The following is a 53,323-nucleotide window of genomic DNA, read 5'->3' as shown; positions in this document are numbered from 1 at the left end:
GGGGCGGGGGTGCCGGTAGTTCGGGCCCCCCGCCCGGGGGCCGGCCCGGCCCGGCCCCCCCCCCCCCCCGCCGGCCGGGGGGGGGGGCGGGGGGGGGGGGCGGGCGCCCCCCCCGGGGGGGGGGGGGGGCCCGACGGCACCTCATGGAGCCTCGTACGGTACGGGTGCTCCGCTAGGAGGCGTCACGTACCGTGCCGGTGAACTCCGGGCCCTCGACCGGCGCTCCGTCGGCGTCGTAGGTCCACAGGCGCAGGCGCAACGACTCCGTGTCCTCGCTCAGTTGATCGGTGACGGTGGGCACGGACACGTCGATGCTCAGGCTGCCCGCGGGCACTTCGGACATGAGCATCGCGCCGTCCGGCAGTGCTGCGGACAGAGGTCGCTCGGGATCCGGCGCGGCCTCGAAGTGCTCGTCCAGCCACGTCGCGGGGACGTCCTCGGTGGACAGTTCGGTGCCGTCGGAGACGGACAGCAGTTGCAGGTCCGTCCACATGGCCACGTCGGCGGCGGCGGAGAGGGTGATCCGCCAGACCAGCGGCTGCCCCTCGGTGACCTGGTCCGCGACCGGTGTCATGGTCACCGTGGGCTGGGGGTCGTCGTTCTGCGCGGTGACGCCGCCCAGGAAGGAGCCGACCACCGCGCCGCGTACGGTCTTGACGGCCACCCGATGGTCCGTGTCGGAGCTGTAGCGGGTGTTGCCCTCGACCGTCACCGGTACGTCGACGTGCGTGCCGGCCCGGACCTTCACGGTGCGCGCGACGGGGAAGTCACTGCCCGGCTCGTCCACGAACAGCCGGACCTCGCCGCTGCCCGACCCGGACACCCGTACCGGCACCTGGTAGGTGCGCGAGCCGGAGTCGCCCTCCTTGACGGTCAGGTGGCCGACGTCCACGCGCGCCAGCTTCGCGGGCTCGACGACGGGGGTGCCGGGGCGCCAGCCGTAGGCGTCCACCAGCCATGCCGTCCCGGACTCGGTACGCGGGGTCAGGTGCAGGGTTTTGACGTGGCCGAGGTCGATGCGCTTCCGGGTCTCGGCGGACAGTGGTACGCGGACCTCACGCGCCCAGTAGGAGGAGGTGCGGGAGGTGCCAGGCAGGCCGTCGACGCGGACCCGGCCGAGGTTCGCCCGCTTGCCGGAGGTGTCGGTGAGGGCGACATCCAGCTCGGTGCCGGTGGTGTTCGGCGGGACGATCACGCGAAGGCTCAGCGACGTCGCGCCGGACAGGGAGACCGGGCGGGCGGGGCTGAGCTTGGTGGCGGTGCCGGAGCGGCTCCAGTTCATGGCCAGCGCGTACCGGTCCGGCTCCTTGCCGGGGGTCACCCTCCGCCACTGGGTGAAGTGCGGGGAAGCGGTTCTGAGGGCGGGGTCCAGGCAGGAGACCTTCGGGTCCGGGTCCACCTGGGCGCACAGCCGGCCGCCGCTGACCGTGGCGGAGGAAGCGGGAAGGAACGCCCCCGAGCGGGCGGCGCCGACGGCGTGGGTGAGGACGCGGGCGGGTCCGGCGGAGGCGGCACGCGCGGGGGACCCGTCGAGCAGCGGGCGGACCCGGTCGTCACCGGCGACGAACAGCCGGGCCGCGGCGGCTATGTACGTCGAGCCCGCCTTCTGCTGCTGCTCGGCGGTGAGCCGGGTGGCGGTGCCCGGCGAGCACAGGGGGTCGTGCTCGTCGCCGCCGTAGGAGAAGTCGTCGTCGGCGGGTGCCGTGGCCTGGCCGGGGGTCCACTCGCTGTTGAAGTAGTTGTGGTTCGCGCCCGTCATGTAGACCGCGCTGTGCAGGGCCTTGCCGCGGCTGACCCCTCGGGTGCCGTCGACGTAGTACTCGCCCTGCAGGTCGATGACGTCTCCGTCGCAGCCCGGCAGGATCGACACGGACGGCACATCGGGTGCGGGGTTCTGGCCGAAGATCGTGGGGCCTATGAGGACGGTTCCGCGTATCGTCCAGCGGGTTCGGCCGTGGTAGCCGTCCTGGTCGGCGGGCGGCGGGGTGAGGCTGTCCAGCGCGGCCCTGTCGGCGCCCTCACCGCCACGGGAGTGGCCCACCAGCAGCACCCGCCCGAGGTCGGCACGGGGCGCCCGTCGTACGACGTCGGGGGCCGTGGACGGGTCGGCGGCCCAGTCCGCCCAGTGGGCCAGGTGCAGCCGTATCAGCGAGGAGCGGGCCTGGGCACCGGCGTCGCCGGCCTGCCAGTCCTGGGCGTTGATGGAGTTGGCCGAGATCGAGACCGTCACATAGCCCTGGGAGGCCAGGAGTTGCTGGTCGTGCAGGTAACCGCGGTAGCTCGGCACCGGCTCGTGGTCGGCCGGACACGGCCATTCGAGGGTCAGGTCGTCGCCCTTGAAGCAGGTGGCGTGGCGCCCGTGGAGGAACAGCGCCAGTGGGCGGCTGCCCGTGGCGCCCTCCGGTGCGACCACCACGGCCTTCATCTCCACCTCGGTGTCGTAGCCGGGCAGGTGGACCGAGGGCAGGGAGTACTCACCGCTGGTCGTACGGAACGAGCCGGCCACACCGGGGTCGACCTTGTTCACGGTCGCGGCCTGGGGCAGGCGCGACGGGCCCGATGAGCTGTCGAGTCCGCGGCGCTCACGGGCTGCGGCCTTCGCTCCGGCCGCGTCCAGACGGCGCCCCGCGGCCTCGACCCGCAGGTCGTCCGTCCTTCCGAGGCGCACCCCGTCGAGCGGCAGCCGGAAGGTGCGCCCGTCCGCGGCGGGTCTGGGGGTGCCCAACAGGCGTTCCCCGCTGAGGAACTCGACCTGGGCATCGCCCACCGGCACCTTCTCGGGCGAGCGCCACACCAGCTCTGCCGACTCCCCGGACCCGGTGGTCTGCCAGCCCTCGGGAAGCCCTGCGGACGCGGGAGCGGACGGCAGCCCGGGGTCTGGTTCCGGCGCCGCCAGCGCCGCCCCCGGCGCCGCCAGCGCCAGCGCGAGGGCCGCTGCCACAGCGGCCGTCACGCGCGAGACACGGATCACTTCTGTTCCTCCTCATGGTCAGTGCCCTTAGAACCCCCAGGGCCCCGGGCTCCCCCGACGCACCAAATCCAGCACATTCGATCGCCCTGGCACCTCCTCGCACGGCATTCGCACAACTTCCGCCCAATACGCACAACAGAACACGTGTAATCAGGGGTAGTTGGACTGTCGGTAAGCCAACGTCCGTGCAGGTGAAGGCCGTCGCTGGGCCCCAGTCGCGGGTACGGCGGCGTGCCCGCCCGGTAGGTGGCGTAGGGGCATGGAGTGCTGATGACGGGCGCGTCCCACCCCCTCCTTGCCGGGCGGGAGTCGGCGGAGAGGGAGGCCTGGGCAACCGCCTCACCCGACCGCACCTGGACGCGCCGATCCCGGCCCACTGGCGGGTCCAGGAGGCTCAGCCGGCGCGGATACCACCGCAGCGACGGGGCCGTCGATTCGGTGGGCCACCACGGCCGAGTTGCGGGAGCTCACTCTGCTGCACCACGACCGAACTTCGAGTGCATCGCCGCCGTCACCGGCGCCTCCACTTGACACGGGCATGACCGAACGCGCCACGGTGGCCGCCTTCCGGGGGAACCGAGCGAGCCTGCTGACCTCAAGCGACCAAGAGACGGTGCTGCTCGGCGCGGTCCTGCTGGTGATGCCCGTGCTCGTGCTGGTGTCGGCGGCCGGCGCCTGGGCGCCGCCCAGCGCGAGCAGAGACTGGCCGCCCTGCGCCTCGCCGGCGCCACCCCCTCGCAGATCATCGCCATGACCGCTGTCGAGGCGACGGCCGTCGGCGCGGCCGGAGCGCTGACCGGGGCACTCGCCTACGGGGCCCTCGTGCCCGCCTTGGCCCAGGTGCTGTACGGCATCGGCGGCTGGTACGCCGACGACCTGTGGGTCGGCCCGCCCTGGCTCCTGGCCGTCGTGGCCGCGGTGACCGCTCTCATCACCGCCAGCGCGATCTCGATGCTCCGTCAGGTGGCGAGTTCCCCCCTGGGGGTGGCCCAGCAGGCCGCCCCGCGCCGCACGCGGATGGCCCGCCTCGTCCTGTTCGCGGCCGCCCTCGTCTACATCCTCGTGTCTACGCAGGCCGGGGGCAGTCTGAGCATGCGTCAACTGGTGTCCCTGTTGCTGCTGTTCTACGGCGCGTACTGGATGGTCGGGCCCTGGGTGGTGGACCGGCTCGGACGGATCGCCGGGCGCTTCGCCCGCCGTCCTGCGACGCTGCTCGCCGCACGCCATCTCAGCGACGATCCACGCGGCGCCTGGCGTACCGTCAGCGGGCTGGTCCTGGCCGGGTTCGTCGCCGGCTTCTTCTCCGTCGGCGCGCTCGCCTTCGGCACCAGCGGCCACCAGGACGAGGTCGCAATCGCGACGGCCGACGCCACGAGCGCCCGGCACACCGCCGAGACGGCCCGCGCCCTCCTGCGGCAGGCAGGTGTGACCGCGCGCGTCACCGCTGTGAGCGACGAGGCCTCCGACAACCTGCGTTCGGCACCCCGGGGGTGATCGCCGAGGTCCCGGGCGGCCCGGAACGGCTCGATGCCGCCGTCACCGCGCTCGCTCCCGCGGCACACGGCACCTACCCCCTCACCCAGGACTACCTGTCCGCCCAGGATGTCGCGGTCGTGGACCGCATCACCTCGGTGAGCACCGCCACTCTGGTCCTCAGCTTCTTCGTCGCCGCCGCCTCCGCCGGTCTGACCGCCGCCGCGAACGTCCTCGACCGCCGTCGTGTCTACGGCCTGATGCGCCTGGCCGGCACACCCCTGAAGGTCCTGGACAGAGCCAGGATCCGGGAGACGGCCATCCCCCTCGTCGTCCTGGCCGGCGGCACCCTCGCTGCGGGCGTCTACGGCGCCCACCAGCTCAACGAACTGGTGGGCGCCTCCTTCAACACCTCCGGCGCCATCGAACTCGCCGTCTGCACGGCCGTCGGGGCCCTGGCCATGTTCACCGCGATCGGCGGCAGCCGGCCACTCCTGCGCCGGGTGACCGCCGACCGGGAGCAGAGCGCCGACTGACGACGGCGCCACGTCGGCGCCACGAGAGCGCTGGAGCCGCCTGTCCGGGAGGGGGCGCCATGGCGACTGGGTGGGTTCTTCGGCGACCACGGGCCGTTGCGCGGTCGCGGGACACTCGGATGCCACCCTCGATCGAGGTGGGAGTGCGGCTGGGTGCGGCTGGGTACCGCGGAGTCCTACCGCGTCGAGGTGAACCGCCGGACGAGGCGGGCGAGGGCCACCGGTTCGGGAACCGGTGGCCCCAGATGGTCGCCGTCGCGGGTCGAGGGCGCGGTGAGCATCCCGTCGGGGCGGCCGCCACCGCCGCACCACTCGTGCGGCACAACCGACGGGGCGTCGCCCGGGCGACCTTCCCTGTCTTCCCGCCGTCGTTCCGGAACTCCCTTGAGGCGCCCCGGTTCCAGGTAGTCGGCGCGCCCGTCCTCTGCTTCCCGGGCGCGGCATGCGCCGCACAAGGAGTTCGGCGGTGGGCCCGCAGAAGCCCGCCATCCGCCGTTCGGCCAGGGCTGAGGCGGTCCCTGCCCTTGGGTTTCGGCCGTTCGGCCGAGGCGGAGCTCCCCGTCGGGACGGGAAAATTGAACTCGGCCCCGCGAAGGGCCGGGTGGTGTGGCATACCGGGCGAACGGTGAAAGGAGTCGGGCATGGCCAAGGCGACAGGCGCCGGGAGCCGACGCGGAGTCGGCGAGGCCGGTGCACCGCAGGGCGGCGCGCGCACGAACGGGCATCTGGCGCGGGTCACTGTGCTGGCCGTGGCCGCTCTGGCCGCCGCTCAGTGGCTCGCCGCGGCAAGCCACTGAGCCCGGTGACCTGCCACCCCGCAGGTTCGCCGTAGTGACGGAACGGAAGAAGGCGGCATGACAAGCGGCAGGACAATACGGGTGGTCGTCGTCGACGACCAGGACATGGTGCGCTCGGGATTCGCCGCGCTGCTGTCCGCGCAGAGCGACATCGACGTCGTGGGAGAGGCGCCCAACGGCCTGCGCGGTGTCGAGGTGAGCCGCCATACGCATCCGGACGTGGTGCTGATGGACGTACGCATGCCGGAGATGGACGGGCTGGAGGCCACCCGGCAGCTGCTGGACCCGCCACCCGGCGTGGTGCACCGGCCCAGGGTGCTCATGCTGACCACCTTCGACATCGACGACTACGTCTACGAGGCACTGCATGCCGGTGCCAGCGGCTTCCTGCTCAAGGACGCGCCGGTCGCCGAACTCGTGCAAGCGGTGCGGGTGATCGCCGCCGGTGACGCGCTGCTCGCGCCGTCCGTCACCCGTCGCCTCATCGATGACGTCACCCAGCGGCGCAGCCCTGTCGCACACCGGGCCACCCGACAGCGGCTGAACGGCCTCACGCCCCGGGAGACGGAGGTCCTGTCACTGGTGGCGAGGGGTCTGTCGAACACCGAGATCGCCACGCGACTGGTGGTGGCCGAGCAGACCGTCAAGACCCACATGACCCGCCTGCTCGCCAAGCTCGGCGCCCGCGACCGGGCCCAACTGGTCGTCCTCGCCTACGAGTCGGGCCTCATCGTGCCCGGAGCACCGACCGCCTGAGCCCCCGCCGGGTCATACCCGGGTGTGACATCGGAATTGGCACCCGAGTGTGACGTGCGGCCCCCTGCCCACGCCCCAGCATCACCGCGTCCGAACACGGAACGGTTTCGCGGGAGCGTGACGCATGTACCTGCCATCCACCAACCACCGGCCCATCGACCTCGACCACGTCAGCCGCCTCTACCGCACCTTCGCCGAGGACCTCGACCGGGCCCGCGAAGGGCAGCGCGCGCTGCTCGCGCCACCCACCTCGATGCGGGCCCAGCTCGACGACATCGAGGCGGAGATCACCTACCTCCTGCTGCGCGAGGCCCGCCCGGAGACGGTCGTGGAGATCGGCACCTTCCACGGCTGGTCCACCACTTGGATCCTGCGTGCCCTGCGCGACAACGGCACCGGGCACCTGTACTCGTACGACATCGTCGACCACGTCGTACGGGAGGTGCCGGACACCCTGTCGGCAGGCCGCTGGACCTTCACCCAGGGCGACGCCCGGGAGAACGTCGAGAAGATCCCCGACACCGCGGACTTCCTCTTCATCGACGCGGCACACTCCGCGAGCTTCGCCCGCTGGTACATCCAGCACCTGTTCCCGCGCCTGCGGCCAGGCATACCGGTGTGCGTCCACGACGTCTTCCACGGGCGCAGGGCGCTGCCGTTCACCGAGGGCGCCGTGGTGCTGCGCTGGCTGGCCGAGCGGGAGAACGTCTGCTTCACCGCCTCCAGGGCCCACGCTCCCGAGATCCACGACCGGCTGAGGGACGTCAAGCGGTCCCTGGCCCTGGGGCACCCCGTCCGGGACAGCCGCGACAATCCGATGATCTTCTTCACGCTGCGCTGACGCCCCGTACCGTCCCCGCGCACCCACTACCGGGGTGCTACCCGCAGGTTGGCTCCCCGGTGTGACGCCGAGCGCCAGGCCCGCTCCCTACCTTCCGCCCACCGGGCCGCCAGAACCAGAAGCGGCCCACGAAAGCGGACGGAAACGGGGAGGCACATCGTGAAGCGCTTCCAGCGCACTCTGGCCGCCTGCGCCCTTGTGCTGTCGATGGGCGCGGGGACGGCGGGCTGGGTATCGGGCGAGGTACAGACCGCCGTCACCGGCCCGCCCCCGGGCACGGCGGCGTGGACGGCCGACCACGCGTTCGGCAGACAGTTGCCGGAGCCGGTGTCAACGGCTCCGGCACAGATCGCGCGGTTCCTCGCCGGGCTGACGGCGGCACAGCGGACGGCGCTGGCCGAGCGTCACCCGCTCGTCGTGGGCGGCCTCGACGGCGCCCCGCCCGAGCTGCGGTACGTCGCGAACGCCAGGGCGCTCACCGCGGAACGGGCCCGTGAACAGGCCCGCGCCGCCGACCCGGGGCAGCCCGAGAGCACCCGCAGACAGGCCCGGACGCGGGCGGCGGCCTACGCCGAACTCCTGGCACCGGGACGCCGCGTCCTGGCCTTCGACCCGCGGGGCCGTGGGCAGGTCGCCGAGGTGTACGGGGACCTGCGGACCGCCCGTCGGGTGGCGGTCGTCGTACCGGGCTCCGACACGGACCTGGCCTCGTACGACGCCGCGGCCACGATGGCCCGGAACCTGCGCGCCGAGATGACCAGGCTCGCACCGGCGGACCCCACGGCGGTGATCGCGTGGGTCGGCTACACGACCCCGGTCGGCGTGGGCTACGACGCCGCCACCGGACACCTCGCGGAAGAGGGTGCGCCCCGGCTCCTCCGCTTCCTCGACGGCCTGGCCGCCACAACCCGCCCGGCCGCCCCACCGCCCGCCGTGTTCTGCCACAGCTACGGCTCCGTACTGTGCGGCGCCGCCGCCCGCCGACTGACGGAGCGGCAGGCGTCCGACCTCGTGGTCGCGGCCTCGCCCGGCATGCGTCTCGACCACGCCGACCAGGTGCCCGTCGGGGCGCGGGCACGGCTGTGGGCGACCGCCCGCAACACGACCGACTGGATACGCCGGGTCCCCGCCATCGAACTCCTCGGTCTCGGCCACGGCGCGGATCCGGCCGATCCCGGCTTCGGCGCCCGCGTCGTCTCCTCCGACCGGGCCGAGGGCCACACCGGCTACTTCACCCCCGGCACCGCCTCCCTGCGCAACTTCGCGGACATCGCGCTCGGCCACTACCGAACCGTCAGCTGCGCCCGTCCGAGCCCGGACGCGACAAAGGACTGCCGCCATGACCTTTCGTAACCTCGCCGTGAGGGCCGCGGACACGCGGCCGAGACCCGGGCGCCCCGGGACGACGCGCATGCGCCGGCGGCTGCGTCCTGGACAAGACGCGCGTGCCATGGCCCCGGCACGGGCCGAGCGGACCGGTCGATCCACGGCCCGCGAACGGCTGCGCCACGAGGTGGCCACGGCGGCCACCCGCATCGAGGCACGCACCCCCGCCCACCGCGACCGTGCCCTCGACGGACTGCGCGCCGCCGCCCTGCTCTCGGTGCCCGTCGGCCACTGGCTCCTCGGCGGCCTCACCCGCGACCCCGAAGGAGCGCTGCACAACGCCAGTCCGCTCACCACCTTCGGCTTCCTCGCCCCCGCGAGCTGGGTGCTCCAGACGCTCGGCATCTTCTTCCTGGTGGGCGGCTGCTCCTCCGCCCTGTCCCTGCGCCGCTCCGCCGAACGCGGCGTGCCGACGGGCGCCTGGCTGCGCGGGCGGCTGGCCCGCCTCGGCCGCCCCGTCCTCGGCGTCGCCGCGGTGTGGGCCGTACTCCTGCCGGTGCTGTACGTCGGCGGGGTACCGGCCGTGACCCTGCGCACCGGCGTGGTGCTGGTCGTCCAGCCGCTGTGGTTCGTCGGCGTCTACCTGCTGGTGACCGCCCTCACGCCCTGGTGCGTGCGCGCGGCCCGCACGTACGGCGGGTGGGCCGCCGCACCGCTGCTCGGCTCGGTCGCCGTCGTGGACCTGCTGCGCTACGGCCCCTGGTCGGACAGCGTGCCGTCCTGGTTGGGCCTGCTCAACCTCGGTCCGGGCTGGCTGTTCGCCTACCAACTGGGCGTCGAGGCAGGGGAGGCTCGGCCGGCGCAGCGCCCGGCTGATGCTGCTCGGTGGCGGTGCGCTGTTCGCCGTGCTGCTCCTCGCCTTCCACTACCCGGCCAGCATGGTCGGGGTGCCGGGCACGGACCGCACCAACTCCCACCCGCCGTCACTGCTCGTGCTCGCCCTGGCCTGTGTGCAGTGCGGCGCGGCGATCCTGCTGCGGGAACGCCTCGACGCGCTGCTGCGGCGCCGGCACGTGCTGTGGGCGGCGGTCGTGGCCATCAACCTCTCCGCGATGACCATCTTCTGCTGGCACCAGACCGCCCTGCTGACCCTGGCAGTGCCCGGCTCATTCCTCGGCGGCCCCCTACCCGGGCTCACCACACCCCCGGACACCACCGCCTGGCTCTTCGCCCGCCTCACCTGGCTGCCCCTCATCGCCGCCACCCTGCTGGGCATCGCCCGCCTCACCCACCGCTTCGAAGCACCCTGGACCGGTATCCGGGGACCCCGGCGAACGGCGGTCGCGGCACTGGCGGCGGCCTTCGCCTGCTACGCCCTGACGGTTGTCTGAGACGCCTTCGCTCAGCGGGCCTGGGCGGGCGTCTGCCTCTCCGGAACGGCGAACGGGGCCCGGTGGCGTACTACCACCACCGGACCCCGGACTCACGGAGCGGGCCGACCCGCCCCGCGTTCAGCGCACCTTGTCGGACACCTCGGCGGCACCGGTCTTCCAACCGCCACCGACCTTCTCCTTGACCAGCGCGATACCGACGACGACCGCCGCACCGTGGTCAGCCGCGGCCTGCCCTGCCCACCGCTGCCCGGCGTGTGTCCGGGGCAGCGAGAGCGACGAACGCTGTTTCGACGGCCTCCGGATACGCCTGGGGCTTCCCGTGGCCGGCCAGTGCCCGGTAGATGCCGGACAGGTCGGGGCCCCACCCCTCGCGACGGGTCGATCAGTCCTGCGCCACGTTCGCCGCGGTCACATTCTCGATCACGCGGCCGAGTTTGGTCTTGGCCCGGGTCAGGTCCTGGATGCGTGCGGCGATGCGGTCGCGTTCGATGATGAGCTGGTCGAGCATGGCGGGGGTCGCGACGCCGGTGCTCACGCACGGCAGGAGTTCGACGACGGTACGGCTGGAGAGGCCGGCCGCGAAGAGGTCCTGGATGAGCTGGACCCGCTCCAGCGCTTCGTCGGGATAGTCACGCTGCCCACCGGGCGTCCGCGCCGATTCCAGGAGCCGCTGTTCCTCGTAGTAGCGCAGGGCCCGCACGCTGACCCCTGACCGCCTGGCGAGCTGTCCGATGCGCATGACGCAGGTCACTCCCTTCCCGCTCGTACCTCACGTTGACGTCAGGTTTAGGCTAGCAATACCGGCTCCGGGGGCAGCCCTGGGGGCCGATCGAACCGTCGCCGGTACCGAGAATGACCCGGTGGCGGATCCGAGGGCGTTCACGCGGTTCACGTACACACGGCAGTCCTCGCGTCGTGCCGGGATCGCCGAGCCCGCCCGAGGGCACATGGGTGTCGACCGTGACGGGCGGCGTGATCCCTCGTAGTGGCGCAGGCCCCCACGCTCACCCCCGCCCGCTCGGCAACCTCACCCATCCGCGCCTGCCCTCCTCCGGCCGGGCGGCAGTTGCGGCTTGCACCTCACGTCAACGTCAGGTTCTAGAGTGACGAGCGTCGGATGAACACGTCTTTCCGGCCCGTCAAAGTGAGGCAGAGCACTATGCGCGCAGCCCGGTTCCATGAATACGGCGGAGCGGAGAGCCTGGTGATCGAGCATGCCCCCGACCCTCACCCCGGACCCGGTGAGATAGGTGTCCGCGTCGCGGCGGCCAGCGTCAATCCCATCGACTGGAAGCTGCGCGCCGGCGCCCTGCACCAGCTGCTTCCCCTGGAGCTGCCCGCCATTCCCGGGCGCGACGCCGCCGGCGTGGTCGACGAAATCGGTGACGGGGTGCAGGGGGTGAGCATCGGCGACCGCGTCTTCGGGCTGGGCGGCGTCACCGGCGCGACCGCGGAGCTGCTCATCCTTTCGGCCTGGGCGCACACCCCCGCCACGTGGAACGACGAGCAGGCCGCGGGCGCCGGTCTCGCGTCCGTGACCGCGATGGGTGGCTTGAACGCGCTCGGCCCCCTCGCGGGGCGCACCCTCCTCGTCGAGGGCGCCGCCGGAGGCGTGGGCAGCGCGGCGGTCGAGATCGCGGTAGCGCAAGGTGCCACTGTGATCGGGACAGCCAGTGAACGCAACCACGAGTTCCTCACCTCTCTCGGCGCCGTTCCCACCACCTACGGCCCCGGCCTCGCACAGCGCCTCACCACCCTCGCTCCGCACGGCGTCGACATCGTGCTCGACACCGCGGCCTCCGGCTCCCTGAACGACCTCGTCGCGATCGCGGGCGACCCGAAGCGCGTCGCGACGGTCGCCGACCATGCAGGCGGGCAGCGCCTGGGCACGCATGTGGTCAACGCGGTGAACGATTCCACTCTCCTGTCCGCGGCGGCGGAACTGGGCGGGCAAGGCCGTTACACACCCCGTATCGAACAGGCCTACCCCCTGGAGCGGATCGCCGATGCCCACGCGCACGCCGAGCGTGGGCGCACCCGAGGAAAGATCGTGATCTGCATCTGAACAGGCCGATCTGTATCTGAACAGGCCCACGAGGTAGGTAACTCGCAACGTGCGGGCCTGCGTGGCGAGCGTGCCCTCGATCGGTACCGGCGAGCGGGCGGTCCGGAGCGGGCCGATCTCCATGGCGCCTCGTCAAGCAGGCCGCCTGCACTCGGGCACCGCACGTGGCACATGAGCCGTCGTCCAAAGGGAAAACCCCGGCCGGGGAGGACGCCGGACGAGGTTGCTTGCCGCCGCACGGTGGATCTGAGAGCCCTCGCCGCGTGGCGTGCAACTCATAGAACGCCTGAGCGGCACTCAGTGTTCCCGCTCCGTGGCAGGCTGTTGCGCACCATCACGAACCCGCTGGTCCCCGCCCTCTCTGAAGGCCGGGGACCAGCGGGTTCCCGGTCAATCACCTCCGCGAATCCACGAACCCGTCGGCTTGGAGGCGAGTCGAGTTCGACCACATGCGGACCCTGGGATGGATCAAGCCCGCGGAGTGGCGAGAGGTGAGGTACGGCACCTCTCAGGCCGGAGTGGTCGACGTGCCGATCTTCACCACGGCGTCGGTCGACGGGGTGGTCGACGCGCACCCCGATGCCGACTGAAAGCAGCTGCGTCAGGGCAAGTATGTCTGGCTGTCTCATGGGTCTTCTGAGACGGGCGAAGTCGGTAAGCGGCGGTGTCACCAGTGCGAGGACCGCGGTGAGGGTCACGGTGGCTCGTTGTCCAGTTGCTCGACGATGAGGTTGGAGAGCCGTGCGAGGGTGGCGAGTTCGTTCGGGCTGAGGGCGTCGATGACCAGGCGGCGGACCGTGGCCACATGGTGGGGTGCGGCGGCCTCGATGGTTTTGCGGCCGGCCGGTGTGATGGCGACGAAGGCGCCGCGTCCGTCCTCGGCGCATTCTTCCCGGGCCACCAGGCCGCGTTTGGTCATCCTGGCGATCTGGTGGGACAGGCGGCTCTGTTCCCACTCGATGGTGTGGGCGAGGTCCTGGAATCGTTGCCGGCCGTCGGGGGTGTCGGTGAGGGCGACGAGGATCTGGAAGTCGGCGCCGGACAGTTTGTGCGCTTCCGTCGTCGCGCAGTTCGAAGGCGCGCGGTCCCGCTTGCCGCCATCCCGACAGCGACGCGGCCGTGCCGTCGAAGAGCCGCCGCTAGCCGTTCTTCGGCCGGCAGTCCGCCTCGACGGCGCCGGTGGCCCACTGGATTCCGCCCAACAGGTGCTGACGGACAGCGGGTTCGGCGAAGGACTCCTTGCTGTGGCCGACGCCGGTGTAGAAGGAGCGGCCGCCCTGGTAGTTCTGGCACCAGGCGATCGGATGGTCGCCGTTCATGTTGCCGCCCCAGTACGAGGACTCGTCGAGGGAGGCCAGGACGCGGACCCGTTCCCGGGGGTTCGAGCGGAAGTTGTACCACTCGTCGGTGCGGTTCCAGGTGGTGGGCAGGTTGGCGGTCGCCGGGTGGGCATGGTCCTCGACGTGCACTGTGGCGCGCATCGGCCACCACGTATGCGAGTCGAAGTAGGCACCGACGAGCCCGCCGTAGAACGCCCAGTCGTACTCGGTGTCGGCGGCCGCGTGGATGCCGACGTAGCCCCCGCCACTGCGGATGTAGCCCTCGAAGGCCGTCTCCTGGGCGGCGTTCAGGACGTCACCGGTCGTCGACAGGAACACGACCGCGTCGTAGCGCTCCAGGTTGTCGGCCGTGAAGGCCCTGGCGTCCTCCGTCGCGTCGACCGTGAAGCCGCCCGTCTCACCGAGCTGTTTCACCGCCTCGATGCCGGCGGAGACCGAGCCGTGGCGGAAGCCGGCTGTCTTGGAGAACACCAGCACCCGTGTGCCGTCCTGCTTCGCCTGTGACACGGCCGGCCCCGAGACGCAGCCCAGGAGCACGGCCGCTCCGACGACTGACGTGGTCAGTCGGTTGATCGATCGCATGCTGTGTATGTCCTCTCATCGGTGGTGAATGTGAAGTCGAGTGGCGCCCTCTGCGTACTCGCTCGCCTCCGCGCTGCCGGGCAAGAGCGCGAAACAGGGCAACGGAGCCCAGGGGGTGATGGGTTGGTACTAAGCGGTAGCCACGGCGAGGAAGTCCGCGAGTGCCTCGTCGTCCATCAGGACAGTGGGATGAGGGTGGACGGTACGACCGGTTGCTGAACAACCGGCCGAGCTGCGTCGGGCGTCCTGCGAACCGGGCCCAGATGCGTTCGTCACAGCGGACATGGGGTGTGGTCTCCGTCGAAATGGGGGGTGGGGAGGCCGTTGCAGCGCAGTGTCCGGAGACACTACTTGAGGGTTCACGCTCACAGGCCGACTCCCGTGAACTATGGGGATTCCCCTACGGCTTGATAGGAACTTGCAGCCGGACGGTTCGCCGCGTCGAGGGGATGAGCGTCAAACGCGCGACGAGGCGCCGTGCGCAGCAGGAGCAGGCCATTCACATCAGCCTTGCTCGCGTCGTCTTGGCACTGCCGGTCAGCCTGGCGTCGAGATCCTGTCCGGCATGGGTCAGGAAGGCGCTGTTCTGTCTGATCGGCGATTCCGACACCGGCAGGGCTGTGCACTCGCAAGTGTGCCCGACTTGGACATCCGACCCAGCCGGCCAGGCGCAGAGCCCCGCTCAGACTCGCTTCCGCCCACCGTGCTTCGAAGCTGTGCCCACGGCGTGCCCGTGAGAACGGACAACCACGGTCAACAGGGGTGCGAACAGGCCCTTCCTCCGACACCGACGCCGGGAATCCATGCAGGTCAGCAATCGAGTGGCCCGGCAATTGCCGTCGCTTCCCAAGCTGAGAGCGCGAATTCGATTCTCGTCACCCCTCCAGCAGACCCTCCGGGTCATGGACTCGGGGGTTCTTTATTGTCCTGAGACCATGAGCCTCCAGCGGACACCACCGGGCACCGGCCTGATCATCCCGCACAGCCGCGAACGCGGAGAGGCTGAATCCGCGGCCGGGCCGGCTCCCGTCCGTAGTGACGAAGTGCGAGGAGCACCGAGCCCCTGCCCGGCTGGACCTTGTACCCGTTGCGCAGCCGGTGAGGACGCCCAGGGACTCAATTGGCATGACGTGCACAGGGATTGACGTAGAAATCGCTTACCACCTACGGTCCTCCCGGAATCGCGGACACCTTTCGGAATCTCGAACGTCTGGCGTCGGTACGCCCTACGGGAACAAGGAGTCGAAGCGGAATGGGCCCACAGCGAAAACTCGGCTGGATGTCGCTTGCCGCGGCAACCACCATGGCACTCGCGGCCGGAGTGATCACCGCCCCCGCCGCTCACACCGCGGACGATCCCGTGGAGGTCGTGGTCAACGGGGACGACGTTCGCGCCGACAACGTGAACGGTCTGACCTACAAGGGCCTCGGCGTGCTCAGCTGCAACAGCACGAGCAACCTGCTGATGGACTACAAGGCGGAACATCCCGACCGATACTGGCAGCTCATCCGCGTGCTGTTCGGTGGAAAGAACCCCCTGATCAACCATGTCAAGGTCGAGATGGGTTCGGACACGAACACGTCGACTGGTTCCGATCCGGCGACCATGCGCACAGCGGACGAACTCGCAGACGCGTCGCGCTCCCCGGGCTTCCAACTGGCAGCAGACGCCAAGACGGTCAACCCGAAGCTCAAGGTCTCGATTCTCCGTTGGGTCATGCCCCGATGGGTTCAGAACGAATGGAGCAAGGGCACCGGCTCCGACGAGATGTACAAGTGGTACAAGGAGACGATTCTCGACGCGTACGAGAAATACGGGTACATGGTCGACTACGTGAACCCGGACACGAACGAGACGCATGATCCGGACGAGGCCTTCATCAAGTGGTACAAGAAGGCGATTCTGGCCGACACGGACTTCGCCGACCCCCGCTACGGCATCCCGGCGAAAAAGCGGGAGCAGGCCGAGAAGGCCTACCGCGGCATAAAGATCATCGCCGCCGACGAGAACACCACCCACAATATCGGGCCGTCGATGCTCAGCGACGCGGAACTCTTCGGCATGGTCGACGCGGTCGGCTACCACTACAACACCGATGACCGGCGCGACGGGCCCGTCGGCAGCGACACCAATCTGCCGTACACGAGGCTGGCGACCGGTGAGAACAAGTACGGCGAGGACAAGGAAGTCTGGTACAGCGAGGGAGTCGGCTCCTTCGGCTACACCGACTACCGCGTCAACAACACCGAGGGTCCGAACGGAACGAGCACCGGTATCGGCGGCGTCCAGAGCGCCCTCGATCTCGCGAACCGCTCCGTCAAGAGCTACGCCAACTCGAAGCGGACGCACTACATCTTCCAGCCGGCGATCGGCTCCTTCTACGAGGGCGCGCAGTACAGCCACAAGGAACTCGTCAGCGCGCGTGACCCGTGGTCGGGCCACCTCCACTACGACGCGGCCATCTACGTGATGCAGCACTTCACCCAGTTCGCCAAAACCGGCTGGGAGAACGACACGAACACGGCGGGCATCTGGCGCACCGTGCCGGAGGCCAGTTACAGCGGGGTGAGCGGCACCGAGAACGTCGACGGCTCGAACGGGGCGCCGAGTTACATGACGCTCGCGGACCCCCGTAAGAAGGACTTCTCCACGATCGTCGTCAACGACAGCGACCAGCCCAAGACCTACCGGATCAAGGCCGAGAACATGCGACTCGGTTCCGACCCGACCATGGAGATCTGGGAAACCCGCGCACCGGACGCGGGCCGGCCCTACGACGCGAACTTCAAGCGAGTCGTCGACGAGATCCGGCCCGGCGGCACCGGGTACTACACCTACACGGTCAAGCCGAGGTCGATCGTGACCTTGACGACGCTCGACAAGAGCCACGACAAGGCGACGAAGCAACGCCTGCCCGAGTCCCGGGACCGGACGGTGCTGGACACCGACGCGACCGGCAAGAAGCACAACACCCGCGACAACGTCCTGTACGCCGACGACTTCGGGTACGAGGAGGAGGGCAGGGTCCAGGTCGGCACCGGCGACGGCGCGCACAAGACGTCCCAGCCCTACCTGAGGTCACGCGGCAACCAGCCGCGCTACATGGTCGACCAGACCGGCGCCTGGGAGGTCGGTGCGGACTCGCGCGGCGACAACGTCCTGTACCAGTACATGGACCAGTCCATGAAGGACACCGGCGCCTGGAACCGCCACACCCCGAACACGACGGTCGGCGACTTCCGCTGGGAGAACTACCGGGCCTCGGTCGACGTCGCGTTCCCGGACCCGGCCGGCGGACTCGCCGCCCTGGGCGTCCGTCAGCAGAAGGGCATGGCGATCAGCGACGCCGCCTACAACGTGCGCATCGCACCGACCGGCGCCTGGACGTTCTACGAATACGGCAGGGCCGTCGCGTCGGGAACGGTCCCCGCGTCCGACGGCTACCGCCTCGCCATCGAGGCGAAGGGCGCGACGATCACAACGTACATCGACGGCAAGGCCGTCTCCACGTACCAGGACCCGACTCCGCAGACCGAAGGACGCGTCAAGCTCGGATCCGACTTCCACAAGACGGCGTTCGACAACCTGAAGGTCGAGAAGATCGACGGGTACACGCCCTACGCCCGCGCACAGCTCGACAACATGGACAGCTCGGTCACCTACAACGGCACGTGGAGCCGGAAAGCCTCCTTCGGCGACGCGATGGACTGGTACCGGTCGACGTCGACCGGCACGACCGCCGGCTCGTCGTTCACCGTCCCGTTCACCGGCACGGGCATCGACGTCATCGGCGGCAACGACGGCACCGCCGTTCTCGACGTCTACGTCGACGGAAAGCTGATCGCACGGGACACGAAGACGGCCGCGACCGACAAGCGCCTCGCGACGTACGCGCTCCGCGGTCTGCCCGACGGCGCGCACACGGCGAGGTTCGTCCTCAAGTCCGGAAAGATCGTTCTCGACGCGTTCAACGCCATCTCCGGGGACGTGGACCGCACCGTGGACACGACACCGATCCGGGACGCCCTGAAGGAGATCGGACGTCCGGCGCAGGCGGACTACACGGCCGACTCCTGGGCCCTGTTCGCCTCCGCGTCGTCGGCGGCGAAGGCTGCCGTGACGGGACGACAGAAGGGCCTTGACGCCATCGGCGTCGAGCAGATCACGGACAGGCTCGAAGAGGCTCACGACCGGCTGGTGCGCAAGGACGGCACCACCGCCCAGTAGGCGCCCAGGGCCTGCGGACCGCGCGCGTTCCGCCGTACATGATCAAGGGGCCGTATCGGATTCCTCCGATACGGCCCCTTGTCCGGGCGCAAGTCGCCATCCGCGGGGCTCGGCGAAGCACGCCCGCACATACGACACCGCTCGCCCACCGGGCCGCCGGACAGTTTCTGTTATGCACCGGTGCGGCGCGCGTCTCCTTGGTACTGGCCCGGAGAAGAACCAGGAGACAGTTCGATGGAGCAGCCCACCACAGACCGTTCGCTCAGCCGTCGCGGGATGCTGAAGCTCGCCGGCGCGGCCGGTGCCGGCGCCGGTGCGATCGGGGCGGCCACGGGGACCGCGTCAGCCGTGCCGACGGCCCCTAAGGGCGGGTTCGCCCACCCGGCGCTGCTGCACACACAGGCCGACTTCGACCGGATGGCCGAGAAGGTCAAGGCGGGTGCGCAGCCCTGGACGGACGGCTGGAAGCGGCTGCTGAGCAGCCGGGACTCGGCGACCGACTACCAGCCACGGCCCGTCGCGACCGTCATTCGCGGTGGCGAGGGCGCGAACTTCCACCTGCTGTTCCGGGACGCCGCCGCGGCCTACCAGAACGCCCTGCGCTGGAAGATCACCGGGGACGCCGGACACGGGGACAAGGCGCGGGACATCCTCAACGCCTGGTCGGCCACCCTCAAGGAGCTCGGCGGGAACGCCGACCGGTACCTGTTGGCGGGCATCCAGGGGTATCAGCTGGCCAACGCCGGCGAGATCATGCGCGACTACGACGGATTCGACCTCGGCCGGTTCCAGTCCATGCTGGTCGACATCTTCTACCCGATGAACGACCGCTTCCTGGTCAACCACAACGACGCCGTCCCCAGCAACTACCGGGCCAACTGGGAACTGTGCACCCTGGCGTCCATCATCGCCATCGGCGGGCTCACCGAGGACCAGGCCAAGATCGACCGAGCGGTGGAGTACTTCAAGAACGGTGACGGCAACGGCTGTGTCAAGCGGGCCGTCCCCGTCCTGCACGAGGAGGCGGACGGCGTCGTCCTCGGGCAGTGGGAGGAGAGCGGCCGGGACCAGGAGCACACCATGGCCGGTGTCGGCTGGATGGGCGCGCTCTGCGAGATGGCCTGGAACCTGGGCGAGGATCTGTACGGGTACGACGACAACCGGTTCATGAAGGGCTGTGAGTACGTCGCCCGCTACAACCTCGGCAAGGACGTTCCCTACACCGCGTACTCACGCCGCATGGGCCGGCGCCTACCGGGCCAGCGCGGAGCCCTGCACACCGAACCGGAGATCAGCGAGCAGGGCCGGGGCAGCACCCGCCCCATCTGGGCCCTGATCCACAACCACTACGCGGTGCGCCGCGGGCTGGTCGTACCGAACATCACGGCCTACAAGGACAAGCTCACGCCCGAGGACGGCGGCGGGCTCCGCGGCGGGGCCGGCTGGAGCTACGACCACCTCGGCTACGGCACGCTGACCTACACCCGGGACCCGGAGGACGTCGGCGCGACCGCGCCGGGCGCCGCACGCGAAACCAGGACGGCGGACGATGCCTCGGGCAGCGCGGCAGGCGGCGGGACGCGCCCGCAGGGCGGCGCCCCCCACGATCTGGCCGCCACCGGGGCGGACGGCGTCCTGGCCTGGTCCGCCGCCGGGGCCTCGGCTCTCCTCGGAGGTCTGCTCCTGCTGCGCCGTCGCGGGCGCGGAGCGAACACGCCCGGATCCGACGCGTGATCGGCGGCGCCTGAGCCAGGCTGGGCGGACTGCCTCGGCGGCCTCGCCCACGGACTCGACGTCGAATGGCAGCCTAGCCCCCGGGTCAAAGACCTGGGGGTGGCCGACGGGCCTTCGGAGGTGTCAGCATCCATGTGCTTCGCGCGTCGCCGGAGATGCGTGATTGCGGATGCGTGCGTGCGCCGGCCTCCCTTCGAGACGCACAACGCCGGCGTCCTGCTCGCCTTCGAGACCCGGGAGCGGTACGTATCTGGAGCGGGTGACGAGAATCGAACTCGTGCTCTCAGCTTGGGAAGCGACGGCGCTTGCGCGCCCGATGCGCCCACGCTCGTTCCCGATGACGTGGGCCGGCCCGCAGGCCGCTGCCGCCGCGTCCATCAGCCCGAGCGGGGAGTACCGACTCGACGCCGCCGTCGGCCTCGCCGGTCCACCACGCCCTGGCCGGGAAGAACGGCTCGTGCACCACTCCTCGGTGCCGGGGCGTGGACCCCTTCTCCCGCCGCGTCGTCGGCTGGCCAGCGGCCGCTTCGCAGGAGACCCGGCTCGTCCCGGACGCCCCGGAGATGACACTGTGGCAGCGGGGTCGGGGCCAACGCCCGTACCAGACTGGGGAGTTGATCCATCACTCCGATGCCGGGGCGCAATACACATCGTTCGCGCCGGCCGAGCACCTGGACCAGGCAGGAATCGCCGCGTCGATCGGCTCGGTCGGCGACGCCTTCGACTGCCACCGCCAACCGCACGGTGAGAGGGGCACGTCCCACCCGCCGAATACGAGACCGACTGTTACCACGAAGCCACGAAACCCCAGGTCCCACTTGCCTGGAGCGCACTCCACGCGGCTAGCGGAGTCCATGAAGTACACGCAGCTCGGACGCACGGGACTCAAGGTAAGCCGACTCGTCCTCGGCACCATGAACTTCGGTCCGCATACCGACGAGGCCGACAGCCACGCGATCATGGACGCGGCGCTGGACGCGGGCATCAACTTCTTGGACACGGCGAACGTGTACGGCTGGGGCGAGAACAAGGGCCTACCGAGGGAGTGTTCAATGATCGGCGGATCCGATGATCAAGGAGACTGCGCTGACGGCCGCCTCTCGCGCGAGCTCACGCGTGGCCACATGATCGACTTCCGTCAGCAGGAGGGGGACATGACCAGCAGGCCGGCCGCCATGATCGCCTCGTTCGCCGCGCCGTGCTCCGGGTGCGTCGAGTCGAGAGCGGCCAGGAGACCGGACGTGTCCGCGATGACGATGATCACTCGCCAGTTCCGGAGTCCGTGTCTCGGCGGACCGCGTCGGCGAGCGCGTCACGGACCTCGGCCTTGGGCGGCGTACGACTCGCCCCCTCGAAGGCCCGCGAGAACAACGGCTCGTCACAGACGCGGTTCGCCATGGGCGCGAGATGGATCCCCTGGCGGATGATCTCGGCCTCGCATATCCCCGGACTTTGGCCCGCCCCCCTTGAATCCGCGCAGGTCAGCAGTGCTGCAACCACCCAGCGGGCGGCCATCGCCCTCCGGCTCCGGAACCGGTTCGTGCAGTGAAGGGTGCCGCCGACAGGGCGCCGAGGTTTCCTCAGTGGATGTGGGATCCGCCGTTGACGTCGTAGGTCGCACCGGTGAGGTAGCCCGACTCGGGACGGGCCAGGAAGGCGATGACGTCGGCCACGTCCTCGACACCGCCGATGCGGCGTACCGGAACGTCCGCGATCATGGCTGCCCTGCGCTCCTCGTCGAGTTTCCCCTGCGTGATGTCGGTGTCGATCAGGCCAGGGGCGACGGAGTTGACCGTGACCCCGGACGGGCCGACTTCGCGGGCGAGGGCCCGGGCGAAGCCCAGGAGGGCGGCCTTGGCCGCCGAGTAGGCCACTCCCCCGAACACTCCGCCCCCGCGCTCGGCCGAGACGGACGACAGGAAGACGATGCGGCCGAAGCCGCGCTCCGCCATCCCGGGAGCCACGCGGTGGGTGACCAGGAAGCTCCCGCGGACGTTGACCTCGAAGATCCGGTCCCATTCCGTGGGCGTGACGTCGAGGAAGCGGGTCGGGGAGGTGATCGCCGCGTTGTTGACGAGGGCGCCGATCGGCGGGAGTACCGCTTCGGTCTGCCCGATCGCGGCGTCGACCGCGTCGGCGTCGGTGACGTCCGCCGCGAGGCCGAGGGCTTGTACCCCGTGCCGGGCGGTGACCTCCCGGGCGGTGTCCTCGGCCGCCTCCTTGTCCAGGTCGAGGACGGCTATGTGATAGCCGGCGGCGGCCAGGGCGTGCGCGGTGGCGCGTCCGATGCCTCGCAGGGAGCCCGCGCCGGTGACGACGGCGGTGCGAGGGGTGTGGTCGGGGACCATGGAGTTCTCCTGATGAGTGGGGGGGGTGGGGTGGGCCTGGGTGTCGGGCGCGGGGCTCAGAGTTCTCGGCGGACGCGCTCCTTGATCGCCGCGACGGAGAGGCCGTAACGGTCGTGGAGGGTGGGCAGTGCGCCCGCGGCGAGGAAGGCGTCGGGCAGTCCGATCGGGACGATGCGTGCCGTCTGCTGCGCGAAGGCCAGGCAGGAAGCCACGGACTCGGCGAGACCTCCGACGACACTGTGGTTCTCAAGGGTCACCACCAGGCGTCCCCTGGCGGTCTCCCGCAGCACCGTCTCGCGGTCGAACGGCTTGATCGTCGGCACGTGGAGGACGGCGACATCCACATGGTCGCGTTCGAGTTCCCGGGCCGCGGTCAGGGCTCGTACCGTCATCAGGCCGGTGGAGATGAACAGCACGTCACGTCCACCGCGCAGCTGCGCCGCCTTTCCGACCTCGAACCGGTAGTCGTACTCGTCCAGGACGGTGGGTACGGCTCCGCGCAGCAGCCGCATATAGGTCGGGCCGGGGTGGGCGGCCAGTGCCGGGACGGCCTGTTCGATGTCGACGGAGTCCGCGGGGTCCACGATCGTCAGACCGGGCATGCCGCGCAGGATGGCCAGGTCCTCGGTCGCCTGGTGGCTGGGGCCGTAGCCGGTGGTCAGGCCGGGCAGGGCGCCGACGACGTTGACGTTCAGCTGCGGCTCGGCGATGTCGAGGCACAGGAAGTCGTAGGCGCGGCGGGTGGCGAAGACGGAGTAGGTGGAGGCGAACGGGGTCAGGCCCACCTCGGCCAGGCCCGCGGCCGCGCCCAGCATCACCTGTTCCGCCATGCCCATCTGGAAGAAGCGGTCGGGGTGGGCCTCGCGGAAGACGTGCATGTCGGTGTACTTGGCCAGGTCCGCGGAGAGTCCGACCACGTCGGGGCGTTCGTCGGCGAGCCGGGCCAGCGCGTGTCCGAAGGGGGCCTTGGTGGTGCGCTGGCCCTCTTCGGCGATCGAGGCGATCATCGCGGAGGTGGTGAGCTTGCGCTGCGGGGCCCCGGTCGGCGTGGCTGCGGCCTGAGTCGACACTGAGGTGTTCATCGAACGGGTCCCTCTCCCTGGGTGATTGCACGGTCCGAGCCGGATCCCGGCAGGTGACGCTGCGTCAACTCATCGCGGGCCAGTTGCCATTCGTGTTCCTCGACGCGCATGAAGTGCGCCTTCTCCCGCGTCTCCAGCATCGGTACGCCGCACCCGATCCGGGTGTCGCAGATGAGCACGGCCGGTGATCCGCGGTGCCCGCGCAGGCTGTCGAAGGCCGCGAGAAGCGCGTCGATGTCGTTGCCGTCCACGCGGATCGCGTGCCAGCCGAACGCCTCCCACTTGGCCGTCACCGGTTCGGTGCGCAGCACGCCCCGGGTCGGGCCGTCCGCCTGGAGGGCGTTGACGTCGACGACGGCGGTGACGTTGTCCAGCCCGTGGTGAGCGCAGGCGAGCGCCGCCTCCCAGGTGGAGCCCTCGTCCAGTTCACCGTCGGAGAGCAGGTTGTACACGTGCGCGTCGCTGCCCTGGTGGCGCAGGCCGAGTGCCATGCCGGTGGCCACGCCCAGGCCGTGTCCCAGGGAGCCTCCGGAGATCTCCATGCCGGGTGTGTAGGAAGCCATGCCCGACATGGGCAGGCGCGAGTCGTCACTTCCGTAGGTGGCGAGTTCGTCTACGTCCAGCACACCGGCCTCGGCGAGCGCCGCGTAGAGGGCGATGGCGTAGTGGCCGATCGACAGCAGGAACCTGTCGCGCTGGGGCCAGTCGGGTTCGCCGGGACGGTGGTTGAGGACGTCCTTGTAGACGACGGCCAGGATGTCGGCCACGCCCAGCGCCTGTCCGATGTAGCCCTGGCCCTGGGTCTCCCCCATGTCCAGCGCGTGCATACGGATGCGGTAGGCGGAGTCCTTCAGGGCGGCGGCGCGGCGGGTGAACGACATCCGTGCTTCGGGCGCCTGAGTGGACATCACGTGATCCTCATCTCTTGGTCAGTGGGCGGCGGGCAGGGCGGGTTCGGCGGAGGTGGTCACGGCCAGGCCGGCTTCGCGGCGCTCCTTCACACCCCACGTCTCGCGCGTCAGCAACGCCGCCACGAGGCCCAGCAGCCCGTAGAAACTGAAGAGAACCGCGGGCCCGGTCCACCCGGTGGCCGAATAGAGCGCGGTGGCGATCAGGGGAGTGAACCCGGAGACCACCGCGGAGAGTTGGTAGGCCAGGGAGGTTCCGGCGGTTCGGGTCTTGGTCGCGAACAACTCGCAGAACCAGGCCCCTTGGACACCGGCCAGCGAGTTCTGGCAGACGGCGTAACTGATCACGAAGGCGATCAGAATGAGGGCCGCGGCTTCGGTGTTGACGAGCAGGAAGAGCGGGATGCCCCATGCGGCGCTCACCGCACAGCCCAGCAGGTAGACCGGGCGGCGACCGACCTGGTCCGACAGACGGCCCCAGAGCGTCGTGGCGGCGATGCCGATGGCGGCGGCGGTCACCAGGGCGGTGAGGCTGGTGGTACCCGAGACGTCGGGGGCGTCGCCGTCGTCCAGGTAGGACAGGACGAAGGTGACCGAGACGGCGTACCCCGCGGTCTCCGTGATCCGCAGGCAGAAGGCCCGCAGCACGTTGCGCCAGTCCTCCCGGATCACCACCAGCAGCGGGTTCTTGACCACCTCTCCGGACTCCTTGAGCGCCTCGAACTGGGGCGACTCGTCGATCTTCAACCGGATGAAGATGCCGACGGCGATCAGGACCGCACTGAGCAGGAACGGCACGCGCCAGGCCCAGTTGTCGTCCAGGGTGTGCCGGCTGAGCAGGAAGGCGAGGTTGGCGAGGAGCAGCCCCACCGGGAAGCCGGCCTGCGTGATGCCGGTGTACAGGCCACGCCGTCGCCGCGGGGCGTGTTCGAAGGTCATCAGGATGGCGCCGCCCCACTCTGCGCCGAAGGCGAGCCCCTGGATGACGCGGACGACCACCAGCAGGATGGGCGCCCAGATGCCGACCATCTGGTAGGTGGGCAGGCAGCCGATCAGCACGGTCGCGATGCCCATCAGCAGCAGGGATCCGACCAGTACGGGTTTGCGGCCGACGCGGTCTCCGAGATGACCGGCGACGATGCCGCCCAGCGGCCGTGCCGCGAAGCCGATCCCCAGGGTCGCGAAGGACAGCAGGGTGGCTGACAGCGGGTCGGAGTCCGGGAAGAACACGTCCCCGAAATAGAGGGCGGCGGCGGTTCCGAAGCCGATGAAGTCGTACGTCTCGATGGTCGCGCCCACGCCGCACCCGATGGCGACTCTCAGGCGTTCGGGCGACCCGTGCGCCGCCTGCTGCGGTGCCTTGGACTCAGCCATGCCGATCCTCCTTGATCGTGGGCGGGTCAGCCGTCCCGGGCTGCCCTGGCTGTCGACTGTTAACAGTCGAGAGTTGATGCTGAGCCCGACGGCAAGACGTGTCAACCCGTGCTGCGGGGATCAGTGCAGAATCTGCCGACTGTCAACAGATGACCGCCGGTCGGGCTAAAATGACCGCTCGTGGAGTCAAAGGAGGGTTCGACCGTGGCCGGTCAGGCGCTGCCCAGTCTCACCCGCTCGAAGACGCTCCGGGAGCGCGCGCTCGTGGCCCTGCGGACGGCCATCACCACCGGCCAGTACCGCCCCGGCGACCACCTCGGAGAAGTCGAGATCGCCGAGCACCTGTCGGTGAGCCGCGGCACGGTGCGGGAAGCCCTGCGCCATCTCCAGCAGGAGGGGCTCGTCACCGCGGGAGCCCGCGGCATGCTGCGCGTGTCCCAGCTGACGCCGACCGAGGTGCGGGAACTCTTCCAGGTCCGGGAGGCGCTGGAGGGGCTGGCGGTGGCGCAGATCATCGCGTCACCGCGCAGGCAGGAAGCGGCCAAAGCCCTGCGCCAGGCCCTGGAAAAGCTCCACGACGCCTTCGAATCGGGCGCTGACCTGGCGGCGAAGGTCGAAGCCGATCTAGGCTTCCACCTCCTGCTGTGCGAGCTGTCCGGCAACTCCATGCTGGTCAAGACGTGGCGACACCTGGAAGGCCCGATCCGGGTGACCGTGATCAGCGCCGGCAAAGAGCAAAGCCGCCTCCCCATGTCCGCCGCCCGGCACGAGCCGATCGTCGACGCCATCGAACGCGACGACGAAGCCGGCGCGCTGGAGGTACTGCGGGGGCACATGGCTCTCGCCAGTTGCCAGTTGGCCGACCCCGACGATCAAACCTGACCAGGAGGACGCCCGGGGCAGGCCGGCTCACCAACATGCGCGGGGGTCCACGTGTGAGCCTCGGATCCGGCATGTGCAGTCGCGACGGACGATGCAGGACAAGGTCATGCAGCCCGCCCAAGCCCCATCGCATCCCAAGCTGATTACGACCTGGTCGCCCAGGCCGACCGCAAGCCGATCCGCTTCGACGGCACCTCACTGACCGGCGCCGACATCCGCTCCCGGAGCCGCGTCATGATGGGCGAGGCGCTCCGCCCACCGGAGGCACCGCACGTTGACTTGGATGCCGCCTGCAGGAGAACGGTCGTACTCCGCCGGTGCCGGTGTCGGGGTCGGTGAGGAGCGCGTCGGTGAGGTACGGCGGGCGCAGGCGGGAGTCGCCGCCGCGGTGCACGGACAGGTGCACGTCCTCGGGGAGCGCGGCGCGCAGCCCGTCCTCGAACGACACCGTGCGCACCGCCGGGACGTAGGCGCTGCCGCCGCCCTGGAGGTAGGGCGCCACGGCGTTGGGGCCGATCAGGGCGACGCTGCGGATGCCCTGCGGCGCGAGCGGCAGCAGGTCGGCCTCGTCGCGCAGCAGCACCATGCCGCGGGCGGCGACCTCGCGAATGAGACGGAACTCGTCCTCTCCGGGGCCCGCCGGGGCGGTCGGCGGCGCCGGGGTCTGTCCGGGCTCGCCCAGGCGACCGGTGTGGTGGGCCAGGCGCAGCAGCCGCAGCACCTTGTCGTCGATGAGCCGTTCGTCGACCTCGCCCGCGCGGACGGCCTCCGCGAGGGGGCGGCCCCACAGGGGCTCGGGTCCGGGCATCGCCAGGTCGAGTCCGCCGACCGCCGAGGCCACGGTCGAGTTGGTGGCCGCCCAGTCGCTGACCACGGGCCCGGAGAATCCCCACTCCTCCTTCAGCACCTCGCGCAGCAGCCGGGCGTTCTCGGTCATCGGCGCCGACTCGGTGCCGTCATCGACGCCCGAGTAGGCGGCCATCACGCTCCACGGCCCGGCCTCGGCGAGGACCTGCTCGAACGGGGCCAGGTAGACCTCGCGCAGCGTGCGCTCGTCCAGCCGGGAGCGGTAGCGGGTGCGGTCGGTCTCGGAGTCGTTGGCCACGAAGTGCTTCAGACACGCGCCCACGCCCCGGCTCTGCAGACCGCGTACGAGGGCGGCGGCCAGGGTGCCGGTGAGCAGCGGGTCCTCGGAGAAGTACTCGAAGTGCCGTCCGGCGACCGGGGTGCGCTGCAGGTTCACCACCGGACCGAGGACGACGTCGACGCCCTTGCGGCGTGCCTCCGTCGCGAACAGGCTCCCCAGCCGGTCGGCGAGTTCGGTGTCCCAGGTGGCCGCGAGTGCGCTCGGGGCGGGGGCCAGCAGGCCGGTGGCGCCGGGCTCCTCACCGGTGCCGCGCACTCCCTGCGGGCCGTCGGACATCGTCACCGAAGACAGGCCGAGGCGTGGCTCGGCGGGGAGTCTCCACACGTTCGCGCCCGTCAACAGCTGGAGCTTGGACTCGAGATCCAGGGCCCGGACGCGGGCGGACAGCTCGGTGTCATCAGGGAGGGCAGGGCGGCTCATGCTCGTCCTTCCAGGCCGCGATGCGGCACGAAGCGGGCGGAACGGGAGCAGGAAAGCACACTTACTAAGTACTTAGTAAGTCCTTGTGCGTAAGTTCTTTCTCAGGTTTGATCGAGGAGTGACCACTGATCGACAGCCCCGTAGACTCCGCACGATGAGCGAGAGCACGCCGAACGGGGAGCGGCAGCCCCGCACAGGGAAGAGCCTCAAGGCCCAGCAGCGACGGCAGGAAATCCTGCGGATCGCCATGGACACCTTCGCCGCACGCGGCTACAACAACGCCTCGCTGCAGGAGATCGCCGACCGCGCCGGCGTCACCCAGGCCGGCGTCCTGCACTACTTCCGCTCCAAGGCCCAGCTGCTCACCAGCGTCCTGGACCTGCGCGACGCCACCGACATCGAACAGCTCGGCCCCGACCGCCCCCAGGGCCTGGCCTTCCTGCGTCACCTCGTCGACACCGTCCGCCGCAACACCGAACGCGAAGGCATCGTCCGGCTGTACGCCGTGCTGTCGGCGGAGAGCGTCACCGAGGGCCACCCCGCCCAGGACTTCTTCCGCGACCGCTACGCCGGCCTGCGCACCATGGTCACCGAAGCCCTCGTCGAGGCCTCCGAACTCGGCGAGACACGGGCTGATCTCGACGTCGAAGAGGCGGCGACGGCGATCGTCGCCGTCATGGACGGCCTCCAGATCCAGTGGCTGCTCGCGCCGGACTCCGTCGACATGACCGCCTCCACGGACCGTGTCATCACGGCGCTCCTGGCGGACCTCACCCGCAAACCCGCCTGACGCCCGCCAGCCCGCCAGCCCGCCAGCCCGCCAGCCCGCCAGCCATCGAAGTTCGGGCCCGTCCGGCCGTCGTCTCAGTCGAAGAACCTGGCGTCCGTGAAAGCCGCGACCTTGTCCGTGCCGCCTTCGAGCACCCACCACTTCGACGGTCCCGTGCTGCCGCCTTGGTCATCTTCGGGGGACCAGCTGAACACGACCTCGGCGCGCCCGTCCCGGTCGAAGTCCCGCACACCCGCGAAGAGAGCCGGTCGTACGGAGGCGCGCACCTCTTCGCCGGCGCCGTCGCGGCGCAGCGTGGCGGACCGGTCCGTCGTCAGCCCCTCCCCACCGCCGCGCAGGATCTTGACACCGCCCTCGAAGAAGATCAGCAGCTCGTCGCGACCGTCGTCATCGAGGTCCTCGGTGGCGTACTCGCCGGTCGTGCCCGGCTTGAGGCGCTTGTCCGGGCGGTCGCCGCCGTAGTAAACGGTGACGGTGTCGTGGACTGCGGGGTCCTGGGCGTCGGCTCCCGGCTCTCCGTTGCGGGTGCCGTTGTCGCCGACGGCTATGTCGCCCTTGCCGTCGCCGTCGAAGTCACCGAACGCCACGGCGCTGCCGGTCCGCAGGTACGGTGCCCGCGCCGCGAACCCACCTGGCCCGTCCCCGCCGTGCAGGAGCACGGCCGGTTCCTGCTCGTCGTCCCCCTGGGGCGAGGCGACGAGGTCGGTGGCACGGTCGCCGTCCGCGTCGCCCGCGGTGAGCGAGAACGGGGCGTCCTCGTAACCGAGCCCGGCCTCGGCGACGGGGTTCGGGCGGGCGGCACCCGTACGCCGGGGCTTCCCTTCACGGGTGAACGGCCCGTACAGCACACGGAGTCGGTACGTCTCGGCGAACTTCTTCCCCACGGCCTCGGTCACGGCGAGATCCTGCCGACCGTCGCCGTCGAAGTCGCCCGGCACGCCTCCCAGCTCCGCGGCAGGCACTTTGTCGCGCGGCCCGGCGGGACTGCCCCAGAGGACGTGCCCTCCGGCCAGGATGTCCGCGTAGCCGTCGCCGTCGAGGTCGGCGGTGGGGACTGCCCCCGGGGCCAGGTACGGGGGAAGGCGGCTGTCGTCGGGCTTGATGACGGTACGGATGGTCGGGTCGAGTCCCCGCGCGGAGCCGTAGACCACGCCGAGGTAGACGGACCGCTCGTCGTCCGCGTCGGCACTTCCCGCGCCGATGGCTGGTGCCGCGAAGACCAGGTCGGCGTAGCCGTCCCCGTTCACGTCGTCGGCGGCTCGGCTGCCGCCGCCGCGCGGCACGGGGACGGACGCCGACGGCGTGGTCACCGGATCCAGCGAGGGGGTGGCGGCCGGGTCCGTCGAGGAGGAGCCGGATCCGATCACGGGGCGTAGGGCCAGGGCGGCGACAAAGAGGAGCACGCACACGGCGACCGCCACATTGACCTTGACCATGTTCCGGTTCTCGTTCAAGTTCCCCCGCTCCTGGCTCTCCATGGCCCCGGACTGTGGCCGCGCAGTCTACTTTCCGCCCTCGGCCCCGCGTCAGCTGACGAGTTCCGCCTGAGGTGGGTTCGCTCCGGGGAGCGAGCAGGTCAGGGCGGCGACGTGGGGGTGGCGGCCGGGGCACCGAACGCACTGGTCGCACAAGGCCCTTCCGCGTGAGCGATGCGTGAGCCGAAGGTGCGACACAAGCCGTCAGAAGGCGTATCGCCCTCCTCGCTGTGTTGCGCGGGTAGGGGTGCAGGGTCGTCGTTGTAGTGCTTCGCATGCTCCGCCCGCACCAGGTCGTCGAGGCCGGCGGCGACCTCCCGTTGCCGCTCGCCGTCGAAGTGCTGATACATCAGCGCGGCCTTCTCGGAGGACTGGCCTTCGAAGGAACCACAGTCATGGGGTCCACGGAGATCCCCAAGGGGCCGCACCACTGCCGAACGCTTGGTCGGCACCGCCGCCAGGATCTCCGCCCGACAGCCCCTGTCAGGACCAAACCCCAGCCCGGCCCAAGAAGCGACGCCGCGTCTTCCTGTGGATCTTCCTCGCCCACGAAACGCCAAATGCCTGAAATGACCGAGATGCGCACCAGATGTAGCATGAAAGCGGGTCGGCACAACTCACGTGCGACCGGCCCGGAAGGGCGACCCCGGTGTGTATACGCCGGGGTCGTTGGCGCACCATGGCCGGGCGGGAGTTCGTGGTCGTCGTGGTCGTCGCACCGTTCGAGGTCCGCCATGACGTGCCTAGCGGGTCGGGCCCGGACTGCCCGGACTGGTCCTGAGCGGCCGGGAACCGGAGCCGGTCAGCGCGCCGTATTCCGGGGGGAGCCGGTCAGCGCGCCGTATTCCAGGGGGAGCCGGTCGGCGCGCCGTATTCCGGGGGGAGCCGGTCAGCGCGCCGTATTCCGGGGGGAGCCGGTCAGCGCGCCGTATTCCGGGGGGAGCCGGTCAGCGCGCCGTATTCCAGGGGGAGCGCCGGATGGAGCGGGCCACCAGGTAGACCAGATCGGCGACGAAAAGCAGTAGGCCGACGGACACCAGTCCTCGGCCGGAGAGCCCCGGCGGGAACGGGGGGAAGAGTTCCGCCGGGGGCAGTCGATGCCGGCCTCGGGCCGCCCGTCCCCCTACTTGGGTATCTTGACCGGGCCGAGCGCGGTCATGAGGAGGAGCTTCGCGAAGTCGGCAGAGGTCCTGAAGTGGATGTCCTCCCACTCCCTGCCGCCATTGCGGGGGATGGAGATCATCTGCCTCAGCGGCTGCGGGTCGGTGTAGTTCGACTTCTTGCGGGTCTCGCCCAGCACCTTGTTGAAGCGGGCGCTGAACTCACCCCACCGGTTCTGCATCGACACGTAGTGGCCGGGCATGGAACCCCCCGCGTGGCTCGCCTGGCTGCGGGCCATGAGGTCGGCGATGGGACGGAAGCGAGTGGCCTCCGATATGGCCTGGGTCATCATCAGGAACGCGCGGGCCTGATCCGAACGGCTCCTGCGGTCGGCCCGGATCAGCGTCTCCACCGCGTTGTTCCAGGCCTCCAGGCCGTAGTGGATGTGGCCGCGGTCACCACTCACACCCGTCGCGGCCTCTATCTCCCCGTAGCTCTCCCCGAAGGTTGCCGACACTCCGTCCCGCTCGTTGTCCCGGCCGTTGACCGGCGGCTGCCTCTGGCCCCGGTCCACGGAGACGTACTGGTCGCGCTCGCCGGAGTTGCGCCACCAGCCCACGAGGTACACGTTGCTGGCGCGCAGCCGCAACCGCACCGACCGGTTGTTGTGCGGCGCCACGACCCTGACGGTGAGGTAGCGCTCCGGGTGGCCGGCGCCCGAAGTGTGGTCGACGTTGTACGACGTACCCGGGACATCGGAGGTGCCCGGGCCTTGGCCCACGTGCTGACGGATCGCTCTGATGAAAGCGGCGTAGCTGGTGGTGTCGCCGATCTTCCAGGTAGCGATGGGCTCGCCGTCGTTGACCGCGCTCGCGGTCGACACCATGCCGAGGGGACCGAGCAGGGTGGCGCACACCGCCAGGACGACCGTGGTCACGATCGATCCGACGGTGGCCCTGCGCGTGCGTCGTCGTGGCGCTCTCTTCGTCCGCCGGCGCGGTTCCCGTTCGGGTACCGCCAGGAGCTCTGACTGGGACATCGCTCTGTTCTCCAAGTGACTCGGGGTGCCGGTGTCCCGGCCTGCCAGAACCCGACGTTCGCAACCGGCGCGTTGTTTGACACGTCCCTTTTGTCACGCCAATCAATTCCGCGGGCAGCAAGGGATTGATTGACGCCATACGCGATGCCGCCTGTCTGTCGCCTCGGGTTCATCCGGACGCAACGACATGCCCCATATGGCCGTCTCTCCTGATATCACCTGATGTCGCTTTCAGTACGTGTGTGGAGGTATGCAACCGTGGGGCGTCCCGAAAGACCTCTGGACCCCGAGGCCGGTCCCGTTCAGCGGCTGGCCCATGAGCTCCGGGAGCTGCGCCGGAGCGCCGGGACGCCGTCGTACCGGACCATGGCCGGGACCGCGGGCTTCTCCGCGTCCACGCTGTCGCTGGCGGCGGCCGGCGAGCGGCTGCCGTCCCTCGCCGTCGTCCAGGGTTTTGTACTCGCCTGCGGTGGTGACCCCGCTGCGTGGGAAACCCGCTGGAAGGACGCCGAGGCGGTGGCGGCGGGGACGGCCCGCGAGGAGGACCAGGACGCGCCGCCGCCGTACCGGGGCCTCGCCCGGTTCGAGCCGGCCGACCAAGGGCTGTTCTTCGGCCGGGACCGGCTGGTGGAGGAACTGCTGGAACTGGTGTGCGGGCACCGGTTCGCCGCGGTGTTCGGCGCGTCCGGCAGCGGGAAGTCCTCACTGCTGCGGGCCGGGCTGATCCCCCGCCTGCGGGAGAGGGTCGCGGACCGGGGCCGCCCGGCGGTGCTGCGGATATTGACTCCCGGGGACCGGCCCGCCACCACGCACGCCCGTCTGCTGGCCCCGACCGCGGACGAGCCGGAGAGCTGGGTGGTGGTAGACCAGTTCGAGGAGGTCTTCACCCTGTGCCGGGACCGGGCCGAACGGACCCGGTTCATCGAGCTGCTGCTCGCTGCCTGCCGTCCCGACAGCCGGCTGCGGGTCCTCATCGCCGTACGGGCCGACTTCTACCCGCGCTGCGGTGAGCACCGTGGGCTGGCGGACGCGCTGTGCGGCGCCGGGCTGCTGGTGGGGCCGATGACGGCGGACGAGTTGCGGGAGACGGTCGTCGGACCGGCGCAGCAGGCCGGGCTCCTGGTGGAGCGCGAGCTGACCGCGCGGATCGTGGAGGAGGTCCTGGACGAGCCGGGCGGACTGCCGATGCTTTCGCACGCCCTGTTCGAGACCTGGCGGCGCCGCAAGGGCCGGATGCTGACCCTCTCCGCGTACCGGGCGGCGGGCGGGGTGCGCGGCGGTATCGCGTCGAGCGCCGAGGAGGTGTACGGGCAGCTGACCGAACCCCAGGCGGCGGCCGCCCGACGGCTGCTGCTGCGGATGGTCGAGCCGGGACAGGGCACCCCCGACACCCGGCGCCCGCTGTCCCGGGCCGAGCGGGAGGAGTGGGCGTGCCCCGATGTGCCGGCGGTGGTCGAGCGGCTGGCCCGCGCCCGGCTGCTGACCGTCGACGAGGAGGGCGTCCAGCTCGCCCACGAAGCGCTCATCAGCTCCTGGCCACGGCTGCGGGGCTGGGTCGAGGAGGACCGCGAGCGGCTGCGCCACCACCGTGGGCTGACCGAGGCCGTCCGCGTCTGGCTGGAGCACGACCGCGACCCCGGCAGCCTGTACCGGGGCACCCGGCTGGCCCGGGTGGAGGGACTGTTTCCCGACCCCGGGAGCGACCGCTCGCTGACCGAGCCGGAACGTGAGTTCCTCGTCGCCGCTCTGGAGGCCCGCGCGGCGGAACGCCGGGCCGCCGCGCGCTCGGCCCGTCGGGCGCGGGCCGCGGTGGGCGCGCTGTCGGCCGTCCTGGTGGTGGCGCTGGTCGCCGGCCTGGCCGCCTGGACGCAAGCCGGGGACAACCAGCGCCGTCGCACCCACGACGCGGCCCGCCGTATCGCGGCCGTCGCCGACTCGCTGCGCACGACCGACCCGCGCACCGCACAACTGCTGGGCGTCGCCGCCTGGCGGGTGGCCGAGCTGCCGGAGACCCGGCGGGCGCTGCTGGGCTCGCTCGGCCAGCCCGACCTGGACACCTTCAGCGATCCGGCACCCGGTGCCGAAGTCCGTCGTTTGACGGACTCCGGCCGCACGCTGCTCAGCGTCGAGGGCCGGACCTGGCGGACCTGGGACGTGGCACGGCACCGGCGGGTCGCCTCGGGACGGCTGCCGGAGGGCGGCGGGGTGGTCGGGGTGAGACCGGACGGGCGGCAGCTGGTGATCGAGGGGGACGACAGGGTACGGCTGTGGGACATGACGGCCGGACGATGGTCCGGTGACCCGCTGCCGGGATGGTCGTACGTGGACATCACCGAGCGCGACTACGTCGTGAGGAACGCGGACCGCACGCGGCTCCAGGTGCGTTCGACTGCCGACGGGACGCTGCGGTGGGAGACGGAGTGGGACGGCAGGGCGACGGTGGCGCCGAGCGCGGACGGCCGGCTGGTCGCGTTCTGTCCCGCCGGAGGCGGTCCAGTGCGGGTGTGGGACCTGACGGACCGGCGCACGGTGCACGGACGCTGGGAACACGTGGGCGGCATCTGCGGCAAGGAGGGGTCACAGCTGACGCTCGGCGGCGAGCGAAGCGAGATGGGGGCCTCCCCGGCCGGAGGCTGGGGGAGGCTCGCCGCCGTGAACGGCAGCGGTGTACGCGTCTGGGACATCGGGTCCGGGAAACAGCTGGCCGACCTGCCCGCCCCGGGGCTGTGGTACGCCGCCTTCAGCGGGGACGAGAACTTCCTGGCCACCACGGACGGGACGGAGCTCCGGGTGTGGCGGCTGGGCGTCGAAGCCCCTGTGTTCCGCTACTCCCTCAATGGACGGCATCTGTACGGGGAGCTGGGCTGGGACCCCACGAGGCCGGTGCTGCGCTACCTGGAGGGCGACACCGTCCACTCCCTGGACCTGACGCAGGCCGTGACGTCCGCCTGGCGGTCCGAGCCGCTGGACAAGGTGCTGATCGGCCCGGACGGCCGTACCTTCGCCACCGCCCGCCGCACCGGCGACGGCTACCGCTTCGAGCTGCGCGACACCCGCGACGGACACCTGCTGCGGACCCTGCCGGCCATGCCGCTGCCCGTCTCCCGCGACACCTCGCGGCCGGTGCGGCCGGAGGAGACGTCCCCGCTCCTGGCGTTCGACCCCGACGGCAAGGCACTGGCGTACGGCGTCACGGCGTACGGCGGTGAGACGTCCCCGCAGCCTCTGACGGTCTGGGACGTCGCCGGGGGCCGGGTGCGTACGACCCTGCGCCCGGGGACGGGGGAGACGGCGGGTGCGGTGGTCACCGTCGCCCTCGGCCCGGGGGCCCGCACGCTCCACCTCACCCGCACGGTCGCCTTCGGTGAGCTGAGCAACGAGACCTGGGACACCGTCCGCCGCCGCCGTACGGCCGTCGGCGCGGCCCTGTCCAGCCTCCATCTCGCCGTCCGCCCCGACGGCCGGCTCCTGGTCGGCGACAACCGCTCCATGCATCTCCCGGACGGCAAGGTGGCGGCACGGAACCTGGTCCAGGGCGACGAGATCGGTGCCCTCGCCTTCGCGCCGGACGGTTCGCGGCTGGCGGCGGGCGACCAGACGGGCCGGGTGGCGCTGTGGGACGGGAATCTGCGCCAGCGGGCGGGTGTCCTGCCGAACGTCTTCCCCGGCGTCCCGGAGGATCACGTCGACGCGATCACCGAAGACGCCTCCGAGGCCGTCAGCGCCCTCGCCGTCAGCCCGGACGGCCGCACGCTGGCGGTGGGCGGCGAGGCGGGAAGCATCCAGTTGTGGGACATCGCCACCCAGCAACCGCTCGGCGGCCCGATCACCACACCGGGCGAGGCGATCGACACGCTGGCCTTCGCCGCGGGCGGTTCCGCGGTGTACGCGGGAAGCGCGCACGTGCCCCTCCAGCGCTACACGATCGAGCCGTCGAAGGCGGTGGAGTCGGTGTGCGCGCGGACGGGAGCGGCGGGTCTGACGCGTGCGCAGTGGCGGACGTACGTGCCCGACGTGCCGTACCGCCGGGTGTGCGGTGACTGACCCGCCGGGCCCCGGCCACCCGCTCCGGCCGACCTGCCGCGGCGGCGACGTCCGTGAGCCGCGCGGCCACACCCGCGGCGGTGGAGGCCGCCTGGGAGGTTCCCGGCGCAGTGCACCCACGAGATTGTTTTCCCTGATGACTGGGAGTGCTGAACAACACCCCAGGTGACACGTTCGGCGGCAGATCCAGCCGCGTCGGCAGCAACAACGCGTCAGAGGTACGCCGACGCCGAGAGACGTCAGGAGTGGCCGTGCTTGTGCAACGCCGTGCCTCAACAGGTGGCGCATCCTCAACGCAGTTCCAGCGGAAAATGCTCCGGCGCTGGGCGCCCCTCGTCGCGTGCTCTCTGGCACCCCTCGTCCTCCTCACGTCCGGCCAGGCCTCGGCGGCGACGACTTTCGCCTGCCTCAGCGACACCGGGGCCGTGCAGGCGGCCGACAAGAGGACCCATCCGTTCCACATCCACAGCAGCTGGGTCACGAAGGCCGTACCGCGTCAGCAGGCCAGGAAGACCTGGGAGGACTGGGTGTGGCGCGGGCCGATCGAACGGTGCTCGTGGAGCGCCGCGCAGAACTGCACGTACAACAAGTCCATCAGCAAGACGACGTCGTACGAGTGGTCGATCGGGCTGACCCTCGGAGGCGACGCGAAGAAGGAGCCGTTCACCAGGATGGCGAGCCTCGTCGGGGGGTTCGGCCGGAGCAGCTCCACCTCGATCACCTACACGTCCGGGACCTGGTACAAGCCGGGCCAGTTCGCCCAGCCCATCAGCGTGGTCGAGCGCCGGTGGCGAAGCGGTGACTTCGTCGGCGCCATGGTGCGCACTCCGACCGACTACTGCTCGGGCAAGGTCAGGTCGTACACGTACGACCCCAACAAGAGGTGGGGCTACTGGGCGGACAACATCAAGGTGCGGGACTACGGGACCTTCCACATCTACTGGTGAGCCGCTGACTTCCTGAACGGCGAGGCCTTGGCCTTGGCTCTGGCCTTGGCCTTGGCCCTGGCTCAGCGGACCTAGCCCCTGGGCGGGCTCCGTGCCGGACTCGGCCGGCGCGGGACACGGGCGGCCACCAGCGGACCCCTTTGGCCCTGATGACCGCGCCGCGTCAGTGGTCGTGTGGGGCGATCGCGCGCAGGAAGGCGTGAGCGGTCACGGGTGCGAACGCGGGAAAGCGAACTGGCCAGTTCCATTGACGTACCCCTGACCGACCTCTATCTTCTGCTCGAACTTGCGAACAATGTTCGATTTTTCGAACCGGCCGTCAAAGGAGACAGCCCGTGTTGCGCATCCGTCTCCGGCGTACTTCCGAGTCGGCTCCTCCGCCGGCCGTCTCCGCCGTCTTCGTCACCCGGCCCGCCACCGCAGGGCCTCCGGTCGCTGCCAGGCCCACGCGGAAACCCAGGTTCGGCGGTCGCTGACCGGCATGACGTGGCGTCCCATGTCGCGCGGGGAACCAGCCCTGCCCCGACGGTACGGAGGCCGGGCCTCACCCTCGACCTCACCCGCACCTGATCACTGCACCCCACAAAGACAGGACCCAATATGCCCGCGGTTCTCTCCCGGCTGGCGGCGATATTCGTCGCCGCCTGCCTGCTCTTCACCGCCCAGGTCGTGACCACACCTCAACGGGCCGCCGCCGCCGATCCGGGTTACCTGATGACGCACTTCATCGGGGAGGGGTCGACCGGTCAGCAGATGTACTTCTCGTACAGCGCGGACGGTCTGAACTGGACCGACCTCAACGGTGGGGGGATGACCCTGCGCTCCACCGTGGGCACGCGAGGGGTGCGTGACCCCGCTCTGGTCCGCTCGCCCGACGGCAGCAAGTACTGGATCATCGCGACCGACCTGTGCATCGACTGCGGGCAGTCGTGGGGCGACGCCATCAACAACGGCAGCCGCAGCCTTGTGGTGTGGGAGTCCACGGACCTGGTCACCTGGTCCGCACCGTGGCTGCTCAACGTCGCCGATGCGATCCCCGACGGCCGCAACGCCTGGGCGCCGGAGGCGATCTGGGACCCGGCCAGCAACGCCTACGTCCTGTACTGGGCGACGAACAAGCCCCTCAACGGCGCGACGAAGCACCGCATCTACTACGCCCGCACCAGCGACTTCCGCTCCATCACCACCCCGCAGATCTACATCGAGCGGCCCGGCACCCAGGAAATCATCGACACCCAGATCGTCGAGGTGCCGAGCGGCGTCGGCAACTACCGCTACGTACGCGCCTCCGGCGACGGCCAGATCACGATCGAGGGCAGCAACTCGATCCTCGGCACCTGGACCAACCTCGGCAACCTCTCCGGCATCGGCCTGACCGGCTCCCAGGTCGAGGGCCCGATGTGGATGAAGTTCCGTGACCGCAACGAGTGGACCCTCTACCTCGACCAGTACGCGGCCGGAAAGGGATACATGCCGGTCACGACGACCAACCCGTCCACCATCGGCACCTACAAGCTCCCGACGTCGGGCACCTACTCCATGGGCGGCACCAAGAAGCGCCACGGCTCGATCCTGAACCTGACGGCCGCCGAGGACGCCCGGATCCAGGCGCGCTGGGCCAACGTCCCGGGCAAGCGGCTGCAGTCCTTCAACTTCCAGGACCGCTACGTCCGGCACGCCAACTTCGACGTGCGCATCGACCAGAACGTCACCAACGACGACGCCAAGTTCCGGACGCGGCCCGGCCTCGCCGGCACCGGCACCGTCTCCTTCGAGTCGGTCAACTTCCCCGGGCACTACCTGCGCCACGACGGATCCGACTTCCAGCTCGTCCACAACGACGGCACCAGCCAGTTCGCCGCCGACGCCACCTTCCGGCAGGTCGCCGGACTCGCCAACTCGACCTGGTCCTCGTTCCAGTCGTACAACCACCCCGACCGGTACATCCGCCACTACGCGTTCCAGCTGAAGCTCGAAACGATCACCAACGCGACGGGGCGGAGTGACGCCACCTTCCGTCTGACGAGCTGACCCGACCGGGATGCCGGCGCCCTCGGGCGACGCCCCGGCAGGGGGGCGTCGCCCCCCTGCCGCCCGCCCGTGATCGGGAAAGGGCGCCGGCATCCCACCCCGCGAGCGCAACGCGACACCAGATGTAATCCCGGCGGGACGCGGCACCTCGGCCGAGGTGCCGCGTCCCGCTCCTCAGGCATGTCTTCTTCAGGGGATGTGAACCATGCACAGCGTGAGACCTCAGGGCCTTCGGAGATTCCGGCCGGGCGCTCCTGCCCGGGCGGGGGCCGTCGTGGCCGTCGCCTCACTCCTCATGGGCCTGGCCGGCCCGGCGGCCCCCGCCCAAGCGGCGGAGATCACCGACGGCCTCGCTCTCTGGTACAAACTCGACGCTGCCTCGGGCACCGTGGCGGTGGACTCCTCGGGCAACGGCAGGAACGGTACCGTCAACGGCACCGCGGGCTGGTCGGGCAACGGACAGGGGCTGACGTTCAACGGATCCGACACCTACGTCAAGGTGCCGGACAACATCATGAGCGGCATGAACTCGATCACCGTCTCGATGGACGTGCAGATCGACGCCACCCAGGCCACGCCGTACTTCCTCTACGGCTTCGGCAACACCGCGAGCAGCGGCGCCGGCAACGGGTACCTGTTCACCACCGGCAACTCGTTCAGGGCCGCGATCGCCTCCGGGAACTCGTCCACCGAGCAGAACACCCAGACCTCCGCCGCGCTGCAGCGCTCGGTCTGGAAGCACGTCACCTACACCCAGACCGGCACCACGGGCGTCCTCTACGAGGACGGCGTGGAGAAGGCCCGCAACACGTCGGTCACCCTCACCCCCGGTTCCATCGGGTCCGGCATCACCACGGCCAACTACATCGGCAAGTCGGTCTACAGCAGTGACAAGCTCTTCAAGGGCAAGATCCGGGACTTCCGGGTCTACGACCGCGCGCTGGCACCCGCCGAGGTTCTCGACATCAGCGGAAACACCACGGGCATCGGCGCGGCCACCCACCCCAGGCTGAAGATCGACGCCATCGTCGACGACGCCAACAGCAAGATCACCCTCCCGCTGACCGAGGGCACCGACCTCACCACGCTCGCCCCGCGGTTCACCATCGCCCAGGGCGCGTCCATCAGCCCCGCCTCCGGCACCCCGCGCGACTTCACCCAGCCCGTGACGTACGAGGTGACCGACTCCGACGGCGGGAAACGCACCTGGACGGTCGAGGCGCTGATCATGAAGAGCCCGGTCCTGCCGGGGCTCACCGCCGACCCGAACATCGTCCGGTTCGGCGACACCTTCTACATGTACCCGACCACCGACGGCTTCGCGGGATGGAGCGGCACGCAGTTCAAGGCGTACTCCTCCAAGGACCTGGTCCACTGGACGGACCACGGCGTCATCCTGGACCTCGGACCCGACGTCAGCTGGGCCGACGCCCGCGCCTGGGCCCCGACGGCGACCGAGAAGAACGGCAAGTACTACTTCTACTACTCCGCCGACACGAACATCGGCGTCGCGGTCTCCGACTCGCCCACCGGCCCGTTCAAGGACCCCCTGGGCAAGCCGCTGATCGCCCGCGGTGCCTTCACCGGCCAGATGATCGACCCGGCGGTCTTCACCGACGACGACGGCAAGCACTACCTCTACTGGGGCAACGGCCGGGCGTACGTCGTGCCGCTGAACGACGACATGGTCTCCTTCGACGCCTCGAAGGTCACCAACATCACCCCCAGCGGCTACAACGAGGGCACCTTCGTCATCAAGCGCGCCGGCACCTACTACTTCATGTGGTCGGAGAACGACACCCGGGACGAGAACTACCGCGTCGCCTACGCCACCGGCTCCTCACCCACCGGGCCCTGGACCAAGCGAGGAGTGATCCTGGAGAAGCGCCTGGACCTGGGCATCAAGGGGCCCGGCCACCACTCCGTGGTGCAGGTGCCGGGCACCGACGACTGGTACATCGCCTACCACCGTTTCGCCATCCCCGGCGGCGACGGCACCCATCGCGAAACCACCGTCGACAAGTTGGAGTTCGACTCCGCCGGCCTGATCAAGAAGGTCGTCCCCACCCTGAGCAGCATCGACCCGGTCTCCGTCGGCGCCACCCTGCCGACGCACACCAACCGCTCGCTCCAGTCGGTCAACTTCCCCGGCCGCTACGCCGCCGTCCGCTCCGACAACCTCGCCTACCTGGACCCGGTCACCGCCTCCAGCACCCCGACGGTCAAGCAGAGCGCCACCTTCACCATCGTCCCCGGCCTGGCCGACCCCACCTGCTACTCGTTCCGCGACGCGTCCGGCCGCTACCTGCGCCACAAGGACTACCGAATCCGCCTCGACGCGAGCAACGGCACGGCCGTCTTCACCAAGGACGCCACCTTCTGCGCCCGGCCGGGTTCCGTCACCGGCTCGGTCGGCCTGGAGTCGTTCAACTACCCCGGCCGCTTCCTCCGCCACTACAACTACGAGCTGCGCATCGACCCCTTCCAGGACACCGCCACGTTCCGCGCCGACAGTTCCTTCAAGGCGGTCAATCCCTGGGCCTGACCGCTCCCCTGACGCGGCAGAAGGGCGGCACCCCCAGCTGGGGGTGCCGCCCTGGCGTTCCGTCCGCCCGGGCAGCTGAGGCCGCGGCTGGACGCCTCGCCGCCGATTGCCCCGAGCGGCTTCGGCCCAGGGGGCGGTACTCAGGCGGTGCGTCGGGCGCGGTGGCGGGCTTCCCGGAGCCGTACCTTCGAGGGGAGGCGGTCCAGGCCGGCCGCGTCCCGCGCGTGTGCGAGCGTTTCCCGGCTCAGTCGCCCCAGGGTCAGCGCTGGATCGGCATGGGGCTCCAGCATCAGCCGTACGCGTGCGGTGGGAGCGGTACGTCGGCCCGCCAGCCGTACCTGGGCCCGCGAGACCCCGTCCAGGGCTTGCGCCTCCTGCTCGATGACGTCCTCCAGGGTGCGGCCGTTGAGCCGGGCCGCCTCGCCGTCCTCGCTGTCGACGAGGACCTGGCCCAGGCGGTGTCCGCGTTGTGCGAGGAGCCACCACAGCAGCAGGACCAGCAGCACGGCGAGCACCGCGATGACGGTCGGCCACCACCAGCCCTCCTCCCGCCACCGGGTGCGTCCCTCGACGCCCAGCACCACGTCGGCCGGCCCGCGGAAGGGCCACCAGCCCGGCATTGCGAAGTCCCAGTGGCGCTGCAGGTCAAGCCCGCCCAGCAGTACGCCGCCGCCCAGGGCGAACAGTCCGAGGCCGAGAAGCCCCAGCAGCACCCGGTTCACCGTCTTGAGCATCAGGATCGCCTCAGTCCTTCTTCGGGCGCCGGACGCGCACGGTCAGCACGGGGCGCCGGGCGAGACGCAAGGACGTCATGGTTTCCCCGAGCGTGGCTTCCAGGTCTTTGCGGACCTCCCCGAGTTCACGGAAATGTGCCCGCGCCCGGGCCTTGACCTTGCGGCGGCCGACAGCGACCCGCACCGACCGGACACCGGGTACCCGCATGGCCCGGTCACGCAGAATCAGGGCGACCGCGCGTCGGTCGAGCCCGGCGCGGACCTCCTCCGTCCGGGGGATACCGGTGGGCCGGCGCATGGGGAGCAGCCTGCGCAGCCCCGGCGTCACCGCCAGGAGGAAGAGCCACAGGCCGAGGGCCATCGCCACGGCGGCCCCGACGATCATCCAGGTGTCGTCCAGGGGCCGTGTGGCCAGTTCGTCGGCGAGCCGCCGTCGCCAGCTCATCGCGGTCCGGCCTGCCCGCACCGCGACCACGTCGTACAGGAGCAGTCCGACGGCCACGGCCGACACCAGGGCCACCAGGGCCGCGGGGAGCCGTCGCGCCGACCAGAAACGGCGTGGCGGCCGGCCTGCTCCGTCCTCCGCCGCCGTCCCATCCGCGACTGCTCCGTCTTCCGCCCCCGTCCCATCCGCGACTGCTCCGGGCCCCGCCGCCGTCCCGTCCGCGCCCGTCTCCTCGTCCGGCCCAGGACTGCCGTCGGCGGATGCAGCCGTCGATCCATGGGCAGGCGGAGCGTGCGGTCCGGAGTCGGTGGGAGGGCCGCTGTCGCCGGTCGGCTGCCGCCAGGGGTTCGTGCTCATCTCACCCTCTCCATGCCCGAGGGCCGCCCCGAATGCGCCGAGTGCAGCCTCTCGACCGACACCACCAGGTCGGACACCTCCATGCCGGCCCAGGTCCTGAGCCGCTCGGTGACCTCCCGGCGCACCGCGGCGCACTGTTCGCCGATGGCGGACGGATAGCCGAGTTCGACGGTGATGTGCACCTGTGCCTCGCCGAGCACCGCCTGCCGTCCCGCGGCGGGTTCGATGTCCCGCCCCTCGGTGTCCCGTCCCCGGGTGTCCCGCTCCGGGGCCCGTCGCACGTATGCGGTCACGTGCGGTGTCCGGCGGTCGGGTGGTACGTGGCCGGTCGACTCGGTGAACCGGCTCAGCACCTCGCGCGCGACCCGGGCAGCGGTCTTCGCCACGACCCGGTCGGCGACGGTGATCGCGCCGCGCTCCCTGCGGGGGACGCCTGGACGCGGGCCTGCCTCACCGGTCACCGTCGCCAGTCTTCCCGAGCCCGTCGCCGGTCATCGCTGATCCGCTCCTGCCGGTCCCGGCGGCGGACGAAGTCGCCCGGTTCGAGATCACCTTCCATGAACCGCCCGACCACGAGACCGACGACGCCCAGCCCCAGGACCAGCAGGAACGCCCAGAAGTCACCGAAATACGCGGCGAAACCAAGCGCCATACCGGCAATCAAGCCCACCACGGCCCTGCTCATCACGCGCTCCTTCATTCAAGCGGGCTGCCCCGCCCCGTGCGGGCTGCCCCGCCCCGGTGCGGGCTCCGCTCCGGCTACTGGACCCGCTGCCGCTCTGCTTCTTCGTCCTCCTCGTCCGGCAGCTTCACGTCGCTGACCGTGATGTTGACTTCCACGACTTCCCGACCCGCCATCCGCTCCACCGCGGAGATCACGTTCTCCCGCACGTCACCGGCGACGTCCGTGATCGAGACGCCGTAGTCGACGACGATCTCCAGGTCGACGGCCGCCTGCAGCTCACCGACCTCGACCTCGACCCCGCGGGTGACGGACTTGCCGCTGCCAGCGCCAGGCATCCGCTCCCGCATGGACCCCATCGAGCGCGCGAAGCCGCTGCCCAGGGCATGGACGCCGAGCACGTCCCGTGCCGCCATTCCGGCGATCTTCTCCACCACCACGTCGGCGATGGATGTCCGGCCGCGAGAACCGGGCGCACCACCGTGTCCTACGCCGGTGTTCTCAGTCATCGGGATATTCCTCCCTCGTGAGGCTCACACAGCACTCATAGATGCAAGTATATTCGCGTTAGTACTACTTGACATGATTTACGAATCATGTGACGAAATGGCCAGGCGATCGGGCGATCGGGCGATCGGCCTGGGCAAGCCGGAAATGAGCAGTGGCCACGGAAGAAGGAGGGTGAGACAACGGTGAGAACCGACGCGTGGACGCAGGCAGTACGGAACCAGCTCGCCCTGGGCCGACTGCTGCCGCTCGGCGGGCCCGAGGACGGGGCATGGATCACCGAGCAGGCCGCCGTACGGGCCCTCGGGCGCGCGGCCGCTGAGATTCCCGGTGTCCGGCTGGGGACCCTGCGCATCGGGCCGGTACCGCTGGAGCCCGTGTCCGAACCGGCCGTCCCTGCGCCCGCCAGCGCGCTACCGCCTGGCCCGCTCAGGATCGAGGCCGCCTTCACGGCATCCCTCGGGCAGCCGCTGCCCGAGGCCGCCGACCAGTTGAGGAGCGCCCTGCTCCACGCGGCCGCCGAACGGCTCGGCCTGGCCACCGCGACAGCCGACCTGCGGATTTCGGATCTCCATGAGGGCCCGGACGAGGGCACGGACGAGGGCCCGGACGAAAGCCCGAAGACTGAAGTGACATCGCGGGCCGCGACGAGGGACATGAGGTCGGCGCCGGAAGGCACAGCCGCACGCGGCTCGCACCCGGTGGCCGGAAAGGGGTCCGGGCAGGGGCCCGTCGAGGAGATCGCGGATGTAGCGGCGGGGGTTCCCGGCGTCGCCCGCCTCACCGCCGTGCTGGGAAGCGGTCCGGTCAGGCTGCATGACCAGATCGATCCGCCCGGCCGGCACATCGAGATCCACTTCGCGGTAGCCCCCGGACACCATCCCCTGCACGTCGCCCGCGCCGTCCGGAAGGCGGTGGCCGCCGCGGCCGCCGGTGCCACGACGGGCCCGGTCACCGTCGCCGTCCTCATCACGGAGACATGAGTGCAGGTCGACCGGAGGACGTCCCGCACGGGCCCCATGTCGGGCGCCACCGGTCGACTCGTCCGCCGCGGATGCGCGCGGATCGCTCCAGGAGCCCTGCCCTGGCACGGTGTGAGACCTGCCTGGCAGGGAACCCGCGTGGGGACAAGAGGTCTGCGCGGCTGCGGCCGGCGAAGCAGACGTCGTCCTCTCTCCGCGGTCGCGCGACGCGCGTACCGACGTGGAGAGGCGCCTTCCTCCCAGCGGCCCGGTCTCAGCGGCTCTTAAGGCGGCACCGAGCCATCTGCCTCCTTCGGAGAAGAGTTTCATCATCATGAGCAGCAATACGACGGCCGGCCTCCCGCCCCCGAGGACTTCCGGCAGTGACTTCGCCCGATTGTCGAGAAAGATCGCCGATGCCGGCCTGATGGAACGCCGCCCCGGCTACTACGCGCTGCGGATCACCGCTGTGGCCGGGCTCTACGTCATGGGGTGGGCCGCCGTCGCACTCGTCGGCGACAGTTGGTGGACCCTGGCGGTCGCCGCGTTTCTGGCCGTGGTCTTCGGCCAGGTCGCCCTGCTCGCCCACGACGCGGCCCATCGCCAGGTGTTCCGCCGACGCAGGGCCAGCGAGGTGTCCGGACGGATCGCCGGTACCGGGATCGGTATGGGCTACGGATGGTGGCAGGACAAGCACACCCGCCACCACGCCAACCCCAACCACGAGGAACTCGACCCCGACCTCGACCCCGACCTGCTGGTCTGGTCCCAGGACCAGGCCAGGGCCGCCAAAGGACTCCCCCGTCTGATCGGCCGCTGGCAGGCGTTCCTGTTCTTCCCGCTGCTCACACTGGAGGGCTTCAACCTGCATGTGTCGAGCGTGAAGGCGCTGGCCAACCGCTCGCTCAAGCACCGACCCCTCGACGGCGCCCTGCTGTTCGTACACTTCGCGGTCTATGTGACCGTCCTGCTCTGGCTGCTGCCGCCCACCACGGCGATCGCCTTCATCGCCGTCCACCAGGCCCTGTTCGGCGTCTACCTGGGCTCCCTCTTCGCACCCAACCACAAGGGCATGCCGATCCTGACCGGCGAAGACCGCCCGGACTTCCTCCGCCGCCAGGTGCTCACCTCACGCAACGTGCGCGGCGGCAGGTTCACCGACATCGCCCTGGGCGGGCTGAACCACCAGATCGAGCACCACCTGTTCCCCAGCATGCCCAGCCCCAACCTGCGCCAGGCCCGGACCATCGTCAGGCGCTACTGCGAGGAACTGGGCGTGGAGTACGTGGAGACCGGGCTGCTCACCTCCTACCGGCTGGCCCTCGCCAGTCTCCACCGGGCGGGAGCACCGCTCCGGCACGCACGCGTCCCCGCCGTAGCCGTGCGTTAGCCGTTGTCATACGCGCGGCCTCACACCGAGGTCGGCGAGCAGGCCCCGGACGCGACCTTCGACCTCGTCACGGATGGGGCGTACGGCGTCGACGCCCTGCCCGGCCGGGTCGTCCACCTTCCAGTCCAGGTAGGTCCTGCCGGGGAAGACCGGGCAGGTGTCGCCGCAGCCCATGGTGATCACGACGTCCGATGCGCGGACGGCCTCGACGGTGAGGATCTTCGGGGTCTCGGCGGAGATGTCGATGCCCGATTCGTTCATCGCCTCCACGACAGCGGGGTTGACCGTGTCGGCGGGCGCCGAACCGGCAGAGCGGACCTCCACCGCGTCTCCGGCCAGGTGCGTCAGGAAGGCCGCGGCCATCTGGGAACGGCCGGCGTTGTGGACGCACACGAAGAGGACGGAGGGCTTGGCGGCGGCGGGAGCACTCATGGTGAGGGCCTTCCTGGGCGATGGATCAGGGGAGGGCGGGGGCGGCGACTTCGCGCTCGTCGTGCACGGCGACGGCATCGGACTGCGCAGGAGCCGGGCGCCGGCCGAAGACTCCGGCGGCGAGCGCCAGTCCGAGTACGGCGCCGAGTGCCTGTGCCGTGATGAACGGGGCGACGGAGCCGGGCGCGATGCCGGCGAAGGTGTCCGTGAAGGCCCGGCCGATCGTCACCGCCGGGTTCGCGAACGACGTCGAGGACGTGAACCAGTAGGCCGCGCCGATGTACGAGGCGACGGCGACCGGGGCTGTGTGGGCACGGCCGACCCGGGCCAGGCCGAAGATCAGGAAGACGAGGCCGGCGGTGGCCACGACCTCACCGAGCAGGAGGTGGACCGCCGATCGGTCGTGCGTCGACCAGCGCACCAACGGCTCGCCGAACATGGCGTCGGCCAGGACCGCGCCCGCTGTCGCTCCCGCGATCTGGGCCGGGACGTAGGCGGCCACGTCCCGCGCGGTGAGTCCTTCGCCTGCGCGGCGACCTGTGAACCAGGCCAGGAGGGTCACGACGGGGTTGAAGTGGGCTCCGGAGACCGGGCCGAACAGCGCGATGAGCACTCCCAGACCGAAGACGGTCGCCAGCGAATTGGCCAGCAGTTGCACACCGACGTCTCGCGACAGCTGGGTGGCCTGAATGCCGGAGCCGACCACCACCGCGACCAGTGCGGCCGAGCCGACGGCCTCGGCCAGGGCACGGCGGCGGAGCGGGGCGGTCACGCGGGTGCCTCGGCCGCCGCGGTCGGTGTCGTGAGGAACACGGCGAGCCGGTCCAGGGCGCCGGGCAGCACCCAGTAGTACACCCAGGTGCCCCTGCGCTCGCAGTCGATGAGGCCCGCCTGGCGCAGGAGCTTGAGGTGGTGGGAGATCGTCGGCTGGGCGAGGTCGAAGGCGGGGGTGAGCTCGCAGACGCAGGTCTCGCCGCCTGCTCCACGGGAGGCGATCATCGACAGAAGGCGCAGCCGGACCGGGTCACCGAGCGCTTTGAAGACCTTGGCCAGCTCCGCCGCTCGCTCGTCGGTGAGCGGCGCCTCGGACACTCCTGTGCAGCAGTCGGCGTCCTGACCGAGAACCTCAAGCTCTTGTTTTGACATTTCTCTATGTTGACGTTTTTCGATCCAAGGCGCAAGGTTGAATCAATGAACATCAATACAGGCCGTTCGGGGCACCGCCATGCCCCCTCTCACCCCGGAGTCACGCCATGAACAAGCAGTCCACCGACCTACGCGAAGCCGTCCGACAGCGCTACGCCGCCGCAGCCGTGAAGGTCACCGAGGGCGGAGACGCCTGCTGCGGGCCAGAGCCGGTCGAGGCCGACGCGAACGGCTCCGCCCTCTACGCCGCCGACGACCGCGACACCCTGCCCGCCGAGGCCCTCGCCGCCTCCCTCGGCTGCGGCAACCCCACCGCCGTGGCCGAACTCCGTACCGGGGAACGTGTCCTCGACCTCGGGTCCGGCGGCGGGATCGACGTACTGCTCTCCGCACGGCGCGTCGGTCCGACCGGCAAGGCGTACGGGCTCGACATGACCGACGAGATGCTTGCCCTCGCCCTGGCCAACGCGCAGAAGGCGGGTGCCACCAATGTCGAGTTCCTCAAGGGCACGATCGAGGCGATCCCGCTCCCTGCCGGGACCGTCGACGTGGCGATCTCCAACTGCGTGATCAACCTGTCCGTCGACAAGCCCGCCGTCTTCGCCGAGACGTTCCGCGTCCTGAAGCCCGGTGGCCGCTTCGGTGTCTCGGACGTCGTCGCGGACGACGCCCTCACACCCGACCAGCGGGCCCGGCGCGGGGACTACGCCGGCTGCATCGCCGGCGCGCTGTCCTTCACCGAGTACCGGGAGGGCCTGGAAGCCGCCGGCTTCACGGACGTCGAGATCACCCCGACCCACCCGGTCGCCGAGGGCATGCACTCCGCCATCGTCCGTGCGGTCAAGCCCTCCGGCGCCGCCGAGCCAGGTGTCTCGGCCACGTCGACGGACACGTGCTGTGGCGTGGCCGCCTGCTGCACCTCGGACGAGCGCGCCGCCGATCCCTCGACCACGGTGGCCGAGGCCAAGGCCGCTTCCGGATGCGGCTGCCAGGGCTGACCGGCCGCCGCAGGACGCGGCCGAGCCTGATGCGGTGAGTGCGGTACCGCCATGCGGTGGTGGGGGCGCGGTTCGTGCGGCCGGTGGGCGAGCGCCATGGCGGCGACCTTCCAGTGTCGCTTCGCCCGACGGATCCGGCTCCTGCTCGCTCCCTGCGGTGCGTGGGCGTCCGCCTCGGCCTGGCCGAGGTGCGCCTTGCTGGTTACCGGACCGGCCTGGGCGTGTGCGGTGTGCAACTTGGCCGCCGCCGCGCCGCTCATCCTCTGGAGGGCGTGGCAGGACACAGGTGGACCACCGCGTCATGTTCGGCACCCGGGACTTCAGGCACCGGCCCTCACACCCGCGGGGTTCGGGCGCGCAACCGGTCGATCTCAGCGAGCACGCGGACCACATGCGGACGCACCTGCGCCTGCAATGCCTCACTCCAGCTCTCCTCGGAGTAGGGGCAGTTGAGATAGAGCTGCCTGGCGTGCTCGAGGGCGGGGCGGTGCTCGGGCGGGAGCTGGGCGAGGGCCCAGTCGGCGGCGGCGTCCTTCGACTTGATCTGGCCAATGGCGAGCGTGGTCCAGATGCGGGCGAAGGTCAGCAGGACGTTGCGGGTGTCGCTGTCCAGGTCGTCGAGGAGGCCGGGGATACCCGCCACGCTCGCCCTGACCAGGTCGGTCTGCGGGACCGGGTCGAGGACCTGCGCCGGGCGCGGGCCGGTGAGGGGGTGGTCGCCGGTCAGCGCCATAGTGATCAGCAGGGCCAGATCGGGCATCGGCTCCGGCTGGGGGACCTCCCCGGCCTCGTACTCCGCACGCAGCCACTCGCCGTAGAGGAAGTCGCCGGTCGGCGGGTACCGCCACGGCCGGACCTCGGACTGGACGACCACGGTGAGCTCGACCGGGCGGACCTTGTTTCGGGAGCCGGAGATCCGGAGCAGTCCACCGAGGAGTGCCCGTCGATCCTGCTCGTCCATTCGCCGCCGGGAGACCACCAGCACGTCCACGTCGCTGGCCGGTTTGAGTCCGCCGAGCACGGAGGAGCCGTGGAGGTAGCTGCCGATGACATCTTGGCCCAGCACACCGTCGACCAACCCCACGATCTCCTGAACCTGATTCACTGCATCAGCGTCTCCTGAACCGCGACACCGCGGGCGGTAAATCCACGAATCCGTGGGGGCGAACAAGAAAGCGCACGGAATTATTCCCGGCCCGTGTGCGAGCACGCCGTGCTACTGTCGCATCAGGTTGCAGTTGTGGTTGCCAAAAGGGTTCATTTTCCGGCGGGTTGATCATCGCGGCGACACGGGGTCCGCACAACGTGTACTCCGGGCCGTTTCCGAAGGAGAAATGACATGGCTACCGGCACTGTGAAGTGGTTCAACGCCGAAAAGGGTTTCGGCTTCATCGCGCAGGACGGCGGCGGCGCCGACGTCTTCGCCCACTACTCGAGCATCGCCACGCAGGGCTTCCGCGAGCTGCAGGAAGGCCAGAAGGTGTCGTTCGACATCGCTCAGGGCCAGAAGGGCCCGACCGCCGAGAACATCGTTCCGGCCTGACACCGGCTCTGACGCATACTTCGCAGCTGGGGCCCGCACCTTGGGGTGCGGGCCCCGGCTCGCCGCATTTCCAGGGGGGATTCGCCCCTGTTGTCTTCGGTCCGTTCTCGCGATTCTCTGCGCCGTTCATCGTGCTGCGGGAATTCCTTGATACGCGCCCGCATCGAGGAAGGTCCCGCATGAACCGAGCACGCCCGTCACGCAGTACACGCACGACCCGCACCACCCGCACTTACGACCGCTTCGAGGGCTCCGCCGCGGGCCGCTCCGGCACCCGGCACCGTCCCACGGCCAGGCCCAAGGGCCCCGGCGGCGGCCGAAACGCCGCGCCCGGCGGCGACTTCGCACTGCCGAAGACGATCGCGCCCGCACTGCCCGCAGTCGAGTCGTTCACCGAACTGGCCATGCCCGCACCGCTGTTGGCCGCGCTCGGCCACGAAGGCGTGACCGTGCCGTTCCCGATCCAGGCGGCGACCCTGCCGAACTCCCTGGCCGGCCGTGACGTACTCGGCCGCGGCCGCACGGGTTCCGGCAAGACCCTCGCCTTCGGCCTCCCGGTGCTGGCCCGTACGGCGGGGCGCCGCGCCGAGCCGCGGCAGCCGCTGGCTCTCGTCCTGGTGCCCACCCGCGAGCTCGCCCAGCAGGTCACCGACGCGCTCACCCCGTATGCCCGCGCCGTACGGCTGCGGCTGACCACCGTGGTCGGCGGGATGTCGATCGGCAGGCAGGCGAACGCGCTGCGGGCCGGGGCGGAGGTCGTCGTCGCGACGCCGGGACGGCTCAAGGACCTCATCGACCGAGGTGAGTGCCGACTGGGCGACGTCGCCGTCACCGTCCTGGACGAGGCCGACCAGATGACCGACATGGGGTTCATGCCCCAGGTCACCGCTCTGCTCGACCAGGTGCGTCCCGGCGGCCAGCGCATGCTCTTCTCGGCCACCCTGGACCGCAACGTCGACCTGCTGGTCCGCCGCTACCTGACCGACCCGGTGGTCCACTCCGTCGACCCGTCGGCGGGTGCCGTCACCACGATGGAGCACCACGTCCTCCATGTGCACGAGGCGGACAAGCACCGCACGACGACCGAGATCGCGGCGCGGGACGGCCAGGTGATCATGTTCCTGGACACCAAGCACGCGGTGGACCGGCTGACCAGAGACCTCCTGGGCAGCGGCGTCCGCGCCGCCGCTCTGCACGGCGGCAGGTCCCAGCCGCAGCGCAACCGGACCCTGGCCCAGTTCAAGGACGGTCATGTCACGGTGCTGGTGGCCACCAACGTCGCAGCACGCGGCATCCACGTCGACGACCTCGACCTGGTCGTCAACGTGGACCCGCCCGGCGACCACAAGGACTACCTGCACCGCGGCGGCCGCACGGCCCGCGCTGGCGCGTCCGGCAGGGTCGTCACCCTGGTCACCCCCGGTCAACGCCGCGACATGAGCCGGTTGATGGCCTCGGCCGGCATCAACCCGACGACCACCGCGGTGCGCTCGGGCGAGGCGGCGCTGAGCCGCATCACCGGCGCGCAGGCCCCCTCCGGTGTCCCGGTCGTCGTCACCGCGCCGACCGCGGAGCCGGCCCGCCGGGGCGAGACCGGTGCGCCGGCCTCGACCCGGGGCCGACGAGGCCGCACCGCTCGGGGCCGGTCCGCGGGCAAGCGCCGCGCCGCGTGACGTGTCGGCGGGCCGCTGTCGACCCGGCGGGCCGGCGGCCCGTGCGGAGCCGTCTCGACCAGAACCGACCAGAACGTCCACTCGTACCGCAGGAGGCAGCCGTGACACCGGTTCAGACGCATCGAGGCCCCATCGCTCCCCAGTTCGCGAACTGGGCCGGTCACCCGGACACGACCGAGCTGCGGGTCGGTGACGACATGACCGTCGAGGTCGCCCTGTCCGTCATGGCCGGTGCCGGTGTGGAGCACCTGCTCCTGTGCGACGGGGACGACGAGCGC

At 70.6% G+C, this 53,323-nt stretch carries 42 protein-coding genes and 5 pseudogenes (1 of these 47 running past the window's edge); 24 read left to right on the top strand and 23 right to left on the bottom strand.

Going from position 1 to position 53,323, the window contains the following annotated elements; genetic code table 11:
* Positions 1 to 172: 172 nt before the first annotated feature.
* Positions 173 to 2,971: a hypothetical protein gene (locus tag ACFY9I_RS37330; RefSeq protein WP_391010380.1), complete on the bottom strand. Its 2,799-nt coding sequence runs from the start codon at positions 2,969 to 2,971 to the stop codon at positions 173 to 175.
* A gap of 675 nt (positions 2,972 to 3,646) precedes the next feature.
* On the opposite strand from ACFY9I_RS37330, the gene ACFY9I_RS37325 reads away from it, so the two are divergent.
* The 7 genes and pseudogenes from ACFY9I_RS37325 to ACFY9I_RS37295 all read left to right on the top strand — a co-directional run bounded on the left by ACFY9I_RS37325 (position 3,647) and on the right by ACFY9I_RS37295 (position 10,091).
* Complete coding sequence (locus tag ACFY9I_RS37325; protein WP_391010394.1) at positions 3,647 to 4,465, top strand: FtsX-like permease family protein; 819 nt, start codon at positions 3,647 to 3,649, stop codon at positions 4,463 to 4,465.
* Positions 4,462 to 4,980, top strand: a complete 519-nt coding sequence (locus ACFY9I_RS37320) for a hypothetical protein (RefSeq protein ID WP_391010377.1) — start codon at positions 4,462 to 4,464, stop codon at positions 4,978 to 4,980. Before ACFY9I_RS37325 ends, ACFY9I_RS37320 begins: the two co-directional genes overlap by 4 nt.
* A 641-nt stretch (positions 4,981 to 5,621) precedes the next feature.
* Positions 5,622 to 5,777 carry a hypothetical protein gene (locus ACFY9I_RS37315; RefSeq protein ID WP_391010374.1) on the top strand — a complete coding sequence of 52 codons (156 nt, stop codon included), beginning with the start codon at positions 5,622 to 5,624 and terminating at the stop codon, positions 5,775 to 5,777.
* A gap of 57 nt (positions 5,778 to 5,834) precedes the next feature.
* Positions 5,835 to 6,533, top strand: a complete 699-nt coding sequence (locus ACFY9I_RS37310; protein ID WP_391010372.1) for a response regulator — start codon at positions 5,835 to 5,837, stop codon at positions 6,531 to 6,533.
* Positions 6,534 to 6,657: 124 nt separating this feature from the next.
* Complete coding sequence (locus ACFY9I_RS37305; protein ID WP_391010369.1) at positions 6,658 to 7,374, top strand: class I SAM-dependent methyltransferase; 717 nt, start codon at positions 6,658 to 6,660, stop codon at positions 7,372 to 7,374.
* 159 nt (positions 7,375 to 7,533) lie between these two features.
* Positions 7,534 to 8,727 (top strand): alpha/beta hydrolase, encoded by a 1,194-nt coding sequence (locus ACFY9I_RS37300; RefSeq protein ID WP_391010367.1) that lies wholly within the window; start codon positions 7,534 to 7,536, stop codon positions 8,725 to 8,727.
* 97 nt (positions 8,728 to 8,824) lie between these two features.
* A pseudogene (locus ACFY9I_RS37295) lies at positions 8,825 to 10,091 on the top strand (acyltransferase).
* 385 nt (positions 10,092 to 10,476) lie between these two features.
* Here ACFY9I_RS37295 and ACFY9I_RS37290 read toward each other — a convergent pair.
* Positions 10,477 to 10,833, bottom strand: coding sequence for a MerR family transcriptional regulator (locus ACFY9I_RS37290; RefSeq protein ID WP_097289521.1), 357 nt, complete (start codon positions 10,831 to 10,833; stop codon positions 10,477 to 10,479).
* Positions 10,834 to 11,253: 420 nt separating this feature from the next.
* Between ACFY9I_RS37290 and ACFY9I_RS37285 the strand changes: the two genes are divergently transcribed.
* Positions 11,254 to 12,159, top strand: coding sequence for an alcohol dehydrogenase catalytic domain-containing protein (locus ACFY9I_RS37285; RefSeq protein WP_391010364.1), 906 nt, complete (start codon positions 11,254 to 11,256; stop codon positions 12,157 to 12,159).
* 449 nt (positions 12,160 to 12,608) lie between these two features.
* Entirely contained in the window at positions 12,609 to 12,749 is a 141-nt protein-coding gene (locus ACFY9I_RS37280; protein WP_391010397.1) for a hypothetical protein, read from the top strand.
* Between the two features lie 104 nt (positions 12,750 to 12,853).
* On the opposite strand, the gene ACFY9I_RS37275 is transcribed toward ACFY9I_RS37280, so the two are convergent.
* Together ACFY9I_RS37275 and ACFY9I_RS37270 are read right to left on the bottom strand one after the other, a co-directional pair.
* A complete protein-coding gene (locus tag ACFY9I_RS37275) occupies positions 12,854 to 13,183 on the bottom strand; it encodes a MarR family transcriptional regulator (RefSeq protein ID WP_391010391.1) in 330 nt (109 codons plus the stop codon).
* A 28-nt stretch (positions 13,184 to 13,211) separates the two neighbouring features.
* A pseudogene (locus ACFY9I_RS37270) lies at positions 13,212 to 14,081 on the bottom strand (ThuA domain-containing protein); the annotation flags it as partial.
* A 1,252-nt stretch (positions 14,082 to 15,333) separates the two neighbouring features.
* Here ACFY9I_RS37270 and ACFY9I_RS37265 point away from each other — a divergent pair.
* The 3 genes and pseudogenes from ACFY9I_RS37265 to ACFY9I_RS37255 all read left to right on the top strand — a co-directional run.
* Positions 15,334 to 18,309 carry a GH59 galactosidase gene (locus ACFY9I_RS37265; RefSeq protein WP_391010361.1) on the top strand — a complete coding sequence of 992 codons (2,976 nt, stop codon included), beginning with the start codon at positions 15,334 to 15,336 and terminating at the stop codon, positions 18,307 to 18,309.
* Positions 18,310 to 18,543: 234 nt separating this feature from the next.
* The gene (locus ACFY9I_RS37260) at positions 18,544 to 20,043 is read left to right on the top strand and encodes an alginate lyase family protein (RefSeq protein WP_391010358.1); all 1,500 of its coding nucleotides are present in this window, start codon (positions 18,544 to 18,546) and stop codon (positions 20,041 to 20,043) included.
* A gap of 854 nt (positions 20,044 to 20,897) precedes the next feature.
* Positions 20,898 to 21,089: pseudogene (locus tag ACFY9I_RS37255) on the top strand (aldo/keto reductase); the annotation flags it as partial.
* A 33-nt stretch (positions 21,090 to 21,122) separates the two neighbouring features.
* Here ACFY9I_RS37255 and ACFY9I_RS37250 read toward each other — a convergent pair.
* The 6 genes and pseudogenes from ACFY9I_RS37250 to ACFY9I_RS37225 all read right to left on the bottom strand — a co-directional run.
* Positions 21,123 to 21,307, bottom strand: a pseudogene (locus tag ACFY9I_RS37250) (VapC toxin family PIN domain ribonuclease); the annotation flags it as partial.
* A complete protein-coding gene (locus tag ACFY9I_RS37245) occupies positions 21,304 to 21,558 on the bottom strand; it encodes a hypothetical protein (protein WP_391010355.1) in 255 nt (84 codons plus the stop codon). The pseudogene ACFY9I_RS37250 and the gene ACFY9I_RS37245, both read right to left, overlap by 4 nt.
* Before the next feature lie 65 nt (positions 21,559 to 21,623).
* The gene (locus ACFY9I_RS37240; RefSeq protein WP_391010352.1) at positions 21,624 to 22,391 is read right to left on the bottom strand and encodes an SDR family oxidoreductase; all 768 of its coding nucleotides are present in this window, start codon (positions 22,389 to 22,391) and stop codon (positions 21,624 to 21,626) included.
* 56 nt (positions 22,392 to 22,447) lie between these two features.
* Complete coding sequence (locus ACFY9I_RS37235) at positions 22,448 to 23,473, bottom strand: transketolase C-terminal domain-containing protein (protein ID WP_391010349.1); 1,026 nt, start codon at positions 23,471 to 23,473, stop codon at positions 22,448 to 22,450.
* Complete coding sequence (locus ACFY9I_RS37230) at positions 23,470 to 24,381, bottom strand: transketolase (protein ID WP_391010346.1); 912 nt, start codon at positions 24,379 to 24,381, stop codon at positions 23,470 to 23,472. The genes ACFY9I_RS37235 and ACFY9I_RS37230 overlap by 4 nt, the downstream gene beginning before the upstream one ends.
* Positions 24,382 to 24,402: 21 nt before the next feature.
* The gene (locus ACFY9I_RS37225) at positions 24,403 to 25,755 is read right to left on the bottom strand and encodes an MFS transporter (RefSeq protein WP_391010343.1); all 1,353 of its coding nucleotides are present in this window, start codon (positions 25,753 to 25,755) and stop codon (positions 24,403 to 24,405) included.
* Between the two features lie 180 nt (positions 25,756 to 25,935).
* Between ACFY9I_RS37225 and ACFY9I_RS37220 the strand changes: the two genes are divergently transcribed.
* Positions 25,936 to 26,637: an FCD domain-containing protein gene (locus ACFY9I_RS37220; RefSeq protein ID WP_391010340.1), complete on the top strand. Its 702-nt coding sequence runs from the start codon at positions 25,936 to 25,938 to the stop codon at positions 26,635 to 26,637.
* Positions 26,638 to 26,869: 232 nt separating this feature from the next.
* Here ACFY9I_RS37220 and ACFY9I_RS37215 read toward each other — a convergent pair whose 3' ends face one another.
* On the bottom strand, positions 26,870 to 28,204 hold the full coding sequence (locus tag ACFY9I_RS37215; protein ID WP_391010337.1) for a glycoside hydrolase family 3 N-terminal domain-containing protein: 1,335 nt from the start codon (positions 28,202 to 28,204) through the stop codon (positions 26,870 to 26,872).
* Positions 28,205 to 28,451: 247 nt separating this feature from the next.
* On the opposite strand from ACFY9I_RS37215, the gene ACFY9I_RS37210 reads away from it, so the two are divergent.
* Positions 28,452 to 28,994: a TetR family transcriptional regulator gene (locus ACFY9I_RS37210; protein WP_391010388.1), complete on the top strand. Its 543-nt coding sequence runs from the start codon at positions 28,452 to 28,454 to the stop codon at positions 28,992 to 28,994.
* A gap of 74 nt (positions 28,995 to 29,068) precedes the next feature.
* Here the strand turns inward: ACFY9I_RS37210 and ACFY9I_RS37205 are convergent, their stop codons facing one another.
* From ACFY9I_RS37205 to ACFY9I_RS37195, 3 genes and pseudogenes are all read right to left on the bottom strand, one after another.
* The gene (locus tag ACFY9I_RS37205; RefSeq protein ID WP_391010334.1) at positions 29,069 to 30,448 is read right to left on the bottom strand and encodes an FG-GAP-like repeat-containing protein; all 1,380 of its coding nucleotides are present in this window, start codon (positions 30,446 to 30,448) and stop codon (positions 29,069 to 29,071) included.
* A 290-nt stretch (positions 30,449 to 30,738) separates the two neighbouring features.
* A pseudogene (locus ACFY9I_RS37200) lies at positions 30,739 to 30,846 on the bottom strand (integrase); the annotation flags it as partial.
* A gap of 746 nt (positions 30,847 to 31,592) precedes the next feature.
* The gene (locus ACFY9I_RS37195) at positions 31,593 to 32,507 is read right to left on the bottom strand and encodes a ribosome-inactivating family protein (RefSeq protein ID WP_391010332.1); all 915 of its coding nucleotides are present in this window, start codon (positions 32,505 to 32,507) and stop codon (positions 31,593 to 31,595) included.
* A gap of 360 nt (positions 32,508 to 32,867) precedes the next feature.
* Here ACFY9I_RS37195 and ACFY9I_RS37190 point away from each other — a divergent pair, with 360 nt between their 5' ends.
* The 4 genes from ACFY9I_RS37190 (at position 32,868) to ACFY9I_RS37175 (ending at position 42,176) form a co-directional block, all read left to right on the top strand.
* On the top strand, positions 32,868 to 36,653 hold the full coding sequence (locus tag ACFY9I_RS37190; protein WP_391010329.1) for a WD40 repeat domain-containing protein: 3,786 nt from the start codon (positions 32,868 to 32,870) through the stop codon (positions 36,651 to 36,653).
* Between the two features lie 311 nt (positions 36,654 to 36,964).
* A complete protein-coding gene (locus ACFY9I_RS37185) occupies positions 36,965 to 37,600 on the top strand; it encodes a hypothetical protein (protein ID WP_391010326.1) in 636 nt (211 codons plus the stop codon).
* A gap of 600 nt (positions 37,601 to 38,200) precedes the next feature.
* Entirely contained in the window at positions 38,201 to 39,631 is a 1,431-nt protein-coding gene (locus tag ACFY9I_RS37180; RefSeq protein WP_391010323.1) for an AbfB domain-containing protein, read from the top strand.
* A gap of 274 nt (positions 39,632 to 39,905) precedes the next feature.
* Positions 39,906 to 42,176 carry a family 43 glycosylhydrolase gene (locus tag ACFY9I_RS37175; RefSeq protein WP_391010320.1) on the top strand — a complete coding sequence of 757 codons (2,271 nt, stop codon included), beginning with the start codon at positions 39,906 to 39,908 and terminating at the stop codon, positions 42,174 to 42,176.
* A 140-nt stretch (positions 42,177 to 42,316) separates the two neighbouring features.
* On the opposite strand, the gene amaP is transcribed toward ACFY9I_RS37175, so the two are convergent.
* The 5 genes from amaP to ACFY9I_RS37150 form a co-directional block, all read right to left on the bottom strand.
* A complete protein-coding gene (gene amaP / locus ACFY9I_RS37170; RefSeq protein ID WP_391010317.1) occupies positions 42,317 to 42,910 on the bottom strand; it encodes an alkaline shock response membrane anchor protein AmaP in 594 nt (197 codons plus the stop codon).
* A gap of 10 nt (positions 42,911 to 42,920) precedes the next feature.
* Entirely contained in the window at positions 42,921 to 43,712 is a 792-nt protein-coding gene (locus ACFY9I_RS37165; protein ID WP_391010314.1) for a DUF6286 domain-containing protein, read from the bottom strand.
* Positions 43,709 to 44,173 (bottom strand): Asp23/Gls24 family envelope stress response protein, encoded by a 465-nt coding sequence (locus ACFY9I_RS37160; RefSeq protein WP_391010311.1) that lies wholly within the window; start codon positions 44,171 to 44,173, stop codon positions 43,709 to 43,711. Before ACFY9I_RS37160 ends, ACFY9I_RS37165 begins: the two co-directional genes overlap by 4 nt.
* Positions 44,170 to 44,397, bottom strand: coding sequence for a hypothetical protein (locus ACFY9I_RS37155; RefSeq protein WP_230215084.1), 228 nt, complete (start codon positions 44,395 to 44,397; stop codon positions 44,170 to 44,172). The genes ACFY9I_RS37160 and ACFY9I_RS37155 overlap by 4 nt, the downstream gene beginning before the upstream one ends.
* 74 nt (positions 44,398 to 44,471) lie before the next feature.
* Positions 44,472 to 44,903, bottom strand: a complete 432-nt coding sequence (locus ACFY9I_RS37150) for an Asp23/Gls24 family envelope stress response protein (protein ID WP_391010308.1) — start codon at positions 44,901 to 44,903, stop codon at positions 44,472 to 44,474.
* Positions 44,904 to 45,086: 183 nt separating this feature from the next.
* On the opposite strand from ACFY9I_RS37150, the gene ACFY9I_RS37145 reads away from it, so the two are divergent.
* Positions 45,087 to 45,884, top strand: a complete 798-nt coding sequence (locus ACFY9I_RS37145) for a hypothetical protein (protein WP_391010305.1) — start codon at positions 45,087 to 45,089, stop codon at positions 45,882 to 45,884.
* A 313-nt stretch (positions 45,885 to 46,197) separates the two neighbouring features.
* Positions 46,198 to 47,253, top strand: a complete 1,056-nt coding sequence (locus ACFY9I_RS37140; protein ID WP_391010302.1) for a fatty acid desaturase — start codon at positions 46,198 to 46,200, stop codon at positions 47,251 to 47,253.
* A gap of 6 nt (positions 47,254 to 47,259) precedes the next feature.
* On the opposite strand, the gene ACFY9I_RS37135 is transcribed toward ACFY9I_RS37140, so the two are convergent.
* From ACFY9I_RS37135 to ACFY9I_RS37125, 3 genes are read right to left on the bottom strand one after another with little or no spacing between them, the layout of a single operon-like run.
* On the bottom strand, positions 47,260 to 47,685 hold the full coding sequence (locus ACFY9I_RS37135) for an arsenate reductase ArsC (RefSeq protein WP_391010299.1): 426 nt from the start codon (positions 47,683 to 47,685) through the stop codon (positions 47,260 to 47,262).
* 25 nt (positions 47,686 to 47,710) lie between these two features.
* Entirely contained in the window at positions 47,711 to 48,457 is a 747-nt protein-coding gene (locus tag ACFY9I_RS37130) for an aquaporin (RefSeq protein WP_391010296.1), read from the bottom strand.
* On the bottom strand, positions 48,454 to 48,831 hold the full coding sequence (locus ACFY9I_RS37125; RefSeq protein ID WP_391010293.1) for a metalloregulator ArsR/SmtB family transcription factor: 378 nt from the start codon (positions 48,829 to 48,831) through the stop codon (positions 48,454 to 48,456). The genes ACFY9I_RS37130 and ACFY9I_RS37125 overlap by 4 nt, the downstream gene beginning before the upstream one ends.
* Positions 48,832 to 48,938: 107 nt before the next feature.
* Between ACFY9I_RS37125 and arsM the strand changes: the two genes are divergently transcribed.
* On the top strand, positions 48,939 to 49,829 hold the full coding sequence (arsM, locus tag ACFY9I_RS37120; RefSeq protein WP_391010290.1) for an arsenite methyltransferase: 891 nt from the start codon (positions 48,939 to 48,941) through the stop codon (positions 49,827 to 49,829).
* Positions 49,830 to 50,163: 334 nt separating this feature from the next.
* Here arsM and ACFY9I_RS37115 read toward each other — a convergent pair whose 3' ends face one another.
* Positions 50,164 to 50,934: an aminoglycoside adenylyltransferase family protein gene (locus ACFY9I_RS37115; RefSeq protein WP_391010287.1), complete on the bottom strand. Its 771-nt coding sequence runs from the start codon at positions 50,932 to 50,934 to the stop codon at positions 50,164 to 50,166.
* A 234-nt stretch (positions 50,935 to 51,168) separates the two neighbouring features.
* Here ACFY9I_RS37115 and ACFY9I_RS37110 point away from each other — a divergent pair, with 234 nt between their 5' ends.
* The 3 genes from ACFY9I_RS37110 to ACFY9I_RS37100 all read left to right on the top strand — a co-directional run.
* On the top strand, positions 51,169 to 51,372 hold the full coding sequence (locus tag ACFY9I_RS37110) for a cold-shock protein (protein WP_353692700.1): 204 nt from the start codon (positions 51,169 to 51,171) through the stop codon (positions 51,370 to 51,372).
* Between the two features lie 179 nt (positions 51,373 to 51,551).
* On the top strand, positions 51,552 to 53,045 hold the full coding sequence (locus tag ACFY9I_RS37105; RefSeq protein WP_391010283.1) for a DEAD/DEAH box helicase: 1,494 nt from the start codon (positions 51,552 to 51,554) through the stop codon (positions 53,043 to 53,045).
* A gap of 101 nt (positions 53,046 to 53,146) precedes the next feature.
* Positions 53,147 to 53,323, top strand: the 5' portion of a protein-coding gene (locus tag ACFY9I_RS37100) for a hypothetical protein (protein ID WP_391010280.1). 135 nt of this gene lie beyond the right edge of the window; 177 of the gene's 312 nt are visible here — the first part of the coding sequence; its start codon is at positions 53,147 to 53,149; its stop codon lies beyond the right edge, outside the window.

Origin of the sequence: Streptomyces sp. NPDC012510 (genome assembly GCF_042955065.1) — a bacterium.
Classification (GTDB): domain Bacteria; phylum Actinomycetota; class Actinomycetes; order Streptomycetales; family Streptomycetaceae; genus Streptomyces.
The sequence above is the reverse complement of the archived record's forward strand: the minus strand, read 5'-3'. Positions and strand labels throughout refer to the sequence as shown.

Excerpts from the sequence above, each read along its gene's own strand:
- ACFY9I_RS37240 (WP_391010352.1), bottom strand. The coding sequence starts at position 22,391 with ATGGTCCCCGACCACACCCCTCGCACCGCCGTCGTCACCGGCGCGGGC.
- ACFY9I_RS37305 (WP_391010369.1), top strand. The coding sequence starts at position 6,658 with ATGTACCTGCCATCCACCAACCACCGGCCCATCGACCTCGACCACGTC.
- ACFY9I_RS37290 (WP_097289521.1), bottom strand. The coding sequence starts at position 10,833 with ATGCGCATCGGACAGCTCGCCAGGCGGTCAGGGGTCAGCGTGCGGGCC.
- ACFY9I_RS37110 (WP_353692700.1), top strand. The coding sequence starts at position 51,169 with ATGGCTACCGGCACTGTGAAGTGGTTCAACGCCGAAAAGGGTTTCGGC.
- ACFY9I_RS37280 (WP_391010397.1), top strand. The coding sequence starts at position 12,609 with ATGCGGACCCTGGGATGGATCAAGCCCGCGGAGTGGCGAGAGGTGAGG.
- ACFY9I_RS37105 (WP_391010283.1), top strand. The coding sequence starts at position 51,552 with ATGAACCGAGCACGCCCGTCACGCAGTACACGCACGACCCGCACCACC.
- ACFY9I_RS37245 (WP_391010355.1), bottom strand. The coding sequence starts at position 21,558 with ATGGCCGCCCGCTGGGTGGTTGCAGCACTGCTGACCTGCGCGGATTCA.
- ACFY9I_RS37135 (WP_391010299.1), bottom strand. The coding sequence starts at position 47,685 with ATGAGTGCTCCCGCCGCCGCCAAGCCCTCCGTCCTCTTCGTGTGCGTC.
- ACFY9I_RS37185 (WP_391010326.1), top strand. The coding sequence starts at position 36,965 with ATGCTCCGGCGCTGGGCGCCCCTCGTCGCGTGCTCTCTGGCACCCCTC.
- ACFY9I_RS37140 (WP_391010302.1), top strand. The coding sequence starts at position 46,198 with ATGAGCAGCAATACGACGGCCGGCCTCCCGCCCCCGAGGACTTCCGGC.
- ACFY9I_RS37155 (WP_230215084.1), bottom strand. The coding sequence starts at position 44,397 with ATGAGCAGGGCCGTGGTGGGCTTGATTGCCGGTATGGCGCTTGGTTTC.
- ACFY9I_RS37235 (WP_391010349.1), bottom strand. The coding sequence starts at position 23,473 with ATGAACACCTCAGTGTCGACTCAGGCCGCAGCCACGCCGACCGGGGCC.
- arsM (WP_391010290.1), top strand. The coding sequence starts at position 48,939 with ATGAACAAGCAGTCCACCGACCTACGCGAAGCCGTCCGACAGCGCTAC.
- ACFY9I_RS37260 (WP_391010358.1), top strand. The coding sequence starts at position 18,544 with ATGGAGCAGCCCACCACAGACCGTTCGCTCAGCCGTCGCGGGATGCTG.
- ACFY9I_RS37125 (WP_391010293.1), bottom strand. The coding sequence starts at position 48,831 with ATGTCAAAACAAGAGCTTGAGGTTCTCGGTCAGGACGCCGACTGCTGC.
- amaP (WP_391010317.1), bottom strand. The coding sequence starts at position 42,910 with ATGCTCAAGACGGTGAACCGGGTGCTGCTGGGGCTTCTCGGCCTCGGA.
- ACFY9I_RS37285 (WP_391010364.1), top strand. The coding sequence starts at position 11,254 with ATGCGCGCAGCCCGGTTCCATGAATACGGCGGAGCGGAGAGCCTGGTG.
- ACFY9I_RS37230 (WP_391010346.1), bottom strand. The coding sequence starts at position 24,381 with ATGTCCACTCAGGCGCCCGAAGCACGGATGTCGTTCACCCGCCGCGCC.
- ACFY9I_RS37210 (WP_391010388.1), top strand. The coding sequence starts at position 28,452 with ATGGACACCTTCGCCGCACGCGGCTACAACAACGCCTCGCTGCAGGAG.
- ACFY9I_RS37315 (WP_391010374.1), top strand. The coding sequence starts at position 5,622 with ATGGCCAAGGCGACAGGCGCCGGGAGCCGACGCGGAGTCGGCGAGGCC.
- ACFY9I_RS37215 (WP_391010337.1), bottom strand. The coding sequence starts at position 28,204 with ATGAGCCGCCCTGCCCTCCCTGATGACACCGAGCTGTCCGCCCGCGTC.
- ACFY9I_RS37180 (WP_391010323.1), top strand. The coding sequence starts at position 38,201 with ATGCCCGCGGTTCTCTCCCGGCTGGCGGCGATATTCGTCGCCGCCTGC.
- ACFY9I_RS37165 (WP_391010314.1), bottom strand. The coding sequence starts at position 43,712 with ATGAGCACGAACCCCTGGCGGCAGCCGACCGGCGACAGCGGCCCTCCC.
- ACFY9I_RS37310 (WP_391010372.1), top strand. The coding sequence starts at position 5,835 with ATGACAAGCGGCAGGACAATACGGGTGGTCGTCGTCGACGACCAGGAC.
- ACFY9I_RS37150 (WP_391010308.1), bottom strand. The coding sequence starts at position 44,903 with ATGACTGAGAACACCGGCGTAGGACACGGTGGTGCGCCCGGTTCTCGC.
- ACFY9I_RS37265 (WP_391010361.1), top strand. The coding sequence starts at position 15,334 with ATGGGCCCACAGCGAAAACTCGGCTGGATGTCGCTTGCCGCGGCAACC.
- ACFY9I_RS37225 (WP_391010343.1), bottom strand. The coding sequence starts at position 25,755 with ATGGCTGAGTCCAAGGCACCGCAGCAGGCGGCGCACGGGTCGCCCGAA.